Annotated in this window: 48 protein-coding genes, 1 tRNA gene, 1 pseudogene and 1 other annotated feature (2 of these 51 only partly in view); of the genes and pseudogenes, 30 read left to right on the top strand and 20 right to left on the bottom strand. The window is 64.4% G+C overall.

All coding sequences use genetic code 11. The annotated features are described in order from the left end of the window. From NKI66_RS14590 to NKI66_RS14560, 7 genes are all read left to right on the top strand, one after another. Nucleotides 1-1,264, top strand: partial view of an ABC transporter ATP-binding protein gene (locus tag NKI66_RS14590; protein ID WP_352442639.1) — the 3' portion only. It extends 596 nt beyond the left edge of the window; only the last 1,264 of its 1,860 coding nucleotides appear in the window; the start codon falls outside the window, past its left edge; the stop codon is at nt 1,262-1,264. Next, the gene (gene dapB / locus NKI66_RS14585; RefSeq protein ID WP_352752035.1) at nt 1,261-2,082 is read left to right on the top strand and encodes a 4-hydroxy-tetrahydrodipicolinate reductase; all 822 of its coding nucleotides are present in this window, start codon (nt 1,261-1,263) and stop codon (nt 2,080-2,082) included. Before NKI66_RS14590 ends, dapB begins: the two co-directional genes overlap by 4 nt. Before the next feature lie 41 nt (nt 2,083-2,123). After that, nucleotides 2,124-2,744, top strand: coding sequence for a 2,3-bisphosphoglycerate-dependent phosphoglycerate mutase (locus tag NKI66_RS14580; RefSeq protein ID WP_128305275.1), 621 nt, complete (start codon nt 2,124-2,126; stop codon nt 2,742-2,744). A 73-nt stretch (nt 2,745-2,817) separates the two neighbouring features. After that, a tRNA-Leu gene (locus NKI66_RS14575) sits at nt 2,818-2,902 on the top strand. A 184-nt stretch (nt 2,903-3,086) separates the two neighbouring features. After that, nucleotides 3,087-3,142: a sequence feature (sul1 is cis-regulatory element that is thought to sense ions involved in sulfur or methionine metabolism; They are found in Alphaproteobacteria), on the top strand. A gap of 72 nt (nt 3,143-3,214) precedes the next feature. After that, nucleotides 3,215-4,699, top strand: a complete 1,485-nt coding sequence (locus NKI66_RS14570) for a SulP family inorganic anion transporter (RefSeq protein WP_128305274.1) — start codon at nt 3,215-3,217, stop codon at nt 4,697-4,699. A 155-nt stretch (nt 4,700-4,854) separates the two neighbouring features. Next, nucleotides 4,855-6,546, top strand: coding sequence for an FAD-dependent oxidoreductase (locus NKI66_RS14565; protein WP_352752034.1), 1,692 nt, complete (start codon nt 4,855-4,857; stop codon nt 6,544-6,546). Continuing rightward, nucleotides 6,536-6,844 carry a UBP-type zinc finger domain-containing protein gene (locus tag NKI66_RS14560; RefSeq protein ID WP_352673182.1) on the top strand — a complete coding sequence of 103 codons (309 nt, stop codon included), beginning with the start codon at nt 6,536-6,538 and terminating at the stop codon, nt 6,842-6,844. The genes NKI66_RS14565 and NKI66_RS14560 overlap by 11 nt, the downstream gene beginning before the upstream one ends. 89 nt (nt 6,845-6,933) lie before the next feature. On the opposite strand, the gene NKI66_RS14555 is transcribed toward NKI66_RS14560, so the two are convergent. The 3 genes from NKI66_RS14555 to NKI66_RS14545 all read right to left on the bottom strand — a co-directional run bounded on the left by NKI66_RS14555 (nt 6,934) and on the right by NKI66_RS14545 (nt 9,693). Further along, nucleotides 6,934-7,308, bottom strand: coding sequence for a YkvA family protein (locus tag NKI66_RS14555; protein WP_352752032.1), 375 nt, complete (start codon nt 7,306-7,308; stop codon nt 6,934-6,936). A 90-nt stretch (nt 7,309-7,398) separates the two neighbouring features. Beyond that, on the bottom strand, nt 7,399-7,581 hold the full coding sequence (locus NKI66_RS14550; RefSeq protein ID WP_013528612.1) for a hypothetical protein: 183 nt from the start codon (nt 7,579-7,581) through the stop codon (nt 7,399-7,401). A 126-nt stretch (nt 7,582-7,707) separates the two neighbouring features. Continuing rightward, on the bottom strand, nt 7,708-9,693 hold the full coding sequence (locus NKI66_RS14545) for a BTAD domain-containing putative transcriptional regulator (protein ID WP_352752049.1): 1,986 nt from the start codon (nt 9,691-9,693) through the stop codon (nt 7,708-7,710). 254 nt (nt 9,694-9,947) lie between these two features. On the opposite strand from NKI66_RS14545, the gene NKI66_RS14540 reads away from it, so the two are divergent. From NKI66_RS14540 to NKI66_RS14510, 7 genes are all read left to right on the top strand, one after another. After that, nucleotides 9,948-11,036: a PLP-dependent cysteine synthase family protein gene (locus tag NKI66_RS14540; protein WP_023814181.1), complete on the top strand. Its 1,089-nt coding sequence runs from the start codon at nt 9,948-9,950 to the stop codon at nt 11,034-11,036. Between the two features lie 13 nt (nt 11,037-11,049). Next, nucleotides 11,050-12,537, top strand: a complete 1,488-nt coding sequence (locus NKI66_RS14535; protein WP_023814182.1) for a pyridoxal phosphate-dependent decarboxylase family protein — start codon at nt 11,050-11,052, stop codon at nt 12,535-12,537. Between the two features lie 49 nt (nt 12,538-12,586). Further along, complete coding sequence (locus tag NKI66_RS14530) at nt 12,587-12,943, top strand: hypothetical protein (RefSeq protein ID WP_023814183.1); 357 nt, start codon at nt 12,587-12,589, stop codon at nt 12,941-12,943. 124 nt (nt 12,944-13,067) lie between these two features. Continuing rightward, nucleotides 13,068-13,439, top strand: a complete 372-nt coding sequence (locus tag NKI66_RS14525; RefSeq protein WP_352752031.1) for a hypothetical protein — start codon at nt 13,068-13,070, stop codon at nt 13,437-13,439. A 115-nt stretch (nt 13,440-13,554) separates the two neighbouring features. Continuing rightward, on the top strand, nt 13,555-14,181 hold the full coding sequence (locus NKI66_RS14520) for a CDGSH iron-sulfur domain-containing protein (RefSeq protein ID WP_352442629.1): 627 nt from the start codon (nt 13,555-13,557) through the stop codon (nt 14,179-14,181). A gap of 309 nt (nt 14,182-14,490) precedes the next feature. Next, nucleotides 14,491-16,533, top strand: a complete 2,043-nt coding sequence (locus tag NKI66_RS14515) for a hydantoinase/oxoprolinase N-terminal domain-containing protein (protein ID WP_352720961.1) — start codon at nt 14,491-14,493, stop codon at nt 16,531-16,533. A gap of 98 nt (nt 16,534-16,631) precedes the next feature. Next, nucleotides 16,632-18,800 (top strand): malate synthase G, encoded by a 2,169-nt coding sequence (locus tag NKI66_RS14510; protein WP_352752029.1) that lies wholly within the window; start codon nt 16,632-16,634, stop codon nt 18,798-18,800. 117 nt (nt 18,801-18,917) lie between these two features. Here the strand turns inward: NKI66_RS14510 and NKI66_RS14505 are convergent, their stop codons facing one another. The 3 genes and pseudogenes from NKI66_RS14505 to gshB form a co-directional block, all read right to left on the bottom strand. Continuing rightward, nucleotides 18,918-19,457: a DnaJ domain-containing protein gene (locus tag NKI66_RS14505; RefSeq protein ID WP_023814449.1), complete on the bottom strand. Its 540-nt coding sequence runs from the start codon at nt 19,455-19,457 to the stop codon at nt 18,918-18,920. Between the two features lie 277 nt (nt 19,458-19,734). Beyond that, nucleotides 19,735-21,266, bottom strand: a pseudogene (locus NKI66_RS14500) (YifB family Mg chelatase-like AAA ATPase). Nucleotides 21,267-21,448: 182 nt separating this feature from the next. Further along, nucleotides 21,449-22,390: a glutathione synthase gene (gene gshB, locus NKI66_RS14495; protein ID WP_023814198.1), complete on the bottom strand. Its 942-nt coding sequence runs from the start codon at nt 22,388-22,390 to the stop codon at nt 21,449-21,451. Nucleotides 22,391-22,620: 230 nt separating this feature from the next. On the opposite strand from gshB, the gene NKI66_RS14490 reads away from it, so the two are divergent. The 6 genes from NKI66_RS14490 (at nt 22,621) to NKI66_RS14465 (ending at nt 28,566) form a co-directional block, all read left to right on the top strand. Next, entirely contained in the window at nt 22,621-23,970 is a 1,350-nt protein-coding gene (locus tag NKI66_RS14490) for a putative bifunctional diguanylate cyclase/phosphodiesterase (RefSeq protein ID WP_023814197.1), read from the top strand. A 165-nt stretch (nt 23,971-24,135) separates the two neighbouring features. Next, nucleotides 24,136-24,903 (top strand): SDR family NAD(P)-dependent oxidoreductase, encoded by a 768-nt coding sequence (locus NKI66_RS14485; protein WP_352752026.1) that lies wholly within the window; start codon nt 24,136-24,138, stop codon nt 24,901-24,903. Next, the gene (locus tag NKI66_RS14480; protein ID WP_352752024.1) at nt 24,900-25,856 is read left to right on the top strand and encodes a 2-dehydro-3-deoxygalactonokinase; all 957 of its coding nucleotides are present in this window, start codon (nt 24,900-24,902) and stop codon (nt 25,854-25,856) included. The genes NKI66_RS14485 and NKI66_RS14480 overlap by 4 nt, the downstream gene beginning before the upstream one ends. Beyond that, complete coding sequence (locus NKI66_RS14475; protein WP_352752023.1) at nt 25,853-26,494, top strand: 2-dehydro-3-deoxy-6-phosphogalactonate aldolase; 642 nt, start codon at nt 25,853-25,855, stop codon at nt 26,492-26,494. Before NKI66_RS14480 ends, NKI66_RS14475 begins: the two co-directional genes overlap by 4 nt. Continuing rightward, complete coding sequence (locus NKI66_RS14470; protein ID WP_352720952.1) at nt 26,491-27,372, top strand: SMP-30/gluconolactonase/LRE family protein; 882 nt, start codon at nt 26,491-26,493, stop codon at nt 27,370-27,372. Before NKI66_RS14475 ends, NKI66_RS14470 begins: the two co-directional genes overlap by 4 nt. Before the next feature lie 126 nt (nt 27,373-27,498). After that, nucleotides 27,499-28,566: a D-alanine--D-alanine ligase family protein gene (locus NKI66_RS14465; RefSeq protein ID WP_352752021.1), complete on the top strand. Its 1,068-nt coding sequence runs from the start codon at nt 27,499-27,501 to the stop codon at nt 28,564-28,566. A 36-nt stretch (nt 28,567-28,602) separates the two neighbouring features. Here NKI66_RS14465 and NKI66_RS14460 read toward each other — a convergent pair whose 3' ends face one another. The 9 genes from NKI66_RS14460 to dnaK form a co-directional block, all read right to left on the bottom strand. Continuing rightward, nucleotides 28,603-29,019 (bottom strand): GFA family protein, encoded by a 417-nt coding sequence (locus NKI66_RS14460; protein ID WP_128305150.1) that lies wholly within the window; start codon nt 29,017-29,019, stop codon nt 28,603-28,605. 2 nt (nt 29,020-29,021) lie between these two features. Beyond that, nucleotides 29,022-29,504 (bottom strand): SRPBCC family protein, encoded by a 483-nt coding sequence (locus NKI66_RS14455; protein WP_128305149.1) that lies wholly within the window; start codon nt 29,502-29,504, stop codon nt 29,022-29,024. Further along, nucleotides 29,501-29,821: an ArsR/SmtB family transcription factor gene (locus NKI66_RS14450; RefSeq protein WP_056592605.1), complete on the bottom strand. Its 321-nt coding sequence runs from the start codon at nt 29,819-29,821 to the stop codon at nt 29,501-29,503. Before NKI66_RS14450 ends, NKI66_RS14455 begins: the two co-directional genes overlap by 4 nt. A gap of 582 nt (nt 29,822-30,403) precedes the next feature. Further along, a complete protein-coding gene (locus tag NKI66_RS14445; RefSeq protein ID WP_023762651.1) occupies nt 30,404-30,691 on the bottom strand; it encodes a DUF1330 domain-containing protein in 288 nt (95 codons plus the stop codon). Nucleotides 30,692-30,723: 32 nt separating this feature from the next. Further along, the gene (gene pyrF / locus NKI66_RS14440) at nt 30,724-31,437 is read right to left on the bottom strand and encodes an orotidine-5'-phosphate decarboxylase (protein ID WP_031213922.1); all 714 of its coding nucleotides are present in this window, start codon (nt 31,435-31,437) and stop codon (nt 30,724-30,726) included. 11 nt (nt 31,438-31,448) lie between these two features. Then, nucleotides 31,449-32,045 (bottom strand): NADPH-dependent FMN reductase, encoded by a 597-nt coding sequence (locus tag NKI66_RS14435; RefSeq protein WP_023814188.1) that lies wholly within the window; start codon nt 32,043-32,045, stop codon nt 31,449-31,451. 316 nt (nt 32,046-32,361) lie between these two features. Further along, nucleotides 32,362-32,967 (bottom strand): phospholipid N-methyltransferase PmtA, encoded by a 606-nt coding sequence (gene pmtA, locus NKI66_RS14430; RefSeq protein WP_023810874.1) that lies wholly within the window; start codon nt 32,965-32,967, stop codon nt 32,362-32,364. 166 nt (nt 32,968-33,133) lie between these two features. Next, the gene (dnaJ, locus tag NKI66_RS14425; protein ID WP_023810873.1) at nt 33,134-34,264 is read right to left on the bottom strand and encodes a molecular chaperone DnaJ; all 1,131 of its coding nucleotides are present in this window, start codon (nt 34,262-34,264) and stop codon (nt 33,134-33,136) included. Nucleotides 34,265-34,475: 211 nt separating this feature from the next. Next, nucleotides 34,476-36,392, bottom strand: coding sequence for a molecular chaperone DnaK (gene dnaK, locus NKI66_RS14420; RefSeq protein WP_023810872.1), 1,917 nt, complete (start codon nt 36,390-36,392; stop codon nt 34,476-34,478). A 489-nt stretch (nt 36,393-36,881) separates the two neighbouring features. Between dnaK and NKI66_RS14415 the strand changes: the two genes are divergently transcribed. The 5 genes from NKI66_RS14415 to NKI66_RS14395 all read left to right on the top strand — a co-directional run bounded on the left by NKI66_RS14415 (nt 36,882) and on the right by NKI66_RS14395 (nt 46,466). Beyond that, entirely contained in the window at nt 36,882-38,867 is a 1,986-nt protein-coding gene (locus NKI66_RS14415; protein ID WP_352720945.1) for a hypothetical protein, read from the top strand. Between the two features lie 10 nt (nt 38,868-38,877). Continuing rightward, complete coding sequence (locus tag NKI66_RS14410) at nt 38,878-42,729, top strand: DUF7929 domain-containing protein (protein ID WP_352553282.1); 3,852 nt, start codon at nt 38,878-38,880, stop codon at nt 42,727-42,729. A 216-nt stretch (nt 42,730-42,945) separates the two neighbouring features. Further along, entirely contained in the window at nt 42,946-43,623 is a 678-nt protein-coding gene (gene rpe, locus NKI66_RS14405) for a ribulose-phosphate 3-epimerase (RefSeq protein WP_352553280.1), read from the top strand. 410 nt (nt 43,624-44,033) lie between these two features. Continuing rightward, nucleotides 44,034-44,774 (top strand): GntR family transcriptional regulator, encoded by a 741-nt coding sequence (locus tag NKI66_RS14400; protein WP_128305144.1) that lies wholly within the window; start codon nt 44,034-44,036, stop codon nt 44,772-44,774. A 177-nt stretch (nt 44,775-44,951) separates the two neighbouring features. Beyond that, the gene (locus NKI66_RS14395) at nt 44,952-46,466 is read left to right on the top strand and encodes a malonate--CoA ligase (RefSeq protein WP_352720939.1); all 1,515 of its coding nucleotides are present in this window, start codon (nt 44,952-44,954) and stop codon (nt 46,464-46,466) included. Nucleotides 46,467-46,487: 21 nt separating this feature from the next. Here the strand turns inward: NKI66_RS14395 and NKI66_RS14390 are convergent, their stop codons facing one another. The 5 genes from NKI66_RS14390 to NKI66_RS14370 all read right to left on the bottom strand — a co-directional run bounded on the left by NKI66_RS14390 (nt 46,488) and on the right by NKI66_RS14370 (nt 52,459). Further along, the gene (locus NKI66_RS14390) at nt 46,488-48,527 is read right to left on the bottom strand and encodes an ABC transporter ATP-binding protein/permease (protein WP_352752019.1); all 2,040 of its coding nucleotides are present in this window, start codon (nt 48,525-48,527) and stop codon (nt 46,488-46,490) included. Nucleotides 48,528-48,589: 62 nt separating this feature from the next. Next, nucleotides 48,590-49,768, bottom strand: coding sequence for an N-acetylglucosamine-6-phosphate deacetylase (gene nagA, locus NKI66_RS14385; protein ID WP_352752017.1), 1,179 nt, complete (start codon nt 49,766-49,768; stop codon nt 48,590-48,592). Next, entirely contained in the window at nt 49,765-50,802 is a 1,038-nt protein-coding gene (locus NKI66_RS14380; RefSeq protein ID WP_352752015.1) for an SIS domain-containing protein, read from the bottom strand. Before NKI66_RS14380 ends, nagA begins: the two co-directional genes overlap by 4 nt. Next, nucleotides 50,799-51,581, bottom strand: coding sequence for a GntR family transcriptional regulator (locus NKI66_RS14375; protein WP_027040192.1), 783 nt, complete (start codon nt 51,579-51,581; stop codon nt 50,799-50,801). Before NKI66_RS14375 ends, NKI66_RS14380 begins: the two co-directional genes overlap by 4 nt. Then, nucleotides 51,578-52,459 (bottom strand): glucosamine kinase nucleotide-binding domain-containing protein, encoded by an 882-nt coding sequence (locus tag NKI66_RS14370; RefSeq protein WP_352752013.1) that lies wholly within the window; start codon nt 52,457-52,459, stop codon nt 51,578-51,580. Before NKI66_RS14370 ends, NKI66_RS14375 begins: the two co-directional genes overlap by 4 nt. Before the next feature lie 198 nt (nt 52,460-52,657). On the opposite strand from NKI66_RS14370, the gene NKI66_RS14365 reads away from it, so the two are divergent. The 5 genes from NKI66_RS14365 to NKI66_RS14345 all read left to right on the top strand — a co-directional run. Then, complete coding sequence (locus tag NKI66_RS14365) at nt 52,658-53,617, top strand: N-acetylmuramic acid 6-phosphate etherase (RefSeq protein WP_352611525.1); 960 nt, start codon at nt 52,658-52,660, stop codon at nt 53,615-53,617. Nucleotides 53,618-53,619: 2 nt separating this feature from the next. Further along, nucleotides 53,620-54,879: an ABC transporter substrate-binding protein gene (locus tag NKI66_RS14360; RefSeq protein ID WP_352752011.1), complete on the top strand. Its 1,260-nt coding sequence runs from the start codon at nt 53,620-53,622 to the stop codon at nt 54,877-54,879. A 239-nt stretch (nt 54,880-55,118) separates the two neighbouring features. Then, nucleotides 55,119-56,048 carry a carbohydrate ABC transporter permease gene (locus NKI66_RS14355; RefSeq protein WP_352752009.1) on the top strand — a complete coding sequence of 310 codons (930 nt, stop codon included), beginning with the start codon at nt 55,119-55,121 and terminating at the stop codon, nt 56,046-56,048. A gap of 223 nt (nt 56,049-56,271) precedes the next feature. Then, a complete protein-coding gene (locus NKI66_RS14350) occupies nt 56,272-57,111 on the top strand; it encodes a carbohydrate ABC transporter permease (protein ID WP_127380895.1) in 840 nt (279 codons plus the stop codon). Further along, nucleotides 57,108-57,553, top strand: the 5' portion of a protein-coding gene (locus NKI66_RS14345) for a Gfo/Idh/MocA family protein (protein ID WP_352752006.1). 616 nt of this gene lie beyond the right edge of the window; 446 of the gene's 1,062 nt are visible here — the first part of the coding sequence; it begins with the start codon at nt 57,108-57,110; its stop codon lies beyond the right edge, outside the window. The genes NKI66_RS14350 and NKI66_RS14345 overlap by 4 nt, the downstream gene beginning before the upstream one ends.

Below are 57,553 nucleotides of genomic sequence, written 5' to 3'. Positions count from 1 at the left end.
TATCAACCGGGAATCCGTCCTGATCAATTCGCGGCTGAACGGGTCCGTGCAGGAAGCCACGCAAGGCATCGCCATCGTCAAGGCCTTCACCTTGGAGGCCGAGCTGGCGCGCCGCATCGGCATCATGGCGGACACGGCCGAGCAGCGTAACAACAAGATCGCCCGCGTCTCGGAACGGCTGTCGCCGATTTCCGAGATTCTGGGCGGTCTCGCCATCACCTCCGTGCTTGCCTATTCCGGCTACCGGGCGCTGTATCTTGGGCAGCCGCCGGGCGCGGTTTTCTCCTTCATCACCGCACTGATCATGGCTTACGATCCGGCAAGACGCCTGGCGCGCACACAGGTGGGCATGGAACGTGCCCTGGTCAACGCGCGCATGATCTACGAGTTGCTCGACCTGGAGCCGAAACAGGGCGACGCACCCGATGCCGTCGAGGCGAGGATCACCACCGGCGAGGTGCGTTTCGACAATGTGACGTTCGGCTACAGCGCCGACATGCCGGTGCTTAGGGACCTGAGCTTTACCGCCGCGGCCGGCAAGGTGACGGCGATCGTCGGTGCGTCGGGCGCCGGCAAATCGACGCTGGTGGCGCTCTTGCAGCGCTTCTACGACGTCGACCGGGGCAGCATCGAGGTCGATGGCCAGGACATCTCGAAGGTAACCAAGCATTCGCTGCGGCAGTCGATCGCCTATGTGGCGCAGGCGCCATATCTGTTCGAGGGCACGATCCGCGACAACATCCGCTACGGCCGTCTGTCGGCCACGGACGCCGAGATCGAGCAGGCGGCGAAACAGGCGGCAGCCGACGAGTTCATCCGCCAGCAGCCGCAAGGTTACGACACGCCGGTCGGCGAAGGCGGCTCGACCCTTTCCGGCGGCCAGCGCCAGCGCGTCTCGATCGCCCGCGCGATCGTGCGCCAGGCACCGATCCTGCTGCTCGACGAGGCGACATCGGCGCTCGACAACGAGGCGGAGGCGCGCGTCCAGGAAGCGCTGACCCAAGTCATGCAAGGCCGCACGACCATCGTCATAGCGCATAGGCTATCGACGGTGGTCAATGCCGACCACATCATCGTGCTGGAAGAGGGCCGGTTGGTCGAGGAAGGCACCCATGCGACGCTGATGGCCGACCCGGACAGCATCTATTCCCGCTTCCACCGCATCCAGGGCAAGAAGGGGCTGGGGCTTGTCGATGACAGCAAGCCGATCCAAACTCCGGTCCGGGCCACGCGTGCGAAGAAGACTGCTGTGAGGAGCACATGAGCGAAGCAAGCGATATGGGCCTTGTGGTGGTGGGCGCTGCCGGCCGCATGGGCCAGACGCTGATCCGTGCCATCCACTCTATATCAGGCGCTCGAGTTATCGGCGCGGTCGAGCGGGCGGATTCGCCGCATCTGGGCAAGGATGCAGGCGAACTCGCCGGCATTGGCCGCATCGATGTGGCGATCAGCGGCGATCCGCTGCCGGTCTTCGCCAAAGCCGATGGCGTGCTCGATTTCACCACCCCTGCTTCGACAGTGGAATTCGCCGGCTACGCGGCGCAGGCGCGCATCGTCCATGTCATCGGCACGACGGGCTGTTCAGCCGACGATAACGCGAAAATAGCGGCGGCGGCGCGCCACGCGATGATCGTCAAGTCGGGCAATATGAGCCTCGGTGTCAATCTTCTGGCGGTGCTGGTCGAACAGGCCGCGCGCGCGCTCGACGCCGACGATTTCGACGTCGAGATCCTCGAAATGCACCACAAGCACAAGGTCGATGCGCCGTCGGGCACGGCACTGCTGCTCGGCGAGGCCGCTGCTGCCGGGCGCGGCATTGCGCTTGCCGGCAATGATGTGCGCGTCCGCGACGGCCACACCGGGGTGCGCAAGACGGGCTCGATCGGCTTCGCCACGCTGCGCGGCGGCTCGGTGGTCGGCAATCACAGCGTGCTGCTGGCCGGCACCGGCGAGCGCATCACGCTGGCCCACCATGCCGAGGACCGCGCCATCTTCGCCCGCGGCGCCGTCAAGGCAGCGCTTTGGGCGCGCGGCAAGAAGCCCGGACTGTATTCGATGCGGGACGTGCTCGGCCTCAGCTGAGCGGCCAATCTGCCAACTTGCCCAACCTGAAGGGAGCAAACATGTCGAGAACCCTCGTGCTCGTGCGCCACGGCCAGAGCGAATGGAATTTGAAGAACCTGTTCACCGGCTGGCGCGACGTCGACCTGACCGAGCAGGGCCATGCCGAGGCCAAGGCCGCCGGTGAGAGGCTCAAGGCGCGCGGCCTGAAATTCGACATCGCCTTCACCTCGGCGCTGATCCGGGCGCAAAAGACCTGTCAGCACATCCTCGACGCCGTCGGTCAAAGCGACCTGAAGACCATCCGCGACCAGGCGCTGAACGAGCGCGACTATGGCGATCTCTCCGGCCTCAACAAGGACGATGCCCGCAAGAAATGGGGCGAGGAGCAGGTGCATGTCTGGCGCCGCTCCTACGACGTGCCGCCGCCCGCCGGCGAAAGCCTGAAGGACACCGGCGCCCGGGTCTGGCCCTATTACCTGCACGATCTGCAGCCGCATGTGCTGCGCGGCGGCACCGTGCTGGTCGCCGCGCACGGCAACTCGCTGCGCGCGCTGATCATGGCGCTCGACGGCAAGTCGGGCGAGGAGATCGTCAAGCTGGAACTCGGCACCGGCGTGCCGGTCATCTACCAGCTCAACGCCGATTCCACCGTCGCGTCCAAGGAAGTGCTGGACGACTGAGCCGGCGAACGGAGCAACCGCGAAAAAAGCGCGTTGACACACATCGCTTGCCCGCTTACATGAGCCCGCACCAGCCCAGATGGCGGAATTGGTAGACGCGCACGGTTCAGGTCCGTGTTCCGCAAGGAGTGGAGGTTCGAGTCCTCTTCTGGGCACCAAATTCCGGTTTCGAACCCTTCGACGGTTCAGAAACTTAAAGAAAAAGCCCGGTTCGTCCGGGCTTTTTCTTTGTGCGGCTCAAGGTCACTCTAAAACGGCCGTTTCAGCGAGGCCAGCGCCTACGCCGTGCAGCAAAGACTTGTTGCACTGCACCAAAATTTGCGGCTATGTGCAGATATCCAAGATGGACCCGGTGTAATTCCGGGTGGCTCTTCCGGCCGCCGATCCGCCGGACAACAACAAAACCAGATCTGCGCTGACTATGATGGGCTGCGGTCCGTCGCGGTCTGGAAATGATTGACCGGAATTCCATGCTCACATTCAAAACCTACCGCGACGAGTGGCGCGGCAACCTGCGCGGCGACGTGCTCGCGGGCATTGTTGTCGCCCTGGCGCTGATACCAGAAGCCATCGGTTTTTCTGTCATTGCCGGCGTTGACCCCAAGATTGGGCTCTACGCTTCTTTCTCCATCGCCATGATTATCTCCATCACCGGTGGCCGGCCGGCGATGATTTCAGCAGCCACCGCGGCGACAGCCGTGCTCATGGTCACACTGGTGCGCGACCATGGTCTGCAATACCTGCTCGCGGCAACCATTCTGGCCGGCGTGGTCCAGGTCGCGGCCGGCTTCGCCAGGCTGGGTTATGTGATGCGGTTCGTGTCGCGCTCGGTGATGACCGGATTTGTCAACGCGCTTGCGATTCTGATCTTCATGGCCCAACTGCCGGAGCTGGTCGGCATGCCGTGGCAAACCTATGCGATGATCAGTCTCGGCCTTGCCATCATCTATCTGTTTCCCCGCATCACGAAGGCGGTGCCCTCGCCTCTGGTGTGCATCATCGTGCTCACCACCCTATCGCTGCTGCTTCACATCGACGTGCGGACGGTGGGCGACCTCGGCGAACTGCCGTCGAGCTTGCCGACCTTCCTGCTGCCAGACGTGCCTTTCACGCTGGAAACGCTGTGGATCATTTTGCCTTATTCACTAGGCGTGGCCGCGGTTGGCCTGCTCGAAAGCCTGCTGACGGCGTCCATTGTCGACCAGATGACCGACACAAAAAGCGACAAGAACCGTGAATGTGTTGGCCAGGGTATCGCCAACTTCGTAACCGGGTTCCTGGGCGGCATGGCCGGTTGCGCCATGATCGGCCAGTCGGTTATCAACGTCAAATCTGGTGGACGCACGCGGCTTTCCACATTTGTGGCCGGGGCGTTCCTGTTGTTCATGCTCATGTCGCTCGGCGACTGGCTGCGCGTCATTCCCATGCCGGCCCTGGTCGCCATCATGATCATGGTATCGATCGGCACGTTCAGCTGGTCTTCTCTGAACGATCTCAGGAAGCACCCCCGTCGTTCAAGCATCGTCATGCTGGCGACAGTGATCACCGTGGTCGGGACCCACAATCTCGCGCTTGGTGTCGGGGTGGGCGTGCTGCTCTCGGGCATCTTCTTCGCTTGGAAGGTGTCGCAGATTTTCCGCGTCACCTCGACCCTCAGTGGCGACGGCGCGGAGCGCCATTACCTTATCGAGGGCCAGTTATTCTTCGCTTCAGCGGAGGACTTTCTGAACGCGTTCGATTTCAAGGAGCGCCTCCAGCGCGCCGTCATCGACGTCACTCACGCTCATATCTGGGACCTCACTGGCGTCGGCGCAGTCGACACCGCCGTTCTCAAGTTCCGCCGCGAGGGCGTCGAGGTGGAGGTGGTAGGTCTCAACGAGGCCAGCGTCACCATCATGGACAAACTTGCCATGCACAATGAGCCGGGTGCTTTGGAACGAGTCTTCAGCCACTGACGAAGGCCTTCCGACTGAGGTTCTTCGGCTGGTGTCTCGGTTTGGATCCTCGCCCGAGATGACGACGGCGTGGTGTCTACCAGCCAGACCTCCCCTCCTGGTCAGGGCTCCAACAAACCGCTTCAAACTCCGCGCCCGCTTCGCTACGCTCAACCATGGCTCAATCCACCACCCAGATCTTCGGTGCCCGCCGCGACCAGGCGTTCCCCACGCTGGCCGAGGTGGACATCGACCGCATGCGCCGGTTCGGCGAGGCCAGCGCCTATGCGGCCGGCGAGAACATCGTCACGGCGGGCGATGTAGCGCCCGGTCTGATCGTCGTGCTGTCGGGCAGGGTGGATATCACCCAGGATGGCGGGCTCGGCAGGCGCGAGACGATCGTCACCCACGGTCCAGGCAGCTTTGTCGGCGAACTGGCGCAGCTTTCGGCCCGTCCCTCGCTGGTCAATGCGCAGGCCGCCGAACCGGTGGAGGCGTTCGTCATCGCCTCGCAGCGGCTGCGCGACCTGATGGTGCAGGAGGCGAATCTCGGCGAGCGCATCATGCGGGCGCTGATCCTGCGCCGCGTCGGGCTTTTGGAGAGCGCCACCAGCGGGCCGATCATCATCGGACCCCAGGACAATGCCGACGTGTTGCGGCTGCAGGGTTTCCTCGCCCGCAGCGGCCAACCGCACCGCGTGCTCGATTCAGACAGCGATCCCTGCGCCAAAACCCTGGTAGAACGCTTTGAGGTCGATCCGCACCACCTGCCGATCGTGCTCTGTCCAAACGGCAGGCTGCTGATGAACCCCGGTGAAAAGGACCTCGCCCGCTGCATCGGCCTGCTGCGGCCGATCGATGCCGATACGGTGTATGACGTGGCCATCGTCGGCGCCGGCCCGGCAGGGCTGGCGGCGGCGGTCTATGCGGCATCCGAAGGCCTGTCGACGATCGTGCTCGATTGCCGTGCCTTCGGCGGACAGGCCGGCGCCTCCTCGCGCATCGAGAATTATCTCGGTTTCCCCACGGGCATTTCGGGCATGGCGCTGATGGCGCGCGCCTACAACCAGGCGCAGAAATTCGGTGTCGAAATGGTGATCCCGGACGAGGCGAAGCTTTTGAGCGCCGCCGCCGACGCGTCAGGCGCCCGCTATCTGCTCGATGTCGGCGACGGCGAGACCGTGCGCGCGCGCAGCGTGGTGATCGCCAGCGGCGCGCGCTATCGCCGCCTCGACATCGCCAATCTGGCGCGGTTCGAGGGAACGTCCGTGCATTATTGGGCGTCGCCCATCGAAGGCCGGCTTTGCGCGGGCCAGGAAGTGGCGCTGGTCGGCGCCGGCAATTCGGCCGGACAGGCGGCCGTCTATCTGGCCAGTCATGCGCGGAAAGTGGCGCTCCTGGCGCGCGGCGGCAGCCTCGATGCCAGCATGTCGCGCTATCTGGTCGAGCGCATCCGGGCGCAGCCGAACATCGAGGTGCTGACCGGGACCGAAATCGAGGCTCTGGAGGGCGAAGAGGGCAATCTTGCCACAGTGCGCTGGCGCAACCGCGCCAGCGGCGCGAAAACGACGCGCTCGATCCGCCATCTTTTCCTGTTCATCGGCGCTGACCCGAACACCGACTGGCTGGCGAACTGCGATGTGGCGCTGGACGCCAGGGGTTTCGTGCGCACCGGATCGGACATAGGATCGACGCAGATGGAGACCAGCCGCAGCGGCGTGTTCGCCATAGGCGACGTCCGCGCCGGCTCGGTCAAACGGGTCGCGGCGGCTGTCGGCGAAGGCGCCCAGGTGGTCGCGGCATTGCATGCATATCTCGCTCGCGGCAACGCCGATACACCTCGAATGGCAGGAGAGCATGATGGATGAATGCAGACATACGCGCGACATCAGGAAGGTGACGCCGAGCGCGCTCGGCTGCGAGGAATGCCTGCAGAGTGGGTCGCAATGGGTGCATCTGCGGCTCTGCCGCACCTGCGGCCATGTCGGCTGCTGCGACGACTCGCCCAACCGCCACGCCACCAAGCATTTCCACGCCACCAAGCATCCGATCATCGAGGGCTACGATCCACCCGAAGGCTGGGCATGGTGCTATGTCGACGAGGTTTTTATCGAGCTTGGCGACGATGTAACCCCGCAGAACGGTCCGATCCCGCGCTTTGTTTGAGCGACGCCAGATGGCGAAGGAATCCCGAGAAAAGCGCGATCCATCCGGGCTTTCTTGGCGGCCGCCCCCCCTGCAGAACGGCTTGGCAGTCAGTCGGCGAAATACAGATATCCCAGCCACCCGGCCAGCACGATGGAGGCAGTCCAGATACAAACAATGATCACCGCCGCGTAGCGGCTCACCGGCCTGTCGGCGGCCAGCGCGGCGGTCTTTCTGTGTTCCGCCATCACCTCGGGCGGTATCATTCTGACCACGGCAAGGACGCCCAAAGGGACAAGGATGACGTCGTCGAGATAGCCGATCACCGGAATGAAATCGGGGATCAGGTCGATTGGCGACAAGGCATAGCCTGCAACACACACGGCAAGCGCCTTGGCGTACCAGGGCGTTCGGGGATCGCGAGCGGCGAGGTAGAGCGCATGCACATCGCGCTTGATCGTTCGGGCCCACTCATTCAGTGCCATTGGATGATTTTAGCGCCAAATGAAAACCGCCGACAGCGCACGCCAGGCGCCCGCCTCCGGGAGCGTCTCGAAGAACCGATGACCGCTGGTCTACCGCACGGAGCCGGTGACGGTCGGGTCGATCATGCTGGGAACGGACTTGCGTTCGTTTCCGGCAAGCGCCGCTATGATCAGCAGGCTGGCAACCACCGGGACAAACAGGATGGCGACGCGAGCTTGCACGTAAAAGATGGCGCGCCATTCATTGCGCTTGTCGGGGCTGTTGCTCATCATACTCACTTTGTCGGTCTCCCACGCGGTGACATAGCCGCGAACGGTTAAACAACTCCTTCCGACTTCGTTAACCCAGCGGAATTGAGGCGAAATTCCCAAGCGATGTCCCAGATGGCGATGCCAGCTTCAGTTCAGCCCGATAAGCTTGGCGCCCTGCCGGAACAGCACCACGGCATCCGGCTCGAAGCGGAAGGTGCCGATGAAATCGTCGGCGCAATAGTCCGGCCTTGTCTTGCGAATGGCGGCGGCGAAGCCGCGCGCCTCGTCGAGCCGTCCGGCCAGCGCCAGGCAGTGTGCGGCGATCGCCAGTATGATGGCGTGGGCGTTGGGCCGCGCCGCCGCCTTCAGCGCCCATTCGGCCGCTTCCTCGAACTGGCCGAGCCGGACATGCGCCATGGCGCGTGCGCCCAGCATGCCGAACAGCAGCGGGTCGAACGGGCTGAGATGGCGCGAATGATCGGAAGAGCCTATCGCCGCTCGCGGGTCGCCCGACTGCGAATGCACGAAGGACAGCGCGTAGTGGCCGAGCGCGAAGTTGGGGCTGAGATCGACAGCCCGTTCCAGTTCGAGCAGCGAACCGTCCTGCTCGCCGCGCAGCCACAGCGCCCGGCCCATTGCCCAATGCGCGGCCGGATTGTGGTCGTCGACCAGCAGGCTGTGTCCGGCGCTCTCGAAGGCCAGCGCGCTTTCGCGGTCGCGGTCGCCCCAGCGCTGGAAGGCGTTCTGCCAGTGGGTGAAGGACAGGCCGGCATAGGCGCGGGCGAAGGTCGGGTCGAGCTGCAGGGCCTGGGCAAAGAAATGCCGCGCCTGCTCGTTTTCGGCCTGGGTGAAGCGGTACATGTGCCAGAGGCCGCGATGATAGGCCTCCCAGGCGTTGAGCGAGCAGGGCGCCTTCAGCATGGCGCGGTTGCGCTCGACCGTTTCGATCTCGGCCGAGATCGAGGAGACGATGCTGTTGCCGATGTCGTCAAGCACGGAAAAGATGTCATCGGGCCTGCGCTCGAAGGTCTCGGCCCAGACGATCCTGGCGCTGCGCACCTCGATCAGTTCGACGCTGACGATGAGGCGGCCGGACGGGCTGCGCACGGTGCCGGTGGCGACATAGTCGACATTCAGCCGGCGGCCGGCATCCTCGGGCGCGATGTTCTGCTCTGCCAGCGCAAACACCGATCCGCGCGCGATGACGAAGAAGTCCCTGAGCTTGGCCAGGCGGGTGATGATGTCGTGGGTGAAACCGTCGGCCAATCCGCCGCGTGCGCCGCCGACCTCCTCGACAAACGGCATCACCGCCAGCGAAGCATGGCTGGGCTCGACCGGGCCGGGTGCGGTCGGCGTGGCCACCAATGGCGATAGTGTGGACAGGCAGGCCGTCCGAAGCGAGATGCCCGACTGTCGGTCACGGATCGCCCGCCAGGCCGCGCGAAGCGGTGCGAAATCCAGTTCTTCCGATTTGAACAACTGTTCTGCCGCCGCCAGATGCTCTTCAGCCGCGCCGATCTCGCCGCGTCCGGCCAGACCTGCCAAAAGTGCCGCATGTGCACGCCGGTCGAACGGCGCCAGTTCCACCCATGTGTCGAGATGGGCGATCGCCTCGTCGCTGTCTGCCGCCAGGCTGCCGACGAGTTGCTCCAGCACGGCGACGTGGCACGAGTGGAAGCGGCGGCGCTGCGCGGTCAGCCAGCTGTTGAAATGCGGGCTGCGCTCGAGCTCCAGCCCGTCGAGGAAATCGCCGGCAAACAGTCTGGCCAGCGCCCGCAAGCGCTCGACATCAAGGGTGCCGAGCCCTTGCGTGGCGGCCTGGCTCACCTCCAGCGCATCGACCAGGCAATCGCTCAGATCGAGTGCGACCGTGTCGCCCTGTGTCGCGACCCGGTGTCGGCCCACCGCGTCGAGCGTGCTCCGCAGCTTGCTCAGGCACCAGCGCAGTTCGCCCCTTGGGTCGTTCGGCACATCCCACAACAACTCGCACAGGCGACTGCGGCCGACCGGATGCGGCGCCAGCGCCAGATAGGCGAGCAGCGCGCGCAGCTTGCGTGACGCAGGCAGGGTAACCGGAGCGCCGTCGTGGGAGATCATCAGCGGCCCGAGCAGGCGCACGGAAAGGACCGGCATCTCGACGTCCAGCCTCGATCGGTTGGATTCCACGTGCGTTTCCACGCCTGCTCCCACGCTGGCCTGTCGGCCTCTCCTGTATCACCAAACACGACACGGCGCATCCGGCAGCGGATTTCAGCGCCCGATACAGCCATTGCCGCTGTGCGGCATGTCAGTCCTAGCGCGGCAAGGTCACCAAACCTCGCCGCCCAACCCGCTGGCTTGTAACCGGCCCGTGAAGACAAAACACGATGACAATCAGGGAGACCAAGATGTTGCAGCAGCAGAAGATCAGAACCACGGCCGGGCGCGGCCGCCTGTTCGACAGCATTCTCGACACCGTCGGCGACACGCCGGTGGTTCGCATCAACAATCTCGGACCGGCCCACGCGACGATCTACGTCAAGGCCGAGTACTTCAATCCCGGCGCTTCGGTGAAGGACCGGCTGGCGCTCAACATCATCGAGGAGGGCGAGCGCAGCGGTGCGCTGAAGCCGGGCCAGACGGTGGTCGAGGCGACCAGCGGCAACACCGGCATCGGCCTCGCCATGGTCTGCGCGCAGAAGGGTTATCCGCTGGTCGTCACCATGGCCGACAGTTTTTCGGTCGAGCGCCGCAAGCTGATGCGCATGCTGGGCGCCAGGGTGGTGCTGACGCCGCGCGCTGAAAAAGGTTTCGGCATGTACAAGAAGGCGGTGGAACTGGCCGAGGCCAATGGCTGGTTTCTCGCCCGCCAGTTCGAGACGGCCGCCAACGCCGCCATCCACGAGGCGACGACGGCGCGCGAGATCGTCAATGATTTCGCCGGCTCGCGGCTCGATTGCTTCGTCACCGGCTATGGCACCGGCGGCACGGTGGTCGGCGTGGCGCGCGTGCTGCGCCGCGAGTGTCCGGAAACCCGTATCGTGCTGTCCGAGCCGGCCAACGCGCAGCTCATCGGCAGCGGCAAGGTGCAGCAGCGCGGCGCCGATGGTGCCCCGGCCGCCAGCCATCCAGCCTTTGAACCGCACCCGATCCAGGGCTGGACGCCGGATTTCATCCCCAACGTACTGCAGGAGGCGATCGACACCAGCCTCTATGACGAGGTGATGCCGATCGCCGGACCCGAAGGCATCAAATGGGCCAGAGAATTGGCGCGGAAAGAGGGCATCTTCACCGGCATTTCCGGCGGCGCGACCTTCGCCGTGGCACGGCAGGTCGCGGAGAAGGCGCCGGCTGGCGCGGTGATCCTGTGCATGCTGCCCGACACCGGCGAGCGCTACATGTCGACACCGCTGTTCGACGGCATCGAGGCCGAGATGGATGCCGACGAGACTGCCCTGTCGCGCTCGACGCCCGGCTGTCAGTTTCCCGCGGCTTGACGGGAGATCCGTCATGGACGCCGTGCAAGAAAACCTCGGCCTGGTGGCCGAGGAAACGCTCGATCCCCTGGACTGGGCCGATGTGCAGGCCCTGTCGCACCGGGTCATCGACGATGCGGTCGATTATCTCCGCGATGTGCGCGACCGCCCGGTCTGGCGGGAGATGCCGGCCGATGTGAGAAAGGCCTTCTCGGCGCCGCTGCCGCGCTCCCCGGCGCCGCTGGATGCTGTCTATGCCGAGGTGTCCCGCACGGTGATGTCCTATCCGATGGGCAATATCCATCCGCGCTTCTGGTCCTGGTATATGGGGTCGAGCAACTTCACCGGCGCGCTCGGCGATTTCCTGGCGGCTATCCAGGGCTCGAACCTCGGCGGCGGCAACCACGCCGCCGGGCTGATGGATAGCCAGGTGGTGAACTGGTGCAAGGAGATGCTGGGCTTTCCAGCTTCTGCCGGCGGTACCTTGGTCAGCGGCGGCTCGATGGCCAACATCATAGGGCTGACCGTGGCGCGCAATGTCAAGGCCGGCATCGACGTGCGTGAGCACGGTGTCGCCGCCATCGAAAAGCCGCTGCGCTTCTACGGCTCGGAGCAGATCCACTCGTGCCACCGCAAGGCGATGGAGGCACTCGGCCTCGGCAACCGGGCACTGCGCCGCATACCGACCGATGCCGGGCTGCGCATCGATATCGCTGCCTTGCGTGCGGCGATCACCGAGGACCGCAGGGCAGGGTTCAAACCGGCCTGCGTCATCGGTACGGCCGGCACGGTCAACACCGGGGCGATCGACGATTTGCAGGCGCTTGCGAAGCTGGCACATGAGGAAGACCTCTGGTTCCATGTCGACGGCTGCATCGGCGCGCTGATCGCCATTGCGCCTGAAAATGCCCATCGCGTCGCCGGCATCGAACGGGCGGATTCGGTCGCGCTCGATCCGCACAAATGGCTGCACGCGCCATTCGAGGTCGGCTGCGCCCTGGTCAGGGATGCCGCCGCGCATCGCGGGGCCTTCGCTGTGACGCCGGAATATCTGGAATCGATGCCGCGCGGCCTCGCTTCCGGCGAATGGTTGCACGACTACGGCCTGCAGACGTCGCGCGGTTTTCGCGCGCTGAAGGTGTGGATGGCACTGAAGGAGCACGGTGTCGAGAAATTCGGCCGCCTGATCGACCAGAACATTGCTCAGGCCGTCTATCTTGCCGGCCTGATCGAGGCCGCACCGCGGTTGCAGCTGGCGGCATCGCCGACCGTCAACATCGTCTGCTTCCGCTATCAGCCCGGTCTGACAGGCGAGGCTCTGAAGGCGCTCAACACGGAGATCATGCTGCGGCTGCAGGAACAGGGCATTGCGGCCCTTTCGGACACCACGGTGCATGGCGAGCACTGGTTGCGCGTGGCGATCACCAACCATCGCACACGGCGCGAGGATCTCGACCTTCTGGTGCATGAAACGGTGCGGCTGGGGCATGACATCGCAACGCAGGGTTCCGCGCCTTCCTAGTTACGGGCAGGCATGCGATTCTGCCGCGATGATTCGGGAGATCCAGGCCGTGACGCTGTTTCGTATGGTTGCACTGGCAGCGCTGGTCTTCACCGCCCCGGCGCAGGCCGCCGACATGGCCTTTTTCGTCAAGAACCTGCGCAAGGAATCTGTCGCGGTCGAGCTGTTCAGCCGCGACCGTGAGACGGTCTGGCCGGGCAATGACAAGGTGTTCCTGATCGAACCCGAGTCGCAGAAATCCGTGCCGCTGTCCTGCAATCAGGGCGAACATATCTGCTACGGCGCCTGGGCCGACGGCAATGACAGCATCTCCGCCGGCGTCGGGCCGGACAATGACCAGCCCTGCGACACCTGCTGCTTCATCTGCGTGGAACATTCCACCGAGACGATCGATCTGGTGCCGTAGAGCGCGGAAGTTTCGTTGGACCCAAATTAAGTCGGGGATCGGCCCGTCCGGTCCACTTCCGCGATTCAGCGCTGCATGCAATGGTCGCCCCGCGGCCGGGTGGGCCGCTTGTTCGGGGGTTATCATGTTTCATGCCTATGCGCGCCGCATGCTGGCCGCGCTGTCCTTCGTCATGCTGGTTGCGTCGGCGGCGCAAGCCGACGATGTCACCTTCGCCATCAAGAACAGCCACCCCAACGCCATGCGCGTCGAGCTCTACAGCCAGGATCGCGACTATGTCTGGCCGGGCGAGGACAAGGACTATTTCCTCGACGACGGCGAGACCAAGCAGCTGCCGATATCCTGCAACGCGGGCGAATCGATCTGCTACGGCGCCTGGGTCGATGGCGATGAGGGCACCTATTGGGGCGTCGGTCCAGGCAACACGGAAAAATGCGAAGATTGCTGCTACACCTGCAACGGCGGCGAGACCGAGGAGATCGAGCTGGTCCCCTGACCGGTTTGCCAGCTTGACGGTCTTCGGGCCGGAAGCCATGGCCTGTGCAAATACCCAGCGCGCGCCGCCTCGAACTGTTCAGACGCGACGCGCTTCAGGCAAAAGGAGCTCAGCTATGGCCGGCATGGTCGAAAGCGACAAGATCGACGTCGGGTTTTCCGGCAAGCGTTGCATCCATTCGCGCAACTGCGTGCTCGGCGATCCGAATGTCTTCGTGCCCAACGCGCCGGGCCAATGGATCCATCCCGAGGCGGCCAGCGTCGAGAAGATCGTTGCCATCGCCGAAAGCTGCCCCTCGGGCGCCATCACCTACATCAGGAAGGATGGCGGGCCGCAGGAGCAGCCGCCGGTGGTCAACACCGTGCGGCTGCGCGAAAACGGCCCGCTGGCGGTACACGCCGGGATCGTGCTCGACGGCGAGACTTCTTATCGTGCCACGCTCTGCCGCTGCGGCGCCTCGGAAAACAAGCCGTTCTGCGACGGTAGCCACAACAAGTCAGGTTTTGCCGCCACCGGCGAGCCACCGCTGAAGGACACGCTGGCGCTCGAAGCGAGGAATGGTCCGCTGAAAGTGACGCCGACCACCAATGGCCCGCTCAAGCTAGAGGGCAATCTCGAGATCGTCACCGGAACCGGCCATACGGTCGACCGTACGCAACGCGCCTTCCTCTGCCGCTGCGGCCATTCCGCCAACAAACCGTTCTGCGATGGCACGCACAAGAAGGTGGGGTTTGTGGGGTAGCTGTTTTGGCCGGCGGGACAGCACCCCCCTCTGTCCTGCCGGACATCTCCCCCGCAAGGGGGGAGATTGGCAGTTTCCGCCGGCGGCGCCCTTTTCGGCATTGAAGATTGGCGAAAGCGGGGATGACATCCGATCTCCCCACTTGCGGGGGAGATGCCTGGCAGGGCAGAGGGGGGTGCTGTCCCGCCGACCTCGCTTGTTCACCACCACCAACCTACCTACCGTGGCCCAGCGCTCGCGGCTTTATCGTCCGCTCCGTATCGGCTAAGGGCAGGGACAAATAAATTGCCACCCGGACCGCCGCCAAAAATGACAGCCAAGACCAAGCCAAAGCCGCTGTTCCTCGGGATCGACACCGGCGGCACCTATACCGATGCCGTGTTGTGGTCTGAGACGGAAGGCCCGCAAGAGGGGCCGAACAAGGGCAAGGTGCTGGCCAAGGCCAAGGCGCTGACCACACGGCATGACCTCGCCGTTGGCATTTCCGGCGCCGTCGACGCGGTGCTGCAGAAAGCCGGCACCGATCCCGCCGCCATCAAATTGGTGTCGATGTCGACGACGCTTGCCACCAACGCGCTTGTCGAGGGCCAGGGCGGCCGCGTCGCGCTGGTGATGATCGGCTTTTCCGAGGGCGACCTCGCCCGCGACGGGCTGAAGGCCGCGCTCGGCACCGATCCGGTGGTTTTTTGTCCGGGCGGCCACGATGTGCACGGCAATGCCGCCAAGCTCGATCTGTCTGGACTGGAGGCGGCGTTGCCGGAACTCGGCGCCTCGGTGTCCGGCTTTGCCGTCTGCGCCTATTTTGCCACCCGCAATCCGGCGCATGAGATCGCCGCCCGCGAGTTGATCCGCGAAAAGACAGGCCTGCCGGTCACATCGAGCCACGAGCTGTCGGCCAAGCTCGGCGGCCCGCGCCGGGCACTCACCACTCTGCTCAACGCCAGGCTGATCTCAATGATCGACCGGCTGGTGGCGGCAACCGAAGGCTTTCTCCAGGCGCGCAACATTGCAGCCCCGCTGATGGTGGTGCGCGGCGACGGTGCGCTGGTTTCGGCAGCGTTTGCCCGCCAGCGGCCGATCGAGACCATCCTGTCCGGCCCGGCCGCCAGCCTGGTCGGCGCCCGCCACATGACCGGGCTCGACAATGCTGTGGTGTCGGACATCGGCGGCACCACCACCGACGTCGCCGTGCTCGACGGCGGCCGTCCCAGGCTCGACCCGGAAGGCGCCACCGTCGGCGGCTTCCGCACCATGGTCGAGGCCGTCGCCATGCGCACCTTCGGCCTCGGCGGCGATTCCGAAGTGGCGCTGGAAGATGGCGCGCTCAACCCGAAGATCCTGCTCGGGCCGCGCCGCCTGGTGCCGTTGGCGCTGGCCGGCATGGCGCACGGTACAGCTGTCACCTCCGAACTCGAACGCCAGCTGCGGGCGCCCAATCCCGGCCGCATGGACGGCCGCTTCGCGGTGCGCACCGGCGTGCCGGACCGGCTCGCCGCCGGCCTGACCGGCGCCGAAGCCAGGCTCTACGAGCTGATCGGTGCCGTGCCGCTCGCCGTCGACAGGCTTTTGAGTTCCAACGCGCAGAACGCGACGCTGAACCGGCTGGTGTCGCGCGGGCTGGTGCATGTCGCCGGCTTCACCCCGTCGGACGCCGCCCATGTGCTGGGCAAGCAGGCGAACTGGGATCCCATCGCCGCGCGCCTCGGCGCCGAACTGTTCGCCCGCAAGCGTGACGGCCGTGGCCAGAACATCGCCGCTTCGCCGGAAGCGATTTCGGAACGGGTGCTGGTGACGCTGACGCGCTGGTCGGCCGAATATATCCTCGAGACCGCCTTTGCCGAGGATGGGCTCGATGGCGCGTCGACGGTGGCGCACGCCCTGGTGCAGCGCGCGGTCGACGCGCATCCCGGCATCGCCCGCCTGAGCGTTGCGCTCGACCGCCCGGTCATCGGCCTCGGCGCCTCGGCGCCGCTGCACTATGCCGGGCTGCCGCCGCTGATCGGCAATGACTGCGTGGTGCCCAGGGATACCGATGTCGCCAACGCGCTCGGCGCCGTCGTCGGCCAGGTCAGGGTATCGGCCGAGGCGCGGGTCAGCCAGCCCATGGAAGGGCTGTTTCGTCTCGCCTCGGGCGAGACCGTGCGCGATTTCCTCGACGAGGCGACGGCGATCGCGGCGGCCGAGGCCGATGTCCGCGCCATCGTCGCGGAGCGCGCCAGGGATGCCGGCACCGACAGCGCCGAGATCGACGTCGCCACCGAATTCCGGGTCTCGACCGTCGAAGCCCAGCGCATGTTCATCGAGGCGCATGTCGTGGCCGTGGCCTCGGGAAGGCCGCGCATTGCGGTTTGAGCGGGGCGGCGAAATACGCCACCTTCACCCTAAGCTGAATTGACCCGGCAAACCTGACATGCCAAAGGCCCGCAAAGCCTTTCATCTGGAGTAGCCTGATGACCGACCGCATCGAGATCGCCGGATTGCGGATTGCCCGCGAGCTGCATGAGTTCGTGGCCAGGGAAGCGCTGCCGGGCACGGAGATCGAAGCGGACGCCTTCTGGAACGGTTTTTCGGCCATCATCCATGATTTGGCGCCGAAGAACCGGGCGCTGCTGGCAGCGCGTGACGCCATCCAGGAACAGGTAGATGGCTGGTATCGCGATCACGGCGCGCCGGTCGACATGGAGGCCTACAAGGGCTTCCTGAAAGAGATCGGCTATATCGTTCTGGAGGGCCCGCCCTTCAGCGTGTCGACCGACAATGTCGACCCCGAAATCGCTGATGTTGCCGGACCGCAGCTGGTCGTGCCGGTGATGAATGCGCGCTATGCGCTCAACGCCGCCAATGCGCGCTGGGGTTCGCTCTACGATGCGCTCTACGGCACCGATGCCATCCCCGAAACGGATGGCGCCGAAAAGGGCAAAGCCTTCAATCCGGCGCGCGGCGCCAAGGTCGTTGCCTGGACGAAGACCTTCCTCGACGAGGCTGCCCCGCTCACCTCGGGCAAATGGGCCGGGGTCAACGGTCTGTCATTGGCGCAAGGCGCCCTGCGGCTAAGCGCCGGCGCCGGCTCGACGACACTGGCCGACCCCAGGCAATTCGTCGGCTATCGTGGCGATGCCGCCAATCCCGATACCGTGCTGCTTGTGCGCAACGGCCTGCACATCGAGATCGTGATCGACCGCAACAACCAGATCGGCCGCACCGATCCGGCTGGCATCGCCGATGTCATCCTGGAATCGGCGCTGACCACCATCCAGGACTGCGAGGATTCGGTCGCGGCGGTGGATGCGCCAGACAAGGTCGTCGTCTACCGCAACTGGCTCGGCCTGATGAAGGGCGATCTGACGGAAGAGATCACCAAGGGCGGCAAGAGTTTTGTCCGCAAGCTCAACCCTGACCGCTCCTACACCGCGCCCGCCGGCGGCACGCTGACCGTGCCCGGCCGCTCGCTGATGCTGGTCAGGAATGTCGGCCACCTCATGACCAATCCGGCGATACTGGATCGCGACGGCAACGAGGTTCCGGAAGGCATCATGGATGCGGCGATGACGGCGCTGATCGCGCTGCACGATGTAGGGCCGAACGGCCGCCGCGCCAATTCCCGCGCCGGCTCGATGTATGTCGTGAAACCCAAGATGCATGGGCCGGAGGAGGTCGCTTTCGCCGTCGAGATATTCGACCGCGTCGAGGCCCTGCTCGGCATGACTGAGAATACCATCAAGATGGGCATCATGGACGAGGAGCGGCGCACCACCGTCAACCTCAAGGAGGCGATCCGCGCCGCAAAAGAGCGTGTCGTGTTCATCAACACCGGCTTCCTCGACCGCACCGGCGACGAGATCCATACCTCGATGGAAGCCGGCCCGATGATCCGCAAGGGCGACATGAAGCAGGCCGCCTGGATTTCCGCCTACGAGGCGTGGAATGTCGACACCGGGCTGGAATGCGGCTTGGCCGGCCACGCCCAGATCGGCAAGGGCATGTGGGCGATGCCGGATTTGATGGCGGCAATGCTGGAACAGAAGATCGCCCACCCCAAGGCTGGCGCCAACACCGCCTGGGTGCCGTCGCCGACGGCGGCGACGCTGCATGCCACGCACTACCACAAGGTCGATGTCCATGCCGTGCAGGCCGCACTCAAGAACCGGCCCAAGGCAAAGCTCGACGACATCCTGTCGGTGCCGGTCGCGGTGCGGCCGAACTGGTCGCCTGAAGACATCCAGAAGGAACTCGACAACAACGCGCAGGGCATTCTTGGCTATGTCGTGCGCTGGATCGACCAAGGCGTCGGCTGCTCGAAAGTGCCTGACATCAACGATGTCGGCCTGATGGAAGACCGCGCCACGCTGCGTATTTCCTCACAGCATATCGCCAACTGGCTGCACCACGGCGTGTGCAGCGAGGACCAGGTGATGGCGACGATGAAGCGCATGGCTGACATCGTCGACCGCCAGAACGAGGGCGACCCGCTTTACCAGCCGATGGCGGCCGACTTTGACAAGTCGATAGCCTTCCTCGCCGCCTGCGACCTGGTCTTCAAGGGCCGCGTCCAGCCCAACGGCTACACCGAGCCGGTGCTGCACGCGCGGCGGCTGGAACTGAAGGCGCAGCAAGCCTGAGGCAACGGATCGGTTTTGTCGTATTTCGCTCGACGGTGGTGAAATCGCCAGCGGCGTTGAAGGCGCGTCCGCGACTGGTGCGGCGGATGCTATTTGCTTCCGGCCACAGACAAGGCGTCAGGAAGCCGTATGGTCCAGGAGCCGGATGGTGGGATCGCGACGGTGTTCGGAGTTGACCCGATCGACGCCTTCCACCGTAATCGCGATCGTCCCGTTTTCCACTCTTGCTATCCAGCCCTTCGCTTTCAAATACCAGAGATGAAATTCGAGATGCTCTCGCGGACAGCCTGACAAGCGTTCGAGCTCCACATCTCCGATCCCGGGATTGCTGACGTCGTGCCGGCGCTTCGCGTAAAGCAGCGACAGCAGCCTGGCCTGGATCACGACATCCCGCTCGATGCCTTTGGTGTTGCTGGCTTCCTCGGCCAGCTCGTGGCGAAGGCCGGCATGGTCTCTATACGCGATGTCGTATTGTGCGCGTTTGACCGGATCCTTGAGCGTATTGTGGGCTTCCACGATTTCACTGAAACGGGCTTCATCGCCGGTTTCGCGATTGTCTGGATGATAGCGCATCGCAAAATAGCGAAATATGCGCTCCAACGTTTCCGAATTGGCGTTCGGGCTAACTTCCAAAACTTCGTAGTAGTCAATGAACATAGCGGGCTCCCCGACCGCAACCATATTCGCATTGTCTAAATAAGGAATGTCCAATGCAGAGACCAAGACTTTGGTCCGGCGTCGATGACATCCACGCTTCTGGAAGAGGAAGAAAATGGCCGGCGCCCGCTCGGTGAGGCCGTTGGGTGGTGAGGACGCCGGCCAAGCGGACAATCAGGTCCGCCGCACCGTGGAGATGATCGATTCGCAGAGGCGGTGTTATGGCGTGATCGCGGAAGGCAATGTGGCGAGGTCGGCTTGTCGGGCGGCGAGTGACCTACGCCGCCTGCGCCATCCGCTCCGAGCTCATGCGGTAGGAGATCGCTTCGGCCAGATGGATTCGGCCGACGGTTTCGCTGGCGTCGAGATCGGCAAGCGTCCGTGCCACCTTCAGCACACGGTGATAGGCCCGCGCCGAAAAGGCGAGCTTTTCGCTGGCGTCCTTGAGCAGCGACAGGCCGGCGGCGTCAGGCATGGCGATTTCCTCGATGATCGACGGTGAGCAATGCGCGTTGGTGGTGGCGCGGGTGGCGCCGAGCCGCTCGAAGCGTTCGCGCTGGATGGTGCGGGCGCGTGCCACGCGCATCGCCACATCGGCGCTTTTCTCCGCCCGGTCGGGCCGGATCAAGTCGCTGGCCGAGACCGCCGGCACTTCGATCCTGAGATCGATGCGGTCGAGCAGCGGGCCCGAAATGCGCGCCTGATAGTCGGTGCGGCAACGCTCGCCGCGCAGGCAGCGATAGCCTGGCTCGCCGGCCATGCCGCAGCGGCATGGGTTCATCGCCGCCACCAATTGGATACGCGCCGGATAGGTGACGCGATGGTTGGCCCGCGCGATCATGCAGTCGCCGGTCTCCAGCGGCTGGCGCAGCGCATCGAGCGTCTGCGGCGTGAACTCGGGAAACTCGTCGAGGAACAGCACGCCGTGATGGGCCAGCGACACCTCGCCCGGCCGCGCGCGGATGCCGCCGCCGACCATCGCCGCCATCGAGGCCGAGTGGTGCGGCGCGCGGAACGGCCGCCGGTCGGTCAGCTTGCCTTCGCCGAGTTCCCCCGCCACCGAGGCGATCATCGAGACTTCGAGCAATTCCTTCGGCGCCAGCGGCGGCAGGATCGACGGCAGCCGCTGCGCCAGCATCGATTTGCCCGATCCAGGCGGTCCGATCATAAGCAGATTATGACCACCGGCGGCGGCGACTTCCAGCGCCCGCTTGGCGGTCTCCTGGCCCTTGATGTCGGCGAGGTCGGGCAAATCCAGCGCCGCGGCGTGGATGCCGGCCTCGGGGCGCGACAGCACCTGCGTGCCACGAAAATGATTGGCGATGGCAATCAGGCTGCGCGGTGCCAGAATGTCGATATCCTTTCCAGCCCAGGCCGCTTCCGGCCCGCATGCGAACGGGCAGATCAGGCCCTTGCCCTCGGCATTGGCGGCGATCGCCGCCGGCAAGGAGCCGGCGACCGCGGCAATCGTGCCGTCGAGCGACAATTCTCCAAGCACGACATAGCCGGCCAGCATGTCGCCCGGAATGGCGCCCAGCGCGGCCATTAGGCCGAGTGCGATCGGCAGGTCGTAGTGGCTGCCTTCCTTCGGCAGGTCGGCCGGCGCCAGATTGACAGTCACCTTCTTCGACGGCATCGACAGGCCGGAAGCATGCAGTGCGGCCTGCACCCGCTCGCGGCTTTCGGCCACCGCCTTGTCGCCCAGGCCGACGATGTGCATGTTACCTTGCCGGGCGCGATCATCACCTGCACGTCGACCGGCACGGCCTCGATGCCCTGGAAAGCGACCGTGCGAACCCGCGCCACCATCGTGCAACCCCAATTCAGGCTGGCCCCAGCCCTGCGTTCAGGCCAGGAACGGCCCCTAGGGCAGCCAATCACACTTCCACGGTCAAATCAAGAACATTACGGGAACACATGAGCGCGTGGGTTGCAGCCGAATTGAGCGCGGTTGCAAAAACGGAACATGGTTAAGACAAAATGAAAACGGCTTACCCGCGCTTGTCCTCGACCGCGTCCCAGAACAGGCTGGCGATGTCGGCGCCGCCGAAACGCTTGACCTCACGCACGCCGGTCGGCGAGGTCACGTTGATCTCGGTCATGTAGTCGCCGATGACGTCGATGCCGACGAGGATGAAGCCGCGCTCTTTCAGCGACGGCCCGATGCGGGCGCAGATCTCGCGTTCGCGCTCCGTCAGTTCGGTCTTTTCGGCGCGGCCGCCGACATGCATGTTGGAGCGGGAATCGTGTTCGGCCGGCACCCGGTTGATGGCGCCGACCGGCTCGCCGTCGATCAGGATGATGCGCTTGTCGCCCTTGCGCACGTCCTTGAGATAGCGCTGCACGATATACGGTTCGCGGAACATCTGGCCGAACATTTCCAGCAGCGAGGCAAGGTTGCGGTCGGCCTCCAGCATGTGGAAGATACCGGCGCCGCCATTGCCGTACAGCGGCTTGATGATGATGTCGCCGAACTCCTTGCGGAAGGCGGCAACTTCGAGTGGATCCTTGGTGATCAGCGTGTCCGGCATCAGGTCGGCAAATTCGGTGACGAAGATCTTTTCGGGGCTGTTGCGCACCCAGGCCGGGTCGTTGACCACGAGCGTTTTCGGATGGATGCGCTCCAGGATGTGCGTGGTGGTGATGTAGTTCATGTCGAAGGGTGGATCCTGGCGCAGCAGGACGACATCCATTTCCGACAGATCGGTGCGCACCTTCTCGCCCAGCGAATAGTGGCTGCCCTTCTCGTCGCGCACCTGCATCTCCTCGATGCGGGCAAACACCTTGCCGTCGCGCAGCGACAGCCGATCCGGCGTGTAGTGGAACAGCTCATGGCCGCGCCGCTGCGCTTCCAGCGACAGCGCGAACGAGGTGTCGCCGGCGATCGACACGGTGGAGATGTGGTCCATCTGGACGGCGATTTTCAGCTTCATTGCGGGTCTCCGGCGGCTCGGATGGACGACTGTCTTGCCTGTACAGGCTCACTGCCCGTCTGCCAATCGCGACATTCCTGGGTTTGGCATCCGACACCCGAATGCGTTGCTTTCATCGACCCTTCGGAAAGGTCGCGCTTGTCTGTGAAATATCGATTTCGCGATACGTTTCCTAAAGGGTTTGCTGCCAGTCTGAAAATAAATTCCGACGTCACAAAACAGGGACACCGATGCAAACTTCGTTTGGCACCGGTCAGGCAAACAGGGAGAGCACGGATCTGGCATTCACCGATCCGTTGACCGGGCTTGGCAACCATCGCCGCTTCTTCGACAAGGTCGATCGCCTGATCGCCGACCGTGCCGACGATCCCGCGCCCTTTACCGTCGGCATTCTCGACCTCGACGGCTTCAAGCCGATCAACGATCTGTTCGGCCACAAGGCCGGCGATGACATCCTGATCCAGGTCGCGATGCGGCTGCGCGCCTCGATGGACGGCCATTCCACGGTCTGCCGCATCGGCGCCGACGAATTCGCCTTTCTCTATCCCCTGGTGTTCAGCGAGGATGCAGCGGCCGAAAAGTCCCGCATGCTGATCGAGATCCTGTCGGCGCCCTATGATGTCGGCGAACGCACCGCCAGGCTTTCGGCCTCGGTCGGCTGCTCGCTGTTCTATTCCGGCGACGAGACCACGGAAATCCTCATCAACAAGGCAGAGACGGCGCTCTACCACGCCAAGCGATCCGGGCGCGGCCGCGTCGTCGTCTACACCCGCGAGATGGAAGAGGCGGCCAAGCGCGTCACACGCATCGAACAGGCGCTGCGCCGCGCTGTCTCGGCCGGCGAGGTGGAACCGCATTTCCAGCCCATCGTCGACCTCAACACGCGCCGCACCATCGGCTTCGAGACGCTGGCGCGGTGGACCGACCGCGACCTCGGCTCGGTGCCGCCCACCGTCTTCATCCCCATCGCCGAGGAGCGCGGCATCATCGGCCCGCTGTCGCAGCTGGTGCTGCGCAAGGCGACCGAGGCGGCCCGAAGCTGGCCGAAGGATCTGTTCCTGTCGTTCAACCTGTCGCCTTCGCAGCTCGTCGACCAGAACACCGGCCTGCATATATTGGCGATCCTCGACCGTACCGGCTTCGATCCGCGCCGGCTGGAGATCGAGATCACCGAGACCGGCCTGATGAACGACCCGGCCTCTGCGGCGCAGATCGTCGAGGATCTGCGCCGCGTCGGCATCCGCGTCTCGCTCGACGATTTCGGCACCGGCCAGTCTTCGCTCGGCCGCTTGCGCGAATTCCATTTCGACAAGCTCAAGATCGACCGTGCCTTCGTCTCTTCCATTCTCGACGACCGCCCGTCCGAACACATCATCCGCGCCATTCTCGCAATGTGCGAGGGGCTCGGCATGGACGTGGTCGCCGAAGGCATCGAGCAGGAAGCGCAGGCCGATCGCCTCGTCCAGTTCGGCTGCGCCGGCGGGCAGGGCTATCTGTTCGGCAAGCCGGTCGATGCCGATGCCACGCTCGGCTATCTCCGCGATTCCTTCCGCGGCGCCCTCCGCGCCAAGGCGATCTGACCGGCGATCTCGAAGCGGTTTGCGACCCTGGTGACTTCACCTCGGGTGTCCAGCGCGGTGTATTGTCGTTTTGTCCGACATAAGCCCTGAAATTCGGCGGTTCGCCCTTGCCCGCGCGCCTTGCGTGGCTAGGATGCGCGCCGATCACGCTGGGAGACAGGAACGATGATGCCATCGGCGCATTTTGCCGACCTCGAAGGAGCCTCGGTGCTGATCACCGGCGGCGGCTCCGGAATAGGTGCTGCACTGACCGAGGGGTTTGTGCGCCAGGGCGCCAATGTCGCCTTCATCGACATCGCCGACGGTCCGAGCACGGCCCTTGCCGATCGCATCGAGAAAGAATTCGGCCGCCGGCCGCTCTATCTCAAGACCGATTTGCGCGACGTCGATGCCTTGCGGGCGTCGGCGGCCAAGGCGGCCGAGGCGCATGGCGATGTCACCGTCCTGGTCAACAATGCGGCCTGGGATGAACGCCACGCCGTCGAGGATGTGACGGTCGAGTTCTGGGACAACAACCAGGCCATCAATCTGCGGCCGCATTTCTTCACCGCGCAAGCGGTGGCGCCGGGCATGAAGCGGGCCGGCGGCGGTTCGATCATCAACTTCACCTCGACATCCTATCTGATCAACCACCCCGACATGCCGTCCTACACGGCCGCCAAGGCCGGTATCCTCGGCCTGACCAAGGGACTGGCCGGCAAGCTCGGTGTCGACGGCATCCGCGTCAACGCCATTGCGCCTGGCTGGGTGATCACCGAGCGGCAGAAGGAGCTCTGGGTGACCGAACAGGGGCTTGCCGCCCATGTTGCCAAGCAGTGCATCAAACAGGTGATGCAGCCCGACGACATCGTCGGCACCGTGCTGTTCCTCGCTTCGGACGCCTCGCGCATGCTGACCGCGCAGATGCTGGTCGTCGATGGAGGTTTCCTGTGAGCCAAGGGTTTGCCGGCGCACCGGCGGTTGCCGCCGTCGACTGGGGCACGACCCGCATGCGGGTCTGGCTGATCGACGGGCAAGGCAAGGTGCTTGCCGAACGCCGTGGCGATGATGGCCTGATCACCGCCCAGCAAAAGGGCTTTTCGACCATCCTCGAAGGGCACCTGGCGGCGATGGGAGCACCAGCGGCGCTGCCCGTCATCATCTGCGGCATGGCCGGATCCCGCCAGGGCTGGCTGGAAGCGCCCTATGTCACCGTGCCGGCGCCGCTTAGCGCCATTCTTGCTGGTGCCGCCAGCGTGCCCGGCCAGAGCCGCGACATCCGCATCGTTCCGGGTCTTGCCCAGCGGCTGACCGATGCGCCCGACGTCATGCGCGGCGAGGAAACCCAGCTCGCCGGCGCCGGCCTGCCGGCCAGGGGGCGCCAGCTGGTCTGCATGCCCGGTACCCATTCGAAATGGGTGCTGATAGAGGATGGCGCGGTTGCCGGCTTCGGCACCTGGCCGACCGGTGAGCTGTTTTCCGTGCTTGCCGCGCATTCGATCCTGCGCCATTCGCTCGGCGAACATCCGAAGCCCGTCACATCGGACAATCCGTTCTTCCGCCGCTGGTGCGAAACCGCATTGGGTGAAGGCGGCGATGTCACCTCGCGGCTGTTTTCCATCCGCGCCGCCGGCCTGCTGCAGGACTTGAAAGCCGACGATGCCGCCGCCTGCCTGTCCGGCCTTCTGATCGGCGGCGAGATCGCCTCCGCCAGCCGCCGGCACGGCGCCGGTGCCGAACCCATCGTACTGGTCGCCTCCGGCGCGCTGGGAACGCTGTACGGCGAGGCACTCGGCCTTGCCGGCCTCGAGGTTCGGGCCGTCGACGCCGACGAAGCGGTGCGTGCCGGTCTCGTCGAGGCGGCGCGTGAGAACGGCATGATCGCCAGAATTGGAGCAGCCCGATGAGCCAGACCGCACCGTTTCCAAAACTCAAGCGCGGGCTGGTCGCCATCCTTCGCGGGCTCAAGCCCACCGAGGCGATGGCCATGGGCCAGGCGCTGTTCGACGCCGGCATCGAGGCGATCGAAGTGCCGCTGAACTCACCGCAACCGTTCTCGTCGATCGCCCGCATCGTCCAAGTGCTGCCGAAAACGGCACTGGTCGGTGCCGGCACGGTGCTGACGCCGGCCGATGTCGATGGCTTGCACCAGGCCGGAGGGCGGCTGCTGGTCAGTCCCAACGTCGATGCCGAGGTCATGGCGCGCGCCATGCATTACGGCATGGTGACGATGCCCGGCGTGTTCACGCCGACCGAAGCCTTGCTGGCGATCAAGCTCGGCGCCTCAGCCCTGAAATTCTTCCCGGCGAGCGTGCTGGGTGCCGGCGGCATTTCAGCGATGCGCGCTGTGTTGCCGGCGCAGACGCTGGTCGGTGCCGTCGGCGGCGTCTCCGAAAAAGATTTTGCCGGCTACAAGGCGGCCGGCGTTACCGCCTTTGGACTGGGATCCAGCCTGTTCAAGCCGGGCATGAGCGTCGACGAGGTGGCCGCGCGGGCCGAGGCGGCGGTGACAGCCTGGGATGCGGCGTTCGGAGAAGCAGGATGAGCGAAGCGATCGTTACGGTTTTTTCCGATCACGTCTGCCAGCTCGGCGAGGGACCGAGCTACGATCCCGCCACCGATACGCTCTACTGGTTCGACATCGTCAACGGTCAGCTTCTGGAAAAGCGGCTTTCCGGCGGCGCGACCACCGTCCATGAGCTTGGCCAGATGGCGAGCGCCATCGCCGTCATCGATGACAAGCGCCAGCTTATCGCCGCCGAAACCGGCCTTTATGTCCGCGATGTCGCGACCGGCAGACTGACGCTGCACACGTCTGTCGAGGCCGGCAATCCGGTTACGCGCTCCAACGATTCCCGGGTCCACCCCTGCGGCGCCTTGTGGATGGGCACCATGGGCAAGGGCGAGGAAAAGGGTGCGGGTTCGATCTACTGGTTTTTCAGAGGCGAACTGCGCCGGCTGTTTTCGGACATCACCGTCTCCAATTCGATCTGTTTTACCGAGGATGGCGCAATCGCCCACTACACCGACACCTCGACCGGGCTGCTGATGCGCGTCGCCTGCGACCCGGCGACCGGCCTGCCTGCCGGTGAGCCAAAGCTGTTCGTCGATCACCGCTCGGCCAAGGGCTATATCGACGGGTCCGTGCTCGACCGCGACGGCATCCTGTGGAACGCCGTCTGGGGCGGCAGCGTCATCGAAGCCTACGGACCCGACGGCAAGCTCGTCCGCACGGTCGCCATGCCGGTGACGCAGCCATCTTGCCCGGCCTTTGTCGGCGCCAAGGCCGACCGGCTGGCGGTCACTTCCGCCTGGTCGGGCAAGGATGAGAAGCAGCGTCTGCTGGATCTGCAGGGCGGCATGACCTTTCTGCTCGATATTCCCGTCAACGGCCGCTTCGAGCCGCGCGTGCTGATCGCCTGAGCGAACTGGATTCTGCGGTTGGACGGTGCGTTGTCACGCAACCGCCCGCGCCATGTCGGTTTCACGAGAGCCTGACGCCTTGACCATGCGATGGTAGGCGATCCTACTGCCGGGGATCGTCATCTCATGCCCAGCCGCAAGCCGAAACTGATCCTCGTCCATGAGCCGGAAAAGGCCTGCCTGGACCGTCTGGTCGCCGACGGTCATGCACCGCAGCGCGCCGGCGAAATCGCGTCCTATCTGGCGCAGTCGACCGACCTCGCCCCCGAATTCGACGTGCTTGGCCGTGCCTGCCAGGCACGCGGCCTGTCGTTCACGCCGGTGGCGCTGGACGAGGCCACCGGCGTGCTCGCCGGCGAGCATCCCAGCACAACGCTGGTCTGGACGCTGACCGACGGCATCGCCTATTTTCGCGGCGGCGCGGCGCCCGCTCTGGCGCGATTGGGCGGTTTCAAGACGATCGGCGCAGATGATGCGCTGTTCGCACTCTGCCAGGACAAGTTCCGCTCCGGCGCCGTGCTCGGCGCACTCGGCCTGCCGGTGCCGCAGGCCGGGCTTGCGCGCGACGGCCAATGGCTGGTCGAGCCGCCGGCCTCGCCCGCCGGCTGGTTCGTCAAGCCCAACCGGCTCGGCGCCAAGATCGGCATCTGGCCGGATTCGCGCTGTTGCGATCTCGCCCACGCTTTGGAACTCAGCCGGCGCGTCTTTTCGGCCTATCGCGACGATGTCGTCGTCCAGCCCTATGTCGCCGGCCGCAACGTGCGCGCCAGTTTCCTCGGCCTGGTGCCAGGCGCCGGGGTCGAAGCGCTTGGCGTGGCTTTTGTCGATTCAGGCGCCGATTTCCAGACCATGGCGGACAGCCTGGCGCTCTACGGCGACACCGGCGAGGCAGCGAAGGCGGAGGGACATTACGCCGAACCGGAGCTCGTTGCGGTTGCCGACAGCCAGCCGGCCGCCGACGCCACGATACGTGCGATCGCCGGGCGGCTGATGAGCGGGCTCGGCCTGCGCGATGTGTTTTCCATCGATCTCAGGGTCGAGGCCGACGACACCGTCCACCTCATCGAGTTCGAGGTTTGCCCCGGCCTGCCCTGCTTCGATTTTCGCGCCTATTGCCGCCAGCAATGGGGCCTCGATCTGGCCGGCGCCATGGCCGAAACTGCGGCCAGCCGGCTGACCGGTGTCGACCGATAGCTGTGCGCCTTGTGTCGGCGAGCTAACCAGCAGACGCTACCCGCCAGGCATTCGCTCGGCCGCCTGCAAGGACGGATCCATCTTGTCCCAGGCATGGCCGTGGCTCGTGTAGGTCACCATCTGCGGGCTGAACTGTTCCGGATCGTCGAGGCTGGCCGCGTGGACCGCTATGAATTCCGGCATGGCGACGGATATCAAAAAGACCGGCGTTCCGCAGGTTGGACAGAAGGTGTGGATTTTTTCATTGCCGCTGGCGCCCGCCACGCGCCAGGTGCTCACCTCCCCGGTAATTGCCATATCGGTGCGCTGGCCGAAGGTCAGGTAGGATCCGTGGCCGGTGCCTGAGCGCTTCTGGCAATCGCTGCACTGGCAGTGGTTCTGGAAGATCGGCTCGTCATTGGTTTCGTAACGGATCGCGCCGCATGCGCAGCCGCCGGTATAGCGCTTGGTCATCGTTATTCTCCCGCGGCGATCAGGGCTGATTTCGGCTTGGCGAAAATGTCGATGCCGCTGCCGGTTTCGAGGAAGGATTTCATGCTCGACAGCACCGCCGGCCAGCCCTGGCTGACGCCTTTCGCCATGCCGCTGCCGGCTTCGAGTTCGTCATGGCTGACGGTCAGCCGCACCATGGTGTCGTATTCCTCGATGGCGAACGTCACCCGGCTCGTTTTTGACGGATCGTCGGCCTGCGAAGCGTTCGCCCAGGTGATGACGAGGCGGGTCGGCGGCGAAACCTCGACGACATTGCCGACGAGTTCGACGGTCCGTTCGTCATTGGCGCGGATATGCTCCCATTTCGAGCCCGGCGTCCATTCGGAGACGTTCTCGTGACCCCAGTAGCGCTTTGCGACATCGGGCTTGATTATGGCCTCGAACACCTTCTGCGGCGTCGAGCGGATATAGGTCACGTAGACAAAGCTGGTCGTTTCCCTGGTCATTGGTCTTCTCCTTCGAGTTCTTGCTTCAGGTCGTGCAACAGGCTGAGCCGCTGCCGTTCGAATTTCCGTACCCAGCGCTCGTAGACTTCGTGCAAGGGCACGGGATTGATGAAATGCAGCTTTTCGCGGCCGCGCTTGACCGTGCTCACCAGATTGGCCGCCTCCAGCAGATCGAGGTGCTGGGTGGCGGATTGCCTGGCCATGTCCAGGTTTTCGCAAAGCTGACCGAGCGTCTGCCCGTTCTGCTCGCACAGAAGGTCAAGCAGCCTTCTGCGTGTCGGGTCGCCCAGCGCTTTGAAAACCTTGTCGGCGTCCATCTGCCTCACTCTGTTGTAAGGCATAATATGCAGGTAAATACCTGCATGTCAACCTACAGTTCGCCCCGCATCGCAAGACTGGATGCGGCTATTCGGACTCGGACGTTGATTGCGCGATGGGCCGCCCCGGCCATGTACCTGATGTCGGAGCCCTGCTTAGCGGCGCCAAACTGCGGACGTAAACCTGCAGGATTTCGTCTGAAGTCCTGCTACTAGCGCTGCAGCAGGGATTTGACAGGATGCCTATCGACGGCCGAGATTTCATCGTTCGTTGGTGGACCATCCTAAGCGTTCGAGATTGGCCGAAGCCTCCCAACTTCGTCATCCTAGGGCGAAGCAGGAGCGAAGCTCCGTCGCGGAGACTCTGGGATCCATGCCGCGACCTTGGCCGAAGAATGCAGCGGAGCAGAATTCTACACCGCTGCAACGCTTTGAAGTCGCGGCATGGATCCTCGGGTCTGCGCTGCGTCGCTACGCTCCTTGCTTCGCCCGTGGATGACGAAGGCGCTGGGCGTTTGCGGCAATCGCCAAGGTATGCCGTCCGTCACACCCGCGATTCGTCAAAACTGCTCGAGGCGGATTTTAGGCGCCCTCGACCAGAACGATCTCGCCGTCGGCGACCTTCTGACGGATGGCGACGGCGCGCTGGTATTCCGGCGAATGGTAGCAATCATGCGCGGCGGCGAGCGATTCGAACTCTATGATGACATTGCGTGCCCGGCCGGGGCCTTCGGCCTTTTCATGCTCTCCGCCGCGCGCCAGAAACTTCGCGCCGAAGCGCTCGAAGGCAGGCTTGGCGGCGGCGACGTAGTCCTTGTAGCCTTCCGCGTCGCGCACATCGACACGGGCGATCCAGTATCCCTTGGGCATTTTCTTGGTCTCCGAACTTGTTCTTGGAAATCTCAGGCCGAGCGCATCTCGTCGAGGATGGCTTCGGCCGCTTCCCGTTTGTTGGCCGCAGCAATGATAGGCCTGCCGACGACGAGGTGGCTGGCGCCGTTGCGGATCGCCTGGCCCGGCGTCACCACGCGCTTCTGGTCGCCATGATCGCTGCCCGCCGGCCGGATGCCGGGCGTCACCACCGCCATGTCGGGGCCGACGATGCGGCGCACCGCTTCGGCTTCCGCGGCCGAGCAGACGATGCCCCCCATGCCGGCATGCAGCGCCTGTTCCGAGCGCCGCAGCACCAGCGTATGCGGGTCGTACTCATAGCCGACGTCGATCATGTCCTGCTCGTCCATCGAGGTCAGCACGCTGACCGCAAGCAGGCAAAGATCGCTGCCTCTGGCCGCCTCTACGGCGGCCTGCATAGCCTTCGGGTAGGCGTGGATGGTCAGCATGGTCATGCCCATCTTGACGATGTTCTCGACGCCCTTGGCCACCGTGTGGTCGATGTCGAGCAGCTTCATGTCGAGGAAAACCTTGGTGCCGCCGCTGGCCAGTTCCCTGGCGAAATCGAGCCCGCCGGCGAAGGCAAGCTGGTAGCCGATCTTGTAGAAGGAGACGACGCCGTCGAGTTCGCGCACCGCCTGCTCGGCCTCCCTCACGGTCGGGACATCGAGGCCGACTATCAGTCTTTCCTGCATGGATCGTGCCTGTATGGATTGTGCCTGCATCGTCGTTGCGATCACGCCTCGATCCGGGTGGACAGCATGCGCGAGGTTTCGATCAGGGTGCGGCATAGGTGCTCCATCGATTTGTGCAGTCTTTCGTCACGGAAGTTTCCATCCTCGTCGAAGGCGCCGCCGCCGTCGGGCACCGAGCATTCCGGCGTCACCACCTCCATCTGGCAGCGCACCAGCACCGCGCGCAGATGGTTGATGCAGCGGATGCCGGCAAAGTGCCCGCTGGAGGACGAACAGAGGCCGGCGACCTTGCCGGCCAGCGGCCTCACCGGCCGGCCGCCATCCCTGCGCACCCGGCTCACCCAGTCGATCGTGTTCTTGAGCAGCGGCGGAATGGAGCCATTATATTCGGGCGTGGCGATCAGCAGCCCGTCATGGGCGATCACCAGACGGCCAAGTTTCTGGGCGTTTTCAGGAACGCCTTTTTCCTTTTCCAAATCCTCGTCCATGATCGGCAGGGGGTAGTCGGCAAGCGAGATGCGGGTCACCTCGGCGCCCTGCATGGCGAGTTCCTTCTGCGCCACGTCGGCGGTCCTGCCGCTATAGGCGCCGCTGCGAACCGAGCCGGCGAAGACGAGGATTTTCGGGATCACTGCCATTGGCCACCCTTGTTCCCGGACAGGTACAGCCAAGGATCGAGCAAATCAACGCCAACTTCGTCATCCTTGGGCGAAGCAGGAGCGAAGCTCCGTCGTGGAGACCCTGGAATCCATTCCGTGACAGCTATCCAGGAGTGCAGCGGAACAGAATTCTGCGCCGTAGCGGCGCTCGGAAGTCGCGGCATGGATCCTCGGGTCTGCGCTGCGTCGCTGCGCTCCTTGCTCCGCCCGTGGATGACGAAGCGAGGGACGTTCCCGCCATCGCCAAGGTATGCGGTGAGCACTGGCGATCCGCGAACAACCCTGCGCCGAGAAATTAATGCGCTTCGCGGCGGTAGATCCACAGCTGGGTCGGCGGGATGTTGCGGAGGATGAAATCGAAATGCTTGACCGTATAATTGCCACGGCCGGCCGGGATCGGCGACATCGGGCCGTAGGTCAACTGCACGATCGGCCGTCCGGCCGGGATGCGGTCGAGCAGGCTTTCGATATAGGCAATGCGCTGGGCGACCGGGAAGTTGAGCAGCGGCACGCCGGAAACGACGGAATCGAAGATCATCCCGCTCTTGTCGCCAAGCGTGGCGTTGAGGTTGAAGGCGTCGCCCTCGATGACGTTGACGCCGGGATAAAGCCGCCGCAGATGACGAACGAAATCCGCGGAATACTCGACCGCGTAGAGGTTTTCGGGCCGCACGCCCTGGGCCAGGATAGCGCGGGTGATTACGCCGGTACCGGGACCGACCTCAAGCACCGGCAGGCCGGATTTAGGATTGACGATCGAGGCCATCTTGCGCGCGGTGACCGAACTGGTCGGCACGATCGAACCAACCGCCTTCGGCTTGTCGATCCAGCCCTTGAAGAATTTGAGTTCGTCGTCGAACTTTTCGACAAGCGCCTTCCGCAGTCCAGGGCCACGTGTCATGCAAGCTCTCCTCAGCGCTCCCCGCAAGTTACTTAGCACCTGAGCGGTGCTAGGCAAGGCGCGGCCGGACGCATGTCGTGGATAAGATAATTTTCGTCGCGTCTCAAGGGGTGACGAGATTCAAGGATTTACGCGTTGCAAATCGGCTTAGGCGGGCCAAAGTGCATCAACGTTCGCCGAACGACTCGAAGAAATCCTTCATGCGGGCGAAAAAGCCGCTCGATTGTGGCGAATTGTCCTGCGAGGAGAGCTGTTCGAACTCCTCCAGCAGTTCGCGCTGGCGGCGGGTGAGGTTCTGCGGCGTCTCGACCGCGGTCTGGATGTAGAGGTCGCCGATATTGGGCTGGCGCAGCACAGGCATGCCCTTGCCCTTGAGGCGGAACTGGCGCCCGTTCTGCGTGCCTTCGGTCACCTTGACCTTGGTCTGCGTCCCGTCCAGCGTCGTCACCTCGAAGGAGCCGCCAAGGGCGGCCGTGGTCATCGAGATCGGCACCTTGCAATAGAGATCGGCGCCGTCGCGCTGAAAGAACTCGTGCGGTTTGACCGCCAGGAAAATATAGAGGTCGCCCGAGGGCCCGCCGCGCAGGCCGGCTTCGCCCTCATTGGCAAGGCGGATGCGGGTGCCGTCCTCGATGCCGGCCGGGATGTTGACCGACAGCGAACGCTCCTCGGTGACGCGGCCCTGGCCGGCGCATTTCGGGCACGGATCCTTGATCGTCTGGCCGCGCCCCTGGCATTGCGGGCAGGTCCGCTCGATCGAAAAGAACCCTTGCGTGGCGCGCACCTTGCCGTGGCCGTTGCACATCGAGCAGGTGACGGGCTGGGTGCCGGGCTTGGCGCCGCTGCCCGAACATTCGGAGCAGGAGATCGACGCCGGCACCCGGATCTGCGCGGTCTTGCCGGCAAAAGCCTCTTCCAGGGTGATTTCCATGTTATAACGCAGGTCGGCGCCGCGCTCGCGGCCGCCCGACGAGCGGCGCTGGCGCCCGCCCATCATGTCGCCGAAAATGTCCTCGAAGATATCGGCGAAACCGCCGGCGCCGAAACCTTGCGCGCCGCCATTCATGCCGCCCTGTTCGAAGGCGGCGTGGCCGAAGCGGTCATAGGCCGCGCGCTTCTGCGGGTCTTTCAGCGTCTCGTAGGCTTCGTTGATTTCCTTGAACTTGTGCTCGCAGGAATGATCGCCGGGGTTGCGGTCGGGATGGAACTGCATCGCGAGCTTGCGAAAAGCGCTCTTGAGCTCCTTCTCGTCGGCGCCTTTTTGGACGCCCAGCGTCTCGTAGAAATCAGCTTTCATTTTTTCCCGCTGTCCGGATGCTCAACGTCTTGAAGCATTGTTGCGTCTCTTGCCGGCACTGACGCTTCGATTTAGGTGCGATGGAAGGGGGATGCCAGTGTCGACGCGGCTTTGCCTGCATTTTTTCAGCAAGGCCCGCTGTTTTTCTGCAAGGGGTTGCAAAAAGCCCGGCCTTCGCCGGGCTTTTCGCTTTATCTTGCCGTCAAACGGTTCAGGCCGACTTCTTCTTGTCGTCGTCCTCGTCGATTTCCTCGAAATCGGCGTCCACAACGTCACTGTCCTTGGCGGCGTCCGCCTTGGCGTCGGCTTCCGCCGCTTCCTTCTGCGAAGCCTCGTACATGGCCTGGCCAAGCTTCATCGAAGCCTCGGCAAGCGCCTGGCTCTTGGCTTCGATGTCGGCCGGGTCGTCGCCTTCGGTCGCGGTCTTAAGCGCCGCGATCGCGTCGGAGATCGCCGTGCGCTCGCCTTCCGAAACCTTGTCGCCATATTCCTTCAGTGACTTCTCCGAGGAATGCAGCAGCGCTTCGGCCTGGTTGCGGGCCTCGACCAGCGCACGCCGCTTCTTGTCGGTCTCGGCATTGGCCTCGGCGTCCTTGACCATCTTCTCGATGTCGGCGTCCGAAAGACCGCCCGATGCCTGGATGCGGATCTGGTGCTCCTTGCCGGTGCCCTTGTCCTTGGCCGAAACGTTGACGATGCCGTTGGCGTCGATATCGAAGGTGACCTCGATCTGCGGCACGCCGCGCGGCGCCGGCGGAATGCCGACCAGGTCGAACTGGCCGAGCGCCTTGTTGTCGGCGGCCATTTCACGCTCACCCTGGAAGACCCGGATGGTCACGGCCGACTGTGAGTCCTCGGCCGTCGAGAACACCTGACTCTTCTTGGTCGGGATCGTCGTGTTGCGCTCGATCAGGCGGGTGAACACGCCACCCAGCGTCTCGATGCCGAGCGACAGCGGCGTCACGTCGAGCAACAGCACGTCCTTGACGTCGCCCTGCAGCACGCCGGCCTGGATGGCGGCGCCGAGAGCAACGACTTCATCCGGATTGACGCCCTTGTGCGGCTCCTTGCCGAAGAACTGCTTCACGATCTCCTGGATCTTGGGCATGCGGGTCATGCCGCCGACCAGGACGACTTCGTCGATCTCGCCGGCCTTCAGGCCGGCATCCTTGAGCGCCGCCTTGCAAGGGGCAATCGTGCGCTGGACCAGGTCGTCGACCAGCTGCTCGAACTTGGCGCGCGTCAGCTTCAGCGTCAGGTGCTTCGGCCCGGTCGCGTCGGCGGTGATGAAGGGCAGGTTGATCTCGGTCTGGGTGGTCGACGACAGCTCGATCTTGGCCTTTTCAGCCGCCTCCTTGAGGCGCTGCAGGGCAAGCTTGTCGTTCTTCAGGTCGATACCCTGTTCCTTCTTGAACTCGGCCGCCAGGTATTCGACCAGGCGCATATCGAAATCCTCGCCGCCGAGGAAGGTGTCGCCATTGGTCGACTTGACCTCGAACACGCCGTCGCCGATTTCGAGCACCGAAATATCGAACGTGCCGCCGCCAAGGTCATAGACGGCAATGGTCTTGCCTTCCTTCTTGTCGAGGCCATAGGCAAGCGCTGCCGCGGTCGGCTCGTTGATGATGCGCAGCACTTCGAGGCCGGCGATCTTGCCGGCGTCCTTGGTCGCCTGGCGCTGGGCGTCGTTGAAATAGGCTGGAACGGTGATGACCGCCTTCTCGACCTTTTCGCCGAGATAGGCTTCCGCCGTCTCCTTCATCTTCTGCAGGATCATGGCCGAAATCTGCGAGGGCGACTGCTTCCTGCCGCCGGCCTCGACCCAGGCATCGCCATTGTCGCCCTTGACGATCTTGTAGGGGACAAGCTTCTTGTCCTTCTCCGTCACCGGATCGTCATAGCGGCGGCCGATCAGGCGCTTGACCGCGAAGATGGTGTTTTCAGGATTGGTGACCGCCTGGCGCTTGGCCGGCTGGCCGACCAGACGTTCGTCGTCGCCCGAGATGGCGACGATGGAAGGCGTCGTGCGCGCGCCTTCCGCATTCTCGATTACCTTCGGCTCCTTGCCATCCATGATGGCGATGCAGGAGTTGGTGGTGCCGAGATCGATACCGATTACTTTTGCCATTTTTCTAGTCTCTCCGCTAAGCAGGCTCTCAGGACCCGTACAGGCGTTCCGACGAAAGCCCCTGTTCACAAGAAATCCCGTTCCGGCAACCGGCATTCCGGCGCCGAACGGCTTGGCGCGTATATAAGAACAGGCGGCATCGCGCGCAAGCATTCTGCGCAAGGCTTCCATGAACCTTTCCACCTCCGCCCGCGACTGATCTCCAGGTGCCGCATGGTGCGGCCCGGAAAGGAAGCCCCCATGACCAATAACCCAGAGGCTCTGCGGTCTCCGGGAACAACAGGAGCTCGGCGCGACCAACGCCTTCGGGACGAGGTCGATGCGCTGGGCTTCCCGCTGATTCCGTTGACCCTGCGTAAGAGCAGGCGTATCGTGATTTTGAGGAAAGCAGACAATTCGATCAGGGAAGAACGAGCCGGACCGCCGCGCCTTGCCCTGATTTGCGCGGCCAGACCCGACGTTCTCCCGTCGACTACGGGGGGTAGTGTCATGTCTCGCATCCGCGGCTCGTTCGTGTCGTCTCTTGATGGCGGCTTGCGCCGCGCTGTGCATCCAGGCGGGTTGCTGGCGCTGGCACTCGGCCTGTGGCTGGGCGCCGCCCAGGCGCAGGAAACCCGGATCATCTATCCCGGTTCGATGGCGGTGACCGGGTTTTCCGGCACCGTCATTCCCAATTTCGACCCCCCTGATTCCGAAAAAGGGGGCCTGCCGCCCGGCGTCGATCCGGTCGACGAAACCTTCATCGACACCACGCGCGCCACCTTGCGCGTGTTCGACGTCTCGCATCTGGGCGGCCCGGCCTCCGGGCAACTGGTCAACACCCCGCCGCCCCTCGAGGTGACGGCGGAGCAGATCGGCCAGGTGTTCGGCGTCACCTATGATGACGGCGTGCGCGACGGCGTTCCATCGGGCATTCCCAATCTCTATGCCGGCGCCACCTCGCTGCACGGCATCCGTATCGTCACCCTTGACGCCGATGATGACGGCCGCCCCGAGCGGCAACGCCGCGGCGCGGCCGGCGCCACCTTCATGGACGGCCAGTTCGGCACCGAAAACGGTGGCGGGCCGGGCACCATCTGGAAAATCGACGGCATCACCGGCCAGGTCTCCAAGTTTGCCGACATCGACACCAACAGCGGTCCCGGTATCGGCAATCTCACCTTCGACGCCGCTCATCGCCAGTTCTTCGCTTCCGATCTCGACACCGGCCTGATCCATCGCATCGATGCCACCGGTACGCTGATCGACAGCTTCGACCACGGCGTTGCCGGGCGCCCGGCGCATGGGCTAGCTCCGATCGCCGACGATGGTTCGGTGATGGACATACAGGGTGCGGCTTTCGACAGCGAAGACCCCGACAGCTGGGGCTACACGCAGGACGAGCGCCGCATCTGGGCCGTCTCCTATCATGGCGGCCGGCTTTATTATTCGGTCGGTGAAAAGTCTGAAATCTGGTCGGTGGGCATTGCCCGCAACGGCAGTTTTGCCGGCGACCCGCGTTGGGAACTGACGGTCAAGGCCGACAAGGACTACGCCGTCACCGACATCGCCTTCGACAACAGCGGCTTCATGTACCTGGCCCAGCGCGGCCCGGTCGAGAACCGCTACGATTACAGCCAGTTCGCCGATTCCGGCAAGGGCGAGGTCATCCGCTACTTCAGAGAGAACCCGGACGATCCGGAAACGGAATCGGTCTGGGTCGAAGTGCCGCAGGAATATGCGGTCGGCTTCCCGCAGGGCAACCGGCAGTCGGCCGGCGGTCTCGACCTGCAGTATGGCTATGATTCCGACGGCACTCTCGACACATCGGTCTGCACGCAGACGCTGGTCAACACCGGCGACAAATTGCGCGACAATCCGGCTCTCGCCGAACAGCTCGCCGCCGGCGGGCCGCTCGCCGTGCACGGCGTGCAGATCACGCCGAAAGAGCTGGTCAAGCCGGCCAATGTGCCGCCCTTCGGCTCCTGGTTCGTCGACTTCGACGGCTATTTCGAAGACCCGGCGGTCGAGGGTCATGTCGGCGACGTTGCCGTCTGGCATCCTTGCGAGGGCCGCGCCGGCTATTATGAAGAAATCCCGGGCGGCTACCTGCCCCCCTTCTACCCGCCGGACTTCCCACCGCCCGGCAATCTGCCTCCGTGCATCGATGTCGAGGATATCAGGTATTACTGTACGCCTCGCGGCCTCCAGGCCGATCTCTATCTCCATGACCGTGCCGGCTTCGGCGGCGATTCGATAAAGGCCCAACCTTCGAATGAGACAAAGTCCAGGACGCCAGGCGTCGGGGTGACATCATCCCAGTCGCATGCGCCCGGCCAGCCTTACACGATCGACATTACTGGCCACTATCCGGGCGACAGAGTGGATGTTGGACTTTGCTTCTACAGGAAGTCCGACAAGGACAAGGGTGGCTACTACCCTTGCTGCAAGATGATCTTGCCGCTCCGAACCCCAGCCGTCAGCTGCGAACGTTGAGGAGGGGAAGATGAAAAATCTCGCACTCTCCCCATTCGCAACCAACACTCAAGAAACCATCGTGGAGACGATCATGAAACCCCTGTCATACGCCAGGCGCGGCGCGCGCTGGCTGATGGCGGCCGGTATCGCGGTCGCCATGCTAACCCCGGTGCAAGGCTTTGCGGAAGGCGCTGCCCCGATCACCCCGGAGCTGAAGCTCGATCTCGACAGTTCGCGCGTCATCACTCCGAGGCCCGACCGGGTCGTGCCCTTCTTCACCAAGAAAGGCACTCAACGAGGCTGCGACTACGTCGTCTATTCGCTGAGCTTCGGCCTGCGCGGCGATCCGCAGGGCCTTGCCGACCCGAGCCTTGAGGCCAGGCTGAAGAAGGTCCGGGTCGACTTCAAGGACCAGCTTCCGCACGGCCTTGAGATCGTCAACGTCAATGTGTCCGGCGACGGCACGGATTCATCCGGCGGACCACTGCCGGGCGCGACGATCAGCACCTCGGCGGGTCCCAACGATACCGCTGTTGTTTCAGACTTCCGCATCTCCACTTCCGATCTCGACGGCGCCGGCGCTCCCAACGAGCGCGTCATCAACTTCAAGATCACGGCCAAGATCGATCATGCGGCATTTCCCGCGCCGACGATCGTCGACAACCAGGGGATGATCAAGGTGACCGCCGGACCGGGCACCGGGACCATCATCCCGTCGCAGGATCCGAGCAAGCCCGACGACGGCGATTTCAAGACCGGCGTGAAGACCTCGATCAAGATCGACGTCACCAAGTGCAACCCACCGCCGCCACCTCCCGGCAAGGAATGCTTCAAGGTGGAACGCGGCACGGTCGATTGCGTGCCCGGCGGCGGTGCCTTCATCTACCACATGCCGGTCGGCCCGGAGATGGGCGGCAAATGGGTGCAGGTTTCGACGACCACATCAGGCATCACCATCATCCCCGACACGCAACTGGTGCCGGCGGGCGGCGGTGTGCTCAACTGGAAGATCGTCGGCGCATCGCCCGGCGACGTCATCCACCTCATCGTCACCGGCATCGAAACCTATGCCGGTCCGAAGGAAGGCTGGGGCCTGTGCTGCACGCAGACCATCGACATCGTCATCCCGCGTGACCAGAGGTGCCCGCCCAAGGACAAGGAGCCCGACCTCAAGGTTGAGAAACGCGCCGACGTGACGCGTTGCACGATGGGCGGCGGCTGCGACTTCACCATCAGGGTCACCAATGTCGGCACCAGTGCCTACCACGGCAAGATCGTGCTCGACGAGGTGACGCTGCCGGCCGGCTCGACACTCGATTCAGGGCCCAATCCGCCCTGGGTCTGCGTACCCGGCACCACCCCTATGATTTGCACCCATCCGGTGACCACGCTCAATCCGGGGGCCTCCGTCGACCTCAAGCTCGGCTTCAAGCCGGCCGGAGGCTGGCAAGGCAGCGTCTTGCGCAACTGCGCCACCTATAATTACGGCGCCAGCGACAAGCCACTGTTCGGCAGCCAGTCGAACGACCGCGGCTGTGCCTCGATCCCGGTCTGCCGACGTGGCGACCGTGACCGCGACTGCCGGCCGCCGGTCGAAAAGAAGGTCGACCTGATCCTGAAGAAGCGTGCCCGTATCCCGGTCTGCACGGCCGACGGCATCTGCTACTTCGTGATCGACATCATCAACAACGGCAGCGCCACCTACAATGGACCGCTGACGGTCATCGACAATTATCCCGGCGGCGCGCCAGCCTCCTCGACCTTCGGCCCGAGCCCGCCATGGACCTGCGCACCAACCGGCCCCGGGCTGTTCCGCTGCGACAATGCGGGCATCTCGCTGCCTCCGGGCGGCTCGACGCCGATCGTCGTCAAGGCGGTCATGCCGGCCGGCTACCAGTCGGACACTGTCGAGAATTGCGCGACGGTGAAGCCCATCCCCGGTGAAAACGATCTCACCAACAACAAGGCCTGCGCAAAGGAACGCTTCCGTCATCCCAATGGCGGCAAGCCGACCTTGCGCATCACCAAGGTGTGCAACGGCTCGCTCGCCGGCGCTGCGGTCATCTCTTGCCGCATCACCGTCATCAGCCTTGGCACCGCTGCCCCCACCGGCCCGGTGCGGGTCAACGATGCCGCCACGCTGGTTGCCGGCGGCGCGCCTGTCCAGATCCAAACCGTCACCCCTGACGGTGCGGAATGGGCGTGTGGACCGGTTCCGGCCAACGCGCTGTCGTGCCAGATTCCCGGTGCCGTCATGGTACCTGGAACCAGCCGCCACTTCGACGTGACGGTCTCGGCCAATGGCGCGTTCGAAAACTGCGCGCGCGGCTCCTATGGGCCGGCACCGGGCGACGACGTCGTCTATCCCTTTGGCCAGGCCTGCGCCAAGGGCGGCGGTTCTTCGACCATCCGTGTCGAAAAGACCGGCGACCGTGAATGCAGGCTCGGCCAACCCTGTTCGTTCGAGATCACCATCACCAATGACGGAACGACCCCCTTCTCCGGGCCGGTCCGCATTGGCGATGCGATCGGCGTGGAGGGTCTCGGCAGGCTGGAAGGCGTTGAGATCACGTCGATCGATCCGCCCTTTGGCTGTTCGCCGGAACCGGCAATCTTGCCACTGTCCTGCATTGCCAATTTGTCGCTCGGCGCCGGCGAAAGCCGGGTGCACCATGTCACCGTGGTCATTCCCGACGACGGTCGCCTGGCCAATCTGCAGGGCAATGTCAGCGGCCAGAACTGCGTCGGCGTGCTCTCTCCCGACACACGGGTGCAAGGCGGTGGCGACGTGCTTTCCGACGACCAGGCCAACATCGAGGGCGATCGCGGCAAGGCCTATGCCTGCCATCCCTTCACCATTGGCCAGGAGACGAAGAAGGAATGCTCGCAAGGCTTCGTCATGAACGATGCCGGCCGCTGCGTTTGCCCGGAAGGCACCACCTACCGCAACGGCCAGTGCTCGCCGGGCGGTGGTATCGTGCCGAAGCCGGAACAGCCGAAGCGCTGTGTGCTGCTCGAAGGCCAGATCCGCACCGAGGACGGCCGTTGCGTCTGCCCACGCGGAACCGGGCTCGAGAACGGCAGATGTGTCAGGACCGACAAGCCCGAGCAGTGCACCATCCGTGGCCAGGTCCACAATGCGGATGGCGATTGTGTCTGCCCCAGGGGAACCGAGATCAGGGGCAATGCCTGCCGCCCGATCCAGCCAAAGCCTGAGCAGTGCACGATCCGTGGTCAGGTTCACGACGCCGATGGAGACTGCGTCTGCCCGAGAGGGACCGAGGTGCGCAATGGTGCCTGCCGCCCGATCCGGCCAAAGCCTGAGCAGTGCATCATCCGTGGTCAGATCCACGACGCGGATGGCGATTGTGTCTGCCCAAGGGGTACCGAGGTCAGAAACGGCGCCTGCCGTCCGATCCGGCCAAAGCCTGAGCAGTGCACGATCCGTGGTCAGGTCCACGACGCCAACGGCATTTGTGTCTGCCCGAGGGGTACCGAGGTGCGGGGCAATGCCTGCCGGCGCAAGCAGCCGACGCAGGAGCAATGCGACATACGCGGCCAGGTCCACAACAAGCGCGGCGAGTGTGTCTGCCCGCGTGGGACGCAGGTGATCAACGGCGCATGCCGCAAGCCCAGACAGGAGGTGGAATGCGCACCGGGCTCGCAGATGATCAACGGCCAATGCCAGCCGATCATCAGGCGGCGCTGCCCGGAAGGCACGATCGGGCGCTATCCGAACTGCCGGCCCGTCCGCGGACAACCGTCGCTGGAGCTCAACCCCGGCCTGCTGCTGCAGCAGGTACTGCCACGGAGCAGGCCGCAGGTCGAACAGCGGCAGGATCCGGCTCAAGACAGAATCCTGAAGCTCCAGCAGCAATAACCACTGCTCGACACGAGACCAGAAACCCGCCGGAGCAATTCGGCGGGTTTTTCTTCGTAGCTGTGGGGGCAAGCGGGAATTGGCCGCACGTGATCGGGGATGCTGGCACGTCAGCCTGCGCGGTGCCCGCGCCTGCACCCTCGACAAGTCGGCTGTGGCACATTAGGCAGTCGATAGGGTGGCCGAACGAGAAGGACACTCGGAAAGGCCGCACCCATGAGCAGAAAGACCCTGATTGCACCATCGGTGCTGGCGTCGGATTTTTCCAAACTCGGCGATGAGGTCGAAGCGGTGGCGGCGGCCGGCGCCGACTGGATCCATCTTGATGTTATGGACGGGCATTTCGTGCCCAACATCACCTTTGGCCCGCCGGTGATCAAGGCGATCCGCAACCGCACCAAGGCCTTCTTCGACTGCCATCTGATGATTGCCCCGGCCGACCCCTATCTGGCCGCTTTCGCCGAGGCCGGCTGCGACGGTTTGACCGTCCATGCCGAGGCCGGCCCGCATCTTGACCGCTCGCTGCAGACCATCAGGAACCTTGGCAAGAAGGCCGGTGTGTCGCTCAATCCGGCGACGCCGGAAAGCGTGGTCGAATATGTGCTCGACCGGCTCGACCTGATCCTGATCATGACCGTCAATCCGGGCTTCGGCGGCCAGGCCTTCATCCCGGCGGTTGTCGACAAGGTGAAGCGGGTCAAGGCCCTGATCGGCGGCCGGCCGATCCGCATCGAGATCGACGGCGGTGTTTCAGCCGAAACCGCGCCGCTGGTCACCGCTGCCGGCGCCGACGTGCTGGTGGCGGGCGCCTACATCTTCAAGGGCGGCAGCGTCGAGGCTTATCGCCAGAACATCCAGGCGATCAGGACGGCAGCCGACAACGCAGCCGGCTGACCGGCGGTGTTCCCGCGGTCGGCCCGACATGCCGGCTAAGGTTCTGGTCCCGGGCGGGGCTTGTGAATATCTGATGCGTAACGGCATCGGGCTGAGCGGTTGCCTGATTCGGTCTCAAGGTCCGCCGGCCTATGCCCAAAGCAGACAGTTGATCTCGCGCGCATACAAAAGAACAGAAAGACAGATTCTCCTGCGTGCATACAAAACATGTTAAGTTTCCACAGGTTGTGAAAATGCGCGGAATTACAGCATTGCACTCCGGAATGCCGCATATTCCTTTGTGCTAAAGTACAATAACGTGATCTTCTGCTTGAGCAGGCGAATGCTCGCGCTGTATGGTACAAGTACGAGACGGCGGATGCTTTCAGACTCGAATCGCCCAGGCCAAGTCTTGGGGACAAGGAGTCGCTATGACATACGGAGCTGCCAATCTGAACGACGACGCTGCGGGACCGAAGAGCACGCTTGCCAGTACGGTCTATCAGCAATTGCGGGACGATCTTCTCGGCGGTGTCCTTGAAACCGAGAGCAAACTGCGGGTCGAATGGGTTGTCTCCAAATATGGGGCCGGCGCCTCACCTGTCCGCGAGGCTCTCAATCGCCTCGCCTCGGAAGGACTTCTCGGCCGGCACGACCAGCGCGGCTTCTTCATCATGCCGGTCAGTGCGCCGGAACTCGAAGAGCTGACGCGCACCCGCTGCTGGCTCGAGGAGCGGGCGCTTCGCGAATCCATCGTCCACCGCACCGCCGAATGGGAAGAACAACTCGTGCTGGCGCTGCATCGCCTGGGCCGTGCGTCACGTTTTTCGCCGCAGAACCTCGTCTCGCTCAATCCCGATTGGGAGAGGCTGCATCGCATCTTTCACAGGGTGCTGATTTCGGCCTGCCGGTCGCAATGGCTGGTGGGGTTTTGCGACCAGCTCTCCGATCACGCCTATCGCTACCGGCAAATGGCCAATGATGGCGAAGGCGTCCAGCGCGACGATTTCGGCGAGCATCGCCTGATCGCCGAATGTGCCCTGGACGGCAATGCCGACGGTGCCGTCGAGGCACTGCTCAACCACTACCGGTTGACTGCCGCCATGTGCATGAAGCGCTTCGAGCAGGACGACGAAACGAAGGAACTCGCCGGCAAACGCGCTCGGCGATAGCAGTCGTTTCCTGGCGGGTCTCTTGCGCTCGTTTCTTGCGCTCAGCCTGCGTGGAGAGCGGCTGGCGTGAACTGCTGTCGGCGGGCTTGACGGCGCGGCCAAGAACCGCGAACTCTCGCCGCCGAGGCATGCCGCGACAGGCGCATGCTCAGCGCCGTAGCACCCCAGGAAGTCTTCATGAGCAATCATCTGTTCGATGCGTTCCGGTCCCGGATGCCGGCGCCAGCGCGCTTGCTGATGGAGACCGATGATGGCCGCTTGCTCACCTATGGCGATATGCTGGCCCGCTCTGCGCAGCTTGCGCATGCGCTCTTGCAACTGGATGTCGAACCCGGTGACCGCATTGCCGTGCAGGTCGAGAAGAGCCCGGAAGCGGTCATGCTCTATCTCGCCTGCTTGCGAGCCGGCGCCGTCTTCCTGCCGCTCAACACCGCCTATACGCTGGCCGAGCTGGAGTATTTCTTCGGCGACGCGGAACCACGCCTGGTCGTCTGCGATCCGGCAAGAGCGGCCGATATCGGCGCGCTGGCGGAAAAGACGGGCGCCGTCACCGTCACGCTCGGCCGCGACGGCCGGGGATCGCTGACCGACCAGGCCTCGCGGCTGCCGACGGATTTTCATGACGTGGCGCGCGGGTCGGATGACCTCGCGGCAATCCTCTACACGTCGGGAACCACCGGCCGTTCGAAAGGCGCCATGCTCAGCCACGAGAACCTTGCTTCGAACGCGCGCGTGCTGGTCGAGCACTGGCGTTTCACTGGAGACGACGTGCTGATCCACGCATTGCCGATCTTCCACACGCACGGCCTGTTCGTCGCCACCAATGTCGTCCTGATGGCCGGCGCCTCGATGCTGTTCGAGCAGAAGTTCGATCCGGCCCGCATCGTCTCGCTGATGCCGCGTGCCACGGCCCTGATGGGCGTGCCGACCTTCTACGTGCGCCTGCTGCAGCAGGATGGGCTGGCCCATGAGGCGGCAAAAAACATCCGTGTGTTCATTTCCGGCTCGGCGCCGCTTTTGGCCGAGACGCACAAGGCCTGGCGCGAGCGCACCGGCCACGCGATCCTCGAACGCTACGGCATGACCGAGACCAACATGAACACCTCGAACCCCTATGAGGGCGAGCGGCGCGCCGGTACGGTCGGGTTCCCCTTGCCCGGCGTCACGCTTCGCATCGCCGATCCCGACAGCGGCGCAGCACTTGCGCAGGGTGAGGTCGGCATGATCGAGGTCAAAGGCCCCAACGTCTTCGGCGGCTATTGGCGTATGCCGGAGAAGACCAAGGCGGAATTCCGCGCCGACGGTTTTTTCATCACCGGCGATCTCGGTATGGTCGACGCCGACGGCTACGTCCACATTGTCGGCCGCGGCAAGGACCTGATCATATCGGGCGGCTACAATATCTATCCGAAGGAACTCGAAAGCGAGATCGACGCGCTCGACGGGGTTAGCGAAAGCGCCGTCATCGGCGTTGCCCATCCGGATTTCGGCGAAGGCGTCACCGCCGTCGTCGTGCGTGCGCCGTCATCGCCGATCACCGATGCCGAAATTCTCGGCGCCATCGCCGGGCGGGTGGCGAAATACAAGCACCCGAAGCGGGTGATCTTCGTCGATGAACTGCCGCGCAACACCATGGGCAAGGTACAGAAGAACCTGCTGCGCGACACCTACAAGGACATATACGCATCATAGTTGCGCTGGGGCAGGGGCGCCTTACTCCTTGCGCGGCCTTTCGGCCCGGCTGCCGGAACCCCACAAGGCGCGCTTCAGCAGGTTGCGCTTGCGTGGGGCGAGATTGATGTCGCTGACAAGCTTGGCGCCGCCCTCGCGCCGTTCGAGGGTGATCTTGCGGCTGTGGAAGGCTTCCAGCTCGGCCCGGTGCGCCACGCTGATGATGGTGACATCAGGCAATTCGCGGATCACCGTCGCCATCATGGTGTCCTGGCTCTTCTCGTCGAGCGCCGAGGTTGCTTCATCCAGCACGACGATATCGGGGCGGTGCAGCAGCAGGCGCGCGAAGGCGAGGCGCTGCTTTTCGCCGCCCGACAGCGTCTGGTCCCATGGCGCTTCTTCCTTGATCCTTTCGGCAAGATAGGCAAGGCCGACCTTGTCGAGGGCGGCCTTGATCTGTTTGATCGTCCACTTGTCCGCCGCCGCGGGATAGGCGACCGCGCGGCGAAGCGTGCCCGAGGGGATGTAGGGGCGTTGCGGCAGCATGAACAGTCGCCTGCCGGCGTGGAAATTGACGCCGCCGCCGCCCCACGGCCATAGGCCCGCGACGGCCCGCACCAGCGTCGACTTGCCTGAGCCGGATTCGCCGGCCACCAGCACCCGCTCACCGGGTTCGATTGCAACCTCGGTCTCCTTGACCACGGCGGTGCCGTCGTCGAGCGTGACGGAGAGATTGTCGAGGCTGAGCATCGCACCGTCATCGGTTTCGCCGTGCTGGATGCGTCCGAGCGCGTCGCTTTGCTCCGCACGCTCGAGCCCGTCGAGCGACATCATCAGCGAAGCTATGCGCCGCGCGGAGGCGTTCCAGTCGGCAAGACGCGGGTAGTTGTCGACCAGCCATCCGAACGCGCCTTGCACGATACCAAAGGCAGACGCTGCCTGCATCACCTCGCCAAGCGTCATTGAGCCTTCGAGGAATTTTGGCGCGCACAGCAGGATCGGCACGACCGGCGCAAACAGGCTCGATCCCTGCGACACCGCCGCCGTGCGCATGTGCTGGCCTGTCAGCAGCGCCCATTGCCTCAGCACATGGCCGAAATTCCTGTCGATGCCGCTGCGCTCCTCCTCCTCGCCGCCCAGCAAGGCGATGCTCTCGCCGTTTTCGCGCACGCGCGTCAGCGTGTAGCGCAATTCGGCCTCCGCCTGGTTCTTCCGCTCGGAGAGCTGGACGAAATTGCGGCCGATGACCACCATCGAGGTCGAGGTGATGGCGGCATAGATCATCGCGGTGATGACCAGGAAGCCGGGAATGGTAATGCTCTCGCCGCCGATCGGCAGGGTGAGCGCGCCGCCGATGGTCCACAGCACGACGATGAAGGTCGAGGCCGACAGGAACGCGTTGAGAACGCCGGCGATGAAATCGACCGGCGACTCGGTGGCGATGCGCAAATCCTCGGTCATGCGGGCCTCGGGGTTCTGGTGGTCGCCGCCGACGAGGTTCAGTTGGTAGTAGCGACCGCTTGCCAGCCAGCGCGCAATGACCGCAGTGGTCAGCCAGGAACGCCAGCGGCGCTGGATCGTCATGCGCAGGTAGACCTGCGCGACGACAAGGCTGCCGCTGCAGATCACCAGCGGCACGAAGACGGCGCTGAGGAAATAGACGCTGCGGGCGTTGCGCTGCTCGAGCGCATCGAACATCGAGCGGTTCCAGACATTGATGCCATACTGGAAGCCGATATTGATGCAGATCAGCAGCAGCACCCCTATCGTCAATGGCCAAGCGAGCCGGTCGCCGCGCCGGCTCCAGTAACCGCGCGCGCTGATCCAGAAACGCCGCAGCAGATATTTCTTGCGCGCCTGCTCGGCCTCTTCGGGCGTCAGTTGCGGATCGGGCTCGACAGCCTCCGGCGGTGGCCCCGGCTGGCCGTCGACCTCCGGGGCAGCCTCGGCAGTCGACGGTTTTTTTTCGCGCAAATCGTCGTGGCGCGGCCTCTGGTCACGCGGCGCTTGCTGGCGCGGCTTCAAGGCGCCGCGCGGTTTGATGCCGTCGGCCTGTTTCAATTTGGGTTTCGCCTCGGACATACGCTCCGACAACGACCTCAAAATCAAAAGGTTTCATGACGTCAGCCGACTTGAACCTGAAATCAACGCGCAGTGTCGGAGCCGGCCGCAAAAACCTTTTCACCGCCGATCCAGACGCCCTTCGTGTCGAGATCGTCCGACAGCGCGACAATATCCGCAGCCGTGCCGTTGGCGAATCGGCCAAGCCGGTGCGACTGGCCGATTGCTTGGGCCGGATAGAGTGAGGCCATGCGCAAAGCCTCGGAAAGCTCGACCCCGACGACGCGGTGGATGAAACGAACGGCCGAGATCATATCGAGATCGGCGCCCGCCAGCGTTCCGTCGGCCAGCCTCAGGCTGCCGTCCCTTCGATAGATGGTGCGGCCGTTGAGCGTGAACGACGTCATGTCGGTGCCGATTGTCGCCATGGCGTCGGTGACCAGCACGATCCTGGCCGGCCCCTGCTTGGCGCGCAGCGCGATCTTGATGGTGGCCGGGTCGACATGGATGCCGTCGGCGATGAGACCGGCGGACAAGCTGCCGATGTCGATGGCAGCCCCCGCCAGTCCAGGTTCGCGATTGCCGATCTGGCTCATCGCGTTGAACAGATGGGTGACCATCGAGGCGCCGGCCGCGGCAAAGGCGCTGGCGGTGGCATAGCCGGTACCGGAGTGGCCAAGGCTGACGATGATGCCGGCCCTGGCGAGTGCCGCGACGCGCGCCGGCTCGACGGATTCAGGGGCAATGGTGGTGAGCAGCACCGGTAGTTTTTGCCGCGCGGCGATCAGCATCGCCTGGTCGGCGTCCGTCATCGGCCGGATCAGCGCCGGATCATGTGCGCCCTTGCGGGCGACCGACAGATGTGGGCCTTCGAGATGCAGTCCGAGAAACCCAGGCACCTTCTGGCGCGCCGCTGCCTCGCCGGCGGCGACAGCGGCGGCCGTGATTGCAGGCGTGTCGGTGATCAGCGTCGGCAGCAGCGCCGTCGTGCCGAAGGGCGCATGTGCGCGGCAGATGGTCTCGATGGAAGCGACATCGGGGTGGTCGTTGAGCATGACGCCGCCGCCGCCATTGACCTGCAGGTCGACGAACCCCGGCACCAGAAGGCCGCCGCCGGTGTCGACGACGCGGATATCCGAGGGGATAGCGCCGGTGGGCAAAATGGCCTCGACGAGACCGTCGCGCACGACAAGTGCGTGGCCTTCATGCCAGTCGTCCCCATCGAAAATCCGGGCGCCAGTCAGGGCAAAGCGATCGCTCATACTGTCTCCGTCACCTTGCGAAGATTGCGCGGCGTGTCCGGGTCGAGACCGCGATGGCGGGCAAAGGCCTCGACGAACATGTAGAAGGAGACGATCAGCGTCAGCGGATCGGTCAGCGGATGGCCGGTGGCGACATGCGGCAGGCGCACGGCGCGTTTGCCAAGTGACGAGGTGACGAACACCGGCGCGCCCTTGGCCGCCAGGCTGTCGGCGGCCTCGGCGATGGACGGCTCGGAGGCGTCGCGCGCGGCCAGCGCCAGCACCGGAAAATCGGGGCCGATCAGCGCCAGCGGGCCGTGCATGACTTCGGCCGCGCTGTAGGCCTCGGCATGCATGCCGCAGGTCTCCTTGAATTTGAGCGCCGCTTCGTTGGCCATCGCCGCCGACGGTCCGCGGCCGAGGATGAACAGCGACTTCTGCTTCTCGATCGTCTCAGACAGCACGCTCATCCAGTCGCAGGCGATCGCCTTGCTGAAATGTTCCGGCAGGCGGGCAAGTGCGGCCAACAGCGCATCGTCGCCGGTGGCATGCGCCATCAAGGCAAGACCAGCCACAGTGGAATTGATGAAGGTCTTGGTGGCCGCGACGCTGCGCTCGGGGCCGGCCAGGATATCGATCGCATAGTCCGATGCGCGCGCCAGCGGCGAATCGGCGGTGTTGGTGATGGCGATGGTCAGCGCGCCCCCCGCCCGCGCGGTTTCGGCCATGGCGACGATATCGGGGCTCTTGCCCGACTGCGAGATCGCCAGGCAGGCCGAGCCGGCGAGCCTGAGCTTGCGGCCGTAGATCGAGGCGATCGATGGGCCGACCGATGCGACCGCCAGGCCGGCGGTCAGCTCGACGGCGTATTTCATGAAGGTGGCGGCATGGTCGGAGGAGCCGCGTGCCACGGTGACGACGAACTGCGGGTCGCGTTCGCGGATGCCGCGCCCGGCCTCGGTCAGCACGGCGCCGGAGCCGTCGAGCAGGCGGGCGACCGCTTGCGGGACCTCCTCGATCTCGCGCCGCATATGGGTCATTTCGGTCGTGCTCATGGTCGGCCCTCTTCGCTCGGCCCTGTCAGCCGCAGTTCGGCGACGAAATCATAGGCGTCGCCCCGGTAGATGGAGCGGGTGAATTCGATCACCTTGCCGCTCGCCAGATAGGAGATGCGTTCGATGTGCAGGCCGGCAATGCCTGGCGGCACTTCGAGCAGGCGCGCGTCGCTGTCGCCGAGATTGGCGGCGGAAATGCGCTGCACCGCCCGCACCGGCCGGTTGCCGGTCAATTCCAGCGCCGCATAGAGCGAGGAGCCTATATCAGCCGGATCGGGCAACACGCTGGCCGACAGCGAGGCGCGCTCGATCGCCAGCGGCGTGTCGTTAGCGATGCGCAGGCGCGCCACGCGCGCCACCAGTTCGCTCGAGGACAGGCCGAGCACCATCATCTCGTCGGGCGAAGGTGCGTAAAGGCCGCGGTCGAGCCATGCCGAACGCACAGCCATGCCGCGCCGCGCCATGTCTTCGGTGAACGAGGTCAGCCGCGATAGCGACTGTTCGACACGCTCCATGCGCGGCGCCACGAAAGTGCCGGAGCCGTGGCGCTGCACCAGGATGCCGCCCTTGACGAGGTCCTGCACCGCCTTGCGCACGGTGACCCGCGAAATATCGGCCTTGGTGGCGATGTCGCGCTCGGAAGGCAGCGCGTCGCCCGGCCCGATCAGGCCGCGATTGACCGCGTCCTCGATGCTCTTGCGAAGCTGCAGATAAAGCGGCGCGCCGCTTTGCGCCTGATGTTTGAGCGTGGCGAAGATCTGGTCGGCGGCCTCGCTCATCGAGCTGCCTCCGCGTGTCCGGCGAAAAGGCGAACCGCCATCTGCACCGCGCCGCCCAGCGCGTCGTCGAGCGGCGGCTTCAGCAGCGCCCGATAGCGGGCAGACAGCCGCGGCGCGTAGAGCGGCGCCAGCCCGCCGAGCAGGCACAGCGGCGCGTCGTCGGCAAGGTCGAGCGCGCCGAGCGAGGCTTCGACGTCGGCGACCACCCTGTCGAGGATCCAGTTGGCGACGCTGTCGCCCTTTTCGGCATGCTCGAACACCTTGGGTGCGAAGCCGCCGAAGTCGCCCGGCTTGGCATTGGTGGTGAATTCGACGACGTCCTCCGGGTTGTTGCGGAAGACGGCCAGCATGCTCTGGGTCAGCGGCGAACCGGCGCGAACGCCATCATAGGCAAGCAGTGTCTGTTCGAGCAGGTCGCGGCCGATACGGGCGCCGCTGCCCTGGTCGCCAACCTGGAAGCCCCAGCCGCCGATGGCGCGCGATTTGCCTTGTCTGCGCGCCATATAGGCGGTGCCGGTGCCGAAGATCGCCATGGCGCCGTCGCCGGAGCCGACAGCGCCTTCCAGCGCGATCTCGGCGTCGGTCTCGACGCGGCTGATGCTGAATGGCAGGATCGCTTCAAGCTGCTGCCGGTAGGTGCCGACATTGGCGCCGGCAAGGCCGAGAATTGCGGGTGTTTGCGAGATCAGTTCCGGATCCTGCCCGGCGGCGAGGAACGCCTGCCTGGCGGCCTCGACGATGTTCGAGCGGGCGCCGGTCAGGTCGGTGCGTATGTTGGCGGCGCCGCTTTTGGCGCGGCCAACAACAGTGCCATCCGCTGTTGCCAGGGCAGCCCTGCAGCTGGTGCCGCCACCATCGATTCCGAGCACGAGATTCACGTGGTTTCTCCTCCATGCGGATAATACCAATAAAATACCAATAGCCAAGGGTTAATTTCCGTTTCAAAAAGATTAAGCCGTATTTTATTGAAAAACCTATGCATTTCGTCGGCTCAGCGATTTCTGGCCAGCGAATTCGTTAATGCGTGTGGACAAGTGGTATTTTTTTGGTATTGTTCTGGTATTGGAGGAACCGGGATGGCCGAAACGCGCACCGAAGCGCTTCACCAGAATGCCGAGGGGCTGGATATCCAAGCCCCGGACGCCATCCTTTCCTATTTGGCCGACGCGCAGATCGAAGCCGCAAAAGTTGTGCGCCATGCCATCCCGTCCATCGCCAGGGCAGCAGAAATCATCGCCGGTGGGTTGAAGAGTGGCGGCAAGCTTGCCTATGCGGCGGCCGGCAGCTCCGGCCTGATGGCGCTGGCCGATGCGCTTGAATTGCCCGGCACCTTCGGTATTCACCGCGACCGCATTGCTATCCTGATCGCCGGCGGCGACGACGCTTTCCGCACATTGGCCGGCGGGCCGGAAGACGATACCGAGGAGGCCGCGGCAGCGGTCGCCAAGGCCGGCCTCGGCAAGGGCGACTGCCTGATCGCCATTTCCGCCAGCGGCACGACGCCCTATGCCGTCAAGGCGATCGAGGAAGCCGCCCGTCGGGGCGCCGCCACCATCGGCATCGCCAACAACAGGGACTCTGCGCTGCTGCGCCAGGCACAAACCGCCATCCTGCTCGAAACACCGCCGGAACTGATCGCCGGCTCTACGCGCATGGGCGCCGGCACTGCCCAGAAGATCGCGCTCAACATGCTGTCGACGCTGACCGCCATCCATCTCGGCCATGTGCATGACGGCTACATGGTCAATCTCATGGCCGACAACATCAAGCTGCGCGACCGCGCGGCGCGCATCGTCGCCGCGATCAGCGGGCGCGGCACGGACGAAGCGGCCCGTCTGCTCGAGAAGAGCGGCGGCGCGGTCAAGACCGCCATTCTGCTCGCAGCAGGCGCCGACAGCACTGACGCGGCGCAGAAGATACTGGAAGAGGCCGGCCAGAAGCTGCGGCCGGCCCTTTCCGCTATAGAGGGGAGCAAGGGGCGCACTGCCTCCGTTCTCATCAAAACCGAACCTGAAAAAGGTCAACAGGGAGACTGAGCATGACAACGAAACTACTGACGGCACTGCTTTTGGGCACCAGCATTCTCGGCTCGGCCGGGGTTGCTTCTGCCGCAGACGTAACGCTCAACATCGAAAGCTGGCGCGGTGACGACCTTGCCATCTGGAAGGACAAGCTGATCCCGGCCTTCGAAGCCAAGAACCCGGGCATCAAGGTGGTGTTCGCGCCGTCGGCTCCGACCGAATATGACGCAGCGCTCGGCGCCAAGCTCGCCGCCGGCTCGGCGGGCGACCTGATCACCTGCCGCCCATTCGACAAGTCGCTCGAGCTGTTCAAGAAGGGCAACCTTGCCGATCTCTCGGCGCTGCCCGGCATGGAGAACTTCTCGCCCGTGGCAAAGTCCGCCTGGCAGACCGACGACGGCAAGGCGAGCTTCTGCGTGCCGATGGCCTCGGTCATTCACGGCTTCATCTACAACAAGGACGCCTTCGAAAAGCTCGGCATCAAGGTGCCGGAGACCCGCGACGAGTTCTTCGCCGCGCTCGAGAAGATCAAGGCCGACGGCACCTACATCCCGATGGCGATGGGCACCAAGGATCTCTGGGAAGCCGCGACCATGGGCTACCAGAACATCGGCCCGAACTACTGGAAGGGCGAGGACGGCCGCGCAGCGCTGATCAAGGGCGATCAGAAGCTGACCGACAAGGACTGGGTCGCGCCGTATGAGGAACTGGCCAAGTGGAAGCCTTATCTGGGTGACGGTTTCGAGGCGCAGACCTATCCGGACAGCCAGAACCTGTTCACGCTCGGCCGCGCCGCCATCTACCCGGCCGGCTCGTGGGAAATCGGCCTGTTCAACACCCAGGCCCAGTTCAAGATGGGCGCCTTCCCGCCGCCGGTCGAAAAGGCCGGCGACACCTGCTACATCTCCGACCATACCGATATCGGCATGGGCCTGAATGCGGCTTCGAAGAACGCCGATGCGGCCAAGACCTTCCTGTCCTGGGTCGCTTCGCCGGATTTCGCCACCATCTATGCCAACGCGCTGCCGGGCTTCTTCAGCCTGAACTCCGCGCCGGTGAAGATGGAAGACCCGCTGGCGCAGGAATTCGTCTCCTGGCGCGGCAAGTGCAAGTCGACGATCCGCTCGACCTACCAGATCCTGTCGCGCGGCACGCCGAACCTCGAGAACGAGACCTGGGTTGAATCGGCCAACGTCATCAACGGCACCGACACCCCGGACGCTGCAGCCAAGAAGCTGCAGACCGGTCTCGACAGCTGGTACAAGCCGGCCAAGTAAGCGCTCAGGCAACGAGATCGGCCGGGCGTATGCCTGGCCGGTCTCGGACTATCCTGGTTTTTCAGATTGCGATTGTCGGCACCGCCTCTCGGCCTTACCCTCGCTGTTGTGGGGCAAGGCTAGCTGACCAGTCGCAGGCCTTTGTTCTTGCCGCATCGGGCAAGAACGGTCGGGCCGTGCATCGAGGCATCATCTAGATCGATACCCTTTGGAACCGAGAGACGGCGGGGACCGAACTCATGGCCGCAGAAACACGACCGAAAAGACCGTTCCGCTGGCACATCGGCATCTTCCTGGCGCCGGCGGTGCTCGTCTACACGGCGATCATGATCCTGCCGCTCGCCGGCACGCTGCAGCTGTCGCTGTTCCGCAACATCGAGCAGCACCAGGTCTTCGTCGGGCTGCAAAACTTCCGCACCCTGTTCGGCGACCCCAACTGGTCGGTGGGTTTCTGGAACGCGCTCAGGAACAACACCTGGTTCTTCATCATCCACATGCTGGTGCAGAACCCGATCGGCGTCATGCTGGCCGCGCTGCTGTCCAGCCCGAGACTGAGATTCGCGGCCTTCTACCGCACGGCGATCTTCGTTCCGACGATCCTGTCCTTCGTCATCGTCGGCTTCGCCTGGAAGCTGATCCTGTCGCCGCTGTGGGGCGTGGCGCCGCATCTGATGGATCTTGTCGGCCTGAAAAGCTTGTTCACGCCGTGGCTGGGCAAGGAGCAATATGCTCTGACGGCGCTTAGCCTGATCTCGGTGTGGCAGTTCGTCGGCATCCCGATGATGCTGATCTACGCAGCCCTGCTGTCGATTCCCGAAGAGGTGATCGAGGCGGCCGAATGCGACGGCATTACCGGCCTGTCGCAGTTCTGGAAGATCAAGCTGCCGCTGATCCTGCCATCGATCGGCATCATCTCGATCCTCACCTTCGTCGGCAATTTCAACGCCTTCGACCTGATCTACACCGCGCAAGGGGCGCTCGCCGGGCCAAACTATTCGACCGACATTCTCGGCACCTTCCTCTATCGCGCCTTCTTCGGTTTCCAGCTGCAGACCGGCGACCCCAATATGGGCGCGGCGATCGCCACGATGATGTTCCTGATCATCCTCGGCGGCGTCTGCGTCTACCTCTTCCTCGTCCAGACGCGCCTGCGTCGCTACCAGTTCTGAGGGGCGAGATGTCGAGCTTGAACACCCCCCTCTGGCCTGCCGGCCGTCTCCCCCGCAAGGGGGGAGATTGGCAGCGTTGGCCTTGCCGGCCATCTTGCTGCGTTGGTGATTGGCGAAAGCAGTCGCGACATCCGATCTCCCCCCTTGCGGGGGAGATGTCCGGCAGGACAGAGGGGGGTGCCTTGGCGCCATTCCTTGGAAGTGTGCGTCAGGAGACCTCCCAATGAGCACCGCCACCCGTTCCGTGCCCCGCACCATCGGCGCCCACGCGATCCTGTTGACCTACACGGCGATCGCGCTGTTTCCGGTGATCCTCGTCATCATGAACTCGTTCAAGTCGCGCGCGGGCATCTTCGGCGCGCCGCTGACGCCGCCGACGCCCAAAACCTTCGACCTGATCGGCTACACGACGGTGATCGGCCAGGGCGACTTCATCCACTATTTCCAGAACAGCCTCGTCGTCACCGTCGCCTCGCTGTTCTTCGTGCTGTTGTTCGGCGCCATGGCGGCGTTCGCGCTGTCGGAATACCGCTTCCGCGGCAACTCGCTGATGGGGCTTTATCTGGCGCTCGGCATTATGATCCCGATCCGGCTGGGCACCGTCGCCATCCTGCAATTGATGGTGGCGAGCGGGCTGGTCAACACGCTGACGGCGCTGATCCTGGTCTACACCGCGCAGGGCCTGCCGCTTGCCGTGTTCATCCTGTCGGAATTCATGAAGCAGGTGTCCGACGATCTGAAGAATGCCGGCCGCATCGACGGCCTGTCCGAATACACCATCTTCTTCCGCCTGGTGCTGCCGCTGGTCAGGCCCTCGATGGCAACCGTCGCCGTCTTCACCATGATCCCGATCTGGAACGATCTGTGGTTCCCGCTGATCCTGGCGCCGTCAGAAGAAACCAAGACGGTGACGCTCGGCGCCCAGCTCTTCCTCGGCCAGTTCGTCACCAACTGGAACGCCATCCTGGCCGCACTGTCGCTGGCGATCATGCCGGTGCTGATCCTCTACGTCATCTTCTCGCGGCAGCTGATCCGCGGCATCACGTCCGGAGCCGTCAAGTGAACTCTGAAACACCTCTTCGCGTCGTCGTTGCCGGCCTCGGCAATATGGGCCGCAGCCACGCGCTGGCCTACCATGCCAATCCAGGTTTTCAGATCGCAGCGCTGATCAACCGCTCCGACGTGCCGCTGCCGGACAGGCTGTCGGGTTACGGCATAAGGCGCTCCTTCGATGAAGCCCTGCGTGACGAAAAGCCCGATGTCGCCTGCATCGCCACCTATTCCGACAGCCATGCCGACTATGCGGTGAGGGCGTTCGAGGCCGGTTGCCATGTCTTCGTCGAAAAGCCGCTGGCAACGACGGTGGCCGACGCCAAGCGCGTCGTCGCGGCGGCGAAGGCCAATGGCAGAAAACTGGTGATCGGCTATATCCTGCGCCATCACCCGTCCTGGATCAGGCTGATCGCCGAAGCGCGCAAGCTAAGCGGCCCCTACGTTTTCCGCAT

Source organism: Mesorhizobium sp. M0518, assembly GCF_040321125.1.
Lineage (GTDB): Bacteria > Pseudomonadota > Alphaproteobacteria > Rhizobiales > Rhizobiaceae > Mesorhizobium.
This window is presented reverse-complemented; position numbering and strand designations above follow the sequence as displayed.

Coding starts and splice junctions, on each gene's coding strand:
- dapB (WP_352752035.1), top strand. CDS start 1,261: ATGAGCGAAGCAAGCGATATGGGCCTTGTGGTGGTGGGCGCTGCCGGC.
- NKI66_RS14580 (WP_128305275.1), top strand. CDS start 2,124: ATGTCGAGAACCCTCGTGCTCGTGCGCCACGGCCAGAGCGAATGGAAT.
- NKI66_RS14570 (WP_128305274.1), top strand. CDS start 3,215: ATGCTCACATTCAAAACCTACCGCGACGAGTGGCGCGGCAACCTGCGC.
- NKI66_RS14565 (WP_352752034.1), top strand. CDS start 4,855: ATGGCTCAATCCACCACCCAGATCTTCGGTGCCCGCCGCGACCAGGCG.
- NKI66_RS14560 (WP_352673182.1), top strand. CDS start 6,536: ATGATGGATGAATGCAGACATACGCGCGACATCAGGAAGGTGACGCCG.
- NKI66_RS14555 (WP_352752032.1), bottom strand. CDS start 7,308: ATGGCACTGAATGAGTGGGCCCGAACGATCAAGCGCGATGTGCATGCG.
- NKI66_RS14550 (WP_013528612.1), bottom strand. CDS start 7,581: ATGATGAGCAACAGCCCCGACAAGCGCAATGAATGGCGCGCCATCTTT.
- NKI66_RS14545 (WP_352752049.1), bottom strand. CDS start 9,693: ATGCCGGTCCTTTCCGTGCGCCTGCTCGGGCCGCTGATGATCTCCCAC.
- NKI66_RS14540 (WP_023814181.1), top strand. CDS start 9,948: ATGTTGCAGCAGCAGAAGATCAGAACCACGGCCGGGCGCGGCCGCCTG.
- NKI66_RS14535 (WP_023814182.1), top strand. CDS start 11,050: ATGGACGCCGTGCAAGAAAACCTCGGCCTGGTGGCCGAGGAAACGCTC.
- NKI66_RS14525 (WP_352752031.1), top strand. CDS start 13,068: ATGTTTCATGCCTATGCGCGCCGCATGCTGGCCGCGCTGTCCTTCGTC.
- NKI66_RS14520 (WP_352442629.1), top strand. CDS start 13,555: ATGGCCGGCATGGTCGAAAGCGACAAGATCGACGTCGGGTTTTCCGGC.
- NKI66_RS14515 (WP_352720961.1), top strand. CDS start 14,491: ATGACAGCCAAGACCAAGCCAAAGCCGCTGTTCCTCGGGATCGACACC.
- NKI66_RS14510 (WP_352752029.1), top strand. CDS start 16,632: ATGACCGACCGCATCGAGATCGCCGGATTGCGGATTGCCCGCGAGCTG.
- NKI66_RS14505 (WP_023814449.1), bottom strand. CDS start 19,457: ATGTTCATTGACTACTACGAAGTTTTGGAAGTTAGCCCGAACGCCAAT.
- gshB (WP_023814198.1), bottom strand. CDS start 22,390: ATGAAGCTGAAAATCGCCGTCCAGATGGACCACATCTCCACCGTGTCG.
- NKI66_RS14490 (WP_023814197.1), top strand. CDS start 22,621: ATGCAAACTTCGTTTGGCACCGGTCAGGCAAACAGGGAGAGCACGGAT.
- NKI66_RS14485 (WP_352752026.1), top strand. CDS start 24,136: ATGATGCCATCGGCGCATTTTGCCGACCTCGAAGGAGCCTCGGTGCTG.
- NKI66_RS14475 (WP_352752023.1), top strand. CDS start 25,853: ATGAGCCAGACCGCACCGTTTCCAAAACTCAAGCGCGGGCTGGTCGCC.
- NKI66_RS14470 (WP_352720952.1), top strand. CDS start 26,491: ATGAGCGAAGCGATCGTTACGGTTTTTTCCGATCACGTCTGCCAGCTC.
- NKI66_RS14465 (WP_352752021.1), top strand. CDS start 27,499: ATGCCCAGCCGCAAGCCGAAACTGATCCTCGTCCATGAGCCGGAAAAG.
- NKI66_RS14460 (WP_128305150.1), bottom strand. CDS start 29,019: ATGACCAAGCGCTATACCGGCGGCTGCGCATGCGGCGCGATCCGTTAC.
- NKI66_RS14455 (WP_128305149.1), bottom strand. CDS start 29,504: ATGACCAGGGAAACGACCAGCTTTGTCTACGTGACCTATATCCGCTCG.
- NKI66_RS14450 (WP_056592605.1), bottom strand. CDS start 29,821: ATGGACGCCGACAAGGTTTTCAAAGCGCTGGGCGACCCGACACGCAGA.
- NKI66_RS14445 (WP_023762651.1), bottom strand. CDS start 30,691: ATGCCCAAGGGATACTGGATCGCCCGTGTCGATGTGCGCGACGCGGAA.
- pyrF (WP_031213922.1), bottom strand. CDS start 31,437: ATGCAGGCACAATCCATACAGGCACGATCCATGCAGGAAAGACTGATA.
- NKI66_RS14435 (WP_023814188.1), bottom strand. CDS start 32,045: ATGGCAGTGATCCCGAAAATCCTCGTCTTCGCCGGCTCGGTTCGCAGC.
- pmtA (WP_023810874.1), bottom strand. CDS start 32,967: ATGACACGTGGCCCTGGACTGCGGAAGGCGCTTGTCGAAAAGTTCGAC.
- dnaJ (WP_023810873.1), bottom strand. CDS start 34,264: ATGAAAGCTGATTTCTACGAGACGCTGGGCGTCCAAAAAGGCGCCGAC.
- dnaK (WP_023810872.1), bottom strand. CDS start 36,392: ATGGCAAAAGTAATCGGTATCGATCTCGGCACCACCAACTCCTGCATC.
- NKI66_RS14415 (WP_352720945.1), top strand. CDS start 36,882: ATGTCTCGCATCCGCGGCTCGTTCGTGTCGTCTCTTGATGGCGGCTTG.
- NKI66_RS14410 (WP_352553282.1), top strand. CDS start 38,878: ATGAAAAATCTCGCACTCTCCCCATTCGCAACCAACACTCAAGAAACC.
- rpe (WP_352553280.1), top strand. CDS start 42,946: ATGAGCAGAAAGACCCTGATTGCACCATCGGTGCTGGCGTCGGATTTT.
- NKI66_RS14400 (WP_128305144.1), top strand. CDS start 44,034: ATGACATACGGAGCTGCCAATCTGAACGACGACGCTGCGGGACCGAAG.
- NKI66_RS14395 (WP_352720939.1), top strand. CDS start 44,952: ATGAGCAATCATCTGTTCGATGCGTTCCGGTCCCGGATGCCGGCGCCA.
- NKI66_RS14390 (WP_352752019.1), bottom strand. CDS start 48,527: ATGTCCGAGGCGAAACCCAAATTGAAACAGGCCGACGGCATCAAACCG.
- nagA (WP_352752017.1), bottom strand. CDS start 49,768: ATGAGCGATCGCTTTGCCCTGACTGGCGCCCGGATTTTCGATGGGGAC.
- NKI66_RS14380 (WP_352752015.1), bottom strand. CDS start 50,802: ATGAGCACGACCGAAATGACCCATATGCGGCGCGAGATCGAGGAGGTC.
- NKI66_RS14375 (WP_027040192.1), bottom strand. CDS start 51,581: ATGAGCGAGGCCGCCGACCAGATCTTCGCCACGCTCAAACATCAGGCG.
- NKI66_RS14365 (WP_352611525.1), top strand. CDS start 52,658: ATGGCCGAAACGCGCACCGAAGCGCTTCACCAGAATGCCGAGGGGCTG.
- NKI66_RS14360 (WP_352752011.1), top strand. CDS start 53,620: ATGACAACGAAACTACTGACGGCACTGCTTTTGGGCACCAGCATTCTC.
- NKI66_RS14355 (WP_352752009.1), top strand. CDS start 55,119: ATGGCCGCAGAAACACGACCGAAAAGACCGTTCCGCTGGCACATCGGC.
- NKI66_RS14350 (WP_127380895.1), top strand. CDS start 56,272: ATGAGCACCGCCACCCGTTCCGTGCCCCGCACCATCGGCGCCCACGCG.